This window comes from Pseudomonas sp. NBRC 111131, assembly GCF_001320525.1.
Taxonomy (GTDB): domain Bacteria; phylum Pseudomonadota; class Gammaproteobacteria; order Pseudomonadales; family Pseudomonadaceae; genus Aquipseudomonas; species Aquipseudomonas ceruminis.
The window spans coordinates 57,672-102,930 of record NZ_BCBH01000020.1; the positions used below are offsets into that span (position 1 = coordinate 57,672).

Here is a 45,259-nt window from a genome sequence, read left to right on the forward strand (position 1 = left end):
TGCTGCGCCCTGGCAGCCTGGCCATTCTCATTTGCGACGAGCGCTCGCTCAGCGCCCAGGCCGAGCAGCACCTGGCCATGCTCTCGCGTCATTGTGACCTGCTGTTGATGCCGGTTTCCGACCCGCTCGACCATGCTCTGCCCGCCGCCGGCCTGTTGCGTTTCGCCCAGCGCGGCGCGCAGCTCGAGCTCGACACCTTGGACGCCAACCTGCGCCAGGCCTACCGTCAGCAAGGCGAGGCGCGCATCGAGCGCTGGGAGTTGATGGCGCAAAAACTGCGTGTGCTGCTGATGCCCCTGAGCACCCAGAGCGAGATGATCGAACAGTTGCGCGAATACCTGAACGCCCAGCGCCCCGGGAGCAGCACATGAACCCGCTGGATCAACTGCAACCGCTGATCGCGCCCGCGGCGATCGGCCTGTGGCCGCCGGCACCAGGCTGGTGGCTGCTGCTCGCCGGGTTGCCCGCACTGGCTTGGGGCCTGTGGCGGCTGCGCCGCTGGCGGCCGGGCAAACGCCCGGTGGTGCGGGCCGAGCAACCACTCGACCCGGTACGTCTGGAAGCCCTGGCCGAACTCGCCCGCCTGCCGCGCCCCTATGACGGGGCGCCGGCCGGCGCCTGGTTGCAGCAGATCAACGCGTTGCTCAAGCGCTTGTGCCGCAACCACTACCCTGGGGCCAACAGCCATACCCTCAACGGCCGGCAATGGCTGGCCTTCCTCGACAACCGCTGCCCGGCCGCTGGCCTGACCCGCTGGATGGTGCTGGTCGAAGGCGCGTACAAGCCTGAATGCAAGCTCGACGACAAAGCCATCGCCGGGCTTAGCCAGGCCGTCGAAACCTGGATTCGCAAACATGTTTGAACTGGCCTGGCCGTGGATCTTCCTGCTGCTGCCGTTGCCGTGGCTGATGCGCTTGCTGCTGCCCGCCGCCGACAGCGGCGAACCCGTGCTCAAGGTCGGCTTCCTGCAAGAGCTGGAGCACCTGGCAGGGCGCCGGGCGCGGCTGAACCTGCCCACCTGGCGCCAGCAGGCGCCGTTCGTACTGATCTGGCTGTTGCTGCTGTTTGCCGCCGCCCGCCCGCAATGGCTCGGCGACCCGGTACCGGTGGCCGCCAGTGGCCGCGACCTGCTGGTGGCAGTGGATGTATCGGGCTCCATGGACTTCCCCGACATGCAGTGGAAGGGCGAGGAAGTCAGCCGTCTCGATCTGGTCAAGGCGCTGATGGGCGATTTCCTCCAGGACCGTGAGGGCGACCGGGTCGGCCTGATTCTGTTCGGCAGCCAGGCTTACCTGCAGGCACCGCTGACCTTCGACCGGCGCACGGTCCGCACCTTCCTCGACGAGGCGCAGATCGGCATCGCCGGCAAGAACACCGCCATCGGCGACGCCATCGGCCTGGCCGTCAAACGCCTGCGCCAGCGCCCGGCCCAGAGCCGCGTGCTGGTTTTGATTACCGACGGTGCCAACAATGGCGGGCAAATTCACCCCCTGACCGCCGCGCGCCTGGCCGCCCAGGAGGGGGTGCGTATCTACACCATCGGCATCGGGGCCAACCCCGAGGCCAGCGGCACACCCGGCCTGCTCGGCCTGAACCCCAGCCTCGACCTCGACGAAGCGTCCCTCAAGGAGATCGCCGAGCTGACCCACGGTGCCTACTTCCGCGCCCATGACGGCGCCGAGCTGGATACCATCGGCGACACCCTCGACCAGCTGGAGCCCGTCGCCCAGCAACCGACCCAGGCACGCACGGCCAAGGCCCTGTATGCCTGGCCACTGGCCCTGGCCCTGCTGCTCAGCGTGCTGCTGGTGGTGGCGGTGCTATGGCCAGACAACCGACTGCAGCGCCTGCTGCGCAAGCCACGCTTCCTGCAACCCCACCCGCAGTGGCGTGAGCGCCTTAGACGGCTGCGCCTGAGGAGGCGCCGATGATCGACCTGTGGCCACAATGGTTGCGTCCTCTCTGGCTGCTGGCGGTGCCGCTGCTGGCCTGGCTGCTGTCCAAGCTCTGGCATCGGCGCAAACGCGCCGGGCGCTGGCAGATGATTCTGCCCACAGCCTTCCACCCGGTGCTGCTCGGTGGTGGCAGCGGCAGCAACAGCAAGCTGCCCTGGGTCGCCCTGGGCATGGCCTGGTTGCTGTTGCTGCTGGCCCTGCTTGGCCCGAGTTGGCAGCGCCTGGAAGAAACCCGCCAGCGCCCGGCCGACCCGCTGGTGATCCTGCTCGAGCTGACACCCCAGATGCTCGCCGAGGATGCCCCACCCAATCGCCTGGAACAGGCGCGGCGCAAGATCCTCGACTTGCTCGAGCACCGCCGCGACAGCCAGACCGCACTGATCGTCTATGCTGGCAGCGCCCACACCCTGGTGCCGCTGTCCGATGACCTGGGCACTACGCGCAACCTGCTGGAGGCGATCGACCCGTCGATCATGCCGCAACCCGGTCAGCGCGCCGACCTGGCCGTGCAAAAAGGCCTGGCCCTGCTGGCCCAGAGCGGCCTGGGCCAGGGCCGGCTGCTGCTGATCGGTTCGGCACTGAGCGCACCGGAACGCCAGGGCATCGTCCAGGCCCTCGGCCGCCAGGGCCCGAGCCTGCTGATGCTGGGCATTGGTACCAGCGACGGGGCGCCGGTGCGTCAGGCCAACGGCGAATTCCTCAAGGACGAACACGGCGGCATCCTCGTACCACGCCTGGACACCCCCGGCCTCAAGGCCTTTATCGGCGGCACCGGTGGGCGTTACCGCCATGCCCGCGTCGATGACCTCGACCTACGCGGCCTGGGCCTGTTCGACAACCCGCGCATCCTGCGCAACGACGGCCAGAACATGCAGCTCGACAGCTGGGCCGACCAAGGCTACTGGCTGCTGATTCCGCTGTTGCTGCTGGCTGCCTGTGCCGGCCGTCGTGGCTGGCTGTTCTGCCTGCCGCTGCTGCTGGCCGTGCCGCAACCGAGCCAGGCTTTTGAACTCAATGACCTGTGGCTACGCCCCGACCAGCAAGGCCAGCGACTGCTCGAACATAACCGCCCCGCAGAAGCTGCCAGCCACTTCCAGGACCCACAATGGCGTGGGATGGCCCTGTACCAGGCAGGTGACTTTGCCGGAGCCGCCAAAGCATTCGCCCAAGGCAATACCGCTGCAGCGCACTACAATCGTGGCAACGCCCTTGCCCGCAGCGGCGAGCTGGAAGCCGCGCTGGATGCCTACGAGCAGGCGCTGGAACGCCAACCTGACCTGCAGCCGGCACTGGACAACCAGGCGTTGGTGCAGCAAATGTTGCAGCAACGCCAGGCCCAGGCTGAAGAACAGCCGGCCAGCAACAATGCCCAAGGCACGCCTGGCAGCGAAACCGAGGGCAACAGCAGCTCGGCCAGCGGCCCCACCCAAGGCACCCCCGGCAACGATGAGCAGGCCAATGCCGAACAACCTGGCGAGGGCAGCAACACTAACAGCCAGGCCACCCCCGGCAATCAGCCAGGCGATGACGACGGCACCACCCAGCCGCCCCAGCGCCCGGTCGCCTCCAGCCTTGACGCCGAACAGCGCCAGGCCCTGGAACAATGGCTGCGAGAGATTCCCGACAACCCGGCGCAGCTGTTGCGCCGCAAATTCTGGTATGAACAGCAATTGCATCAGGAAAACCCACGATGAGTCGCCTCGGCGTCTTTCTCCTCTGCCTTTTGTGGGCCATGCTCGTCCAGGCCGATCCGACCCTGCAAGCCAGTGTCGACCGCACCCGCCTGGAAGCCGGTGAAACCCTGGAACTGACCCTCGAAAGCCAGGACGTGACCCAGTTCGGCAAGCCCGACCTGCGCGCCCTGGATGGCGACTTCGACGTGCGCGGGACGCGGCAGTTGAACAGCCTGCACACCCTCGATGGTGAAACCCGCGCCAGCACCCGCTGGATCATCACCCTGCTGCCAAGGCGCAGTGGCAGCCTGCGCATCCCTGAACTGCAACTGGGCCAGTCACGCAGCCAGGCCATCGATCTGCAGGTGTTGCAAGCCGACGCCAACCGCCCGGACAGCGCTTCACAAGTCTTCGTCGAAGCCACCCTCGACAGCACCGAGGTGTATGTTCAGGCCCAGGCCGTGCTGACCCTGCGTATCTACCATTCAGTATCGCTATACGACGACAGCAGCCTGAGCCCGCTGCAACTGGAAAACGCCAAGGTCGAGCCACTGGGCGAATCGCGTACCTATGAAAAAGAAATCAACGGCGTACGTCACGGGGTGATTGAGACACGCTACGCGATCTACCCACAGCAAAGCGGAAACCTGAGCATTGCGCCGCTCACCTTTACCGCCACGGCGGCCGATAATACCCAGCAACCGACCGGCACGACGCGGGCCGGGCGCCAGGTGCAGGTGAGCTCGCTGCCCCTGCGCCTCACCGTACGCCCGATTCCCGCCGCCTGGCCTGCAGGTGCGCCGTGGTTGCCGGCACGCAGCCTGACCCTCGATGAGCACTGGAACCCTGACCCCGCTAGCCAGCCGACGCAAATTGGCGATTCGCTGACCCGCAGCATCACCCTACGCGCCGAAGGGCTGTCCAGTACCCAACTGCCGCAACTGCCAGCCACCGAGATCGTCGGCCTGCGCCGCTACCCGGACCAGCCGCTGCTGCGCAACGAGATCAACGAACGCGGCATGACCGCCAACCGCGAGGAGCGCGAAGCGCTGGTCCCGACCCACAGTGGTGCGCTGGCCCTGCCGGCGCTGGAAATCAGCTGGTGGAACACCCGCGAAGACCACCTGGAGCACACCAGCCTGCCCGCCCGCACCTTGAACGTGCAGGACAACCCGGCACTGAGTGCCGACAACCCGGCCGGTGACAACAACACCGCTGCCAGCCTGTTGTGGCCCTGGCAGCTGGCTACCCTGGTATTCACCCTTACCACCGTGCTCGGGTTTGCCCTGTGGTGGCGCGCCCGCTCGCAACCGGCGGTGCTGCGCGCCGCACAGAACGGCCCGAGCCCACGGACGTTGCTGGACGACCTCAAGCGCGCCTGCCAGGCCAACGACCCCCAGGCCACCCGCCAGGCGCTGGACGCCTGGGCGCGTCAGCAGCCGGAAACCCTGGCGGAAATGGCGGCGCGATTCGTGCCGTTGTCGGATGCGCTGGACGGCTTGAACGGGGCGTTGTACAGCGAGAGTGGGCAGTACTGGCAGGGTGAGGATTTGTGGCGGGCAATTGGCACCATACCGCCGGCTGAACAGGTGCTGCTACCGGCGGGTGAGAACGGTAGCCTGCCGCCGCTCTATCCCAAGTAATGCGCTGCCTGGGCTTGCCGCGAACACCGCTGCCGTCGGCGCTGCCCAGGGGCATCAGACAGTGCGCTGCACCACCGACTCAGCTCTTTTCCAGGTACACCGAACATCTTGGGCCGAGCACCTGCTGGCCCTATGCTTGGGTTACCATACCCCCTTGCGCAACGCCCATCCTCCAAGCCAAGCCCCGCTTGCTCGACTCGACACCACAGGTCATCCATGCGTCTGTTTCACACCTCCGACTGGCACCTTGGCCAAAGCCTGCACGGCCAGGAACGCGACTTCGAACACGCCTGCTTCCTCCACTGGCTGCTCGGCCAACTGCACCTGCGCCAGCCCGACGCACTGCTGATCGCCGGCGATATCTTTGACACGGTCAACCCTCCGGTCAAAGCTCAGGAGCGGCTCTACGACTTCATCGTCCAGGCCCACGAGCAACAGCCGAAGCTGGACATCGTGATGATCGCCGGCAACCACGACTCGGGCTCGCGCATCGAACTGCCCGCAGCGCTCATGCGCCGTCTGCGCACACACGCACTGGGCCGGGTGCACTGGCTCGATGAGGGCCAACTGGATGCCGAACGCCTGTTGATCCCGCTGACCAATGGCCGCGGCAAGGTCGCTGCCTGGTGTCTGGCCCTGCCCTTCCTGCGCCCGGCCGAAGTCACCGGCCCGCAACTGGGCGACGACTACCTGCAAGGCATTACCCAGGTACATCAGCAACTGATTGCCGCTGCGCAGAAAAAGCGCAAGAAAGACCAGGCCCTGATTGCCATCAGCCACGCGCACATGGCCGGTGGTGCGGTGTCCGAGGACTCCGAGCGCAGCCTGATCATCGGCAACGCCCAGGCGCTGCCGGCCAAGCTGTTCGACAAAGGCATCAGCTACGTGGCCCTGGGCCATTTGCACAAGCCGCAAAAGGTCAACCGCGAAAACCGCATCCGCTACAGCGGCTCGCCGATCCCGTTGTCGTTCGCCGAAATCAACTACCCGCACCAGGTGCTGGAAGTCGAGTTGAACGGCAGCGAACTGGTCAGCGTCGAACCACGCCCAGTCCCCCGCGCTGTTGCACTGCAGCGCATCGGCCCGGCGCCGCTGGGCGAGCTGCTCGAGCAACTGGCGGAGCTGCCTGTGATCGACCTGCTCGAAGACCCCAACCGCCAGCCTTGGCTTGAGGTGCGCGTGCGCCTGGATGAGCCGCAACCCGACCTGCGCCAGCAGATCGAGGGCGCCCTGCACGGCAAGGCGGTGCGGCTGATCCGCATCAGCGCTGAATACGCCGGCCGAAGCAGCGAGGAGGATGACGAGCTAGCGTTCGTCGAGCTGGCCCAGCTGACCCCGCAGGACTTGTTCAGCCGCGCTTGGGAACAGGCCTATGGCAACCCCGCCGACGAGCAGGCCCTGGCTGACTTCGCCTTGCTGTTGCAGGACGTCCAGCTCGAGGAGGAGCAGCCATGAAGATTCTTGCCATTCGCCTGAAGAACCTGGCATCGCTGGCCGGCCCGATCGACATCGACTTCACCGCCGAGCCCCTGGCCAGTGCTGGCCTGTTCGCCATCACCGGGCCGACCGGCGCCGGCAAAAGCACCTTGCTCGATGCCCTGTGCCTGGCCCTGTTCGGCACCGTACCGCGGCTCAACGCTATTGGCCGTGAAGCCAAGGTACCGGACGCCGACGGCGAAATTCCCACTTCCGACCCACGCAACCTGTTGCGCCGGGGCACCGGCAGTGGCTTTGCCGAGGTCGACTTCATCGGCATCGACGGGCACCGCTACCGGGCGCGCTGGGAGGCCAACCGCGCCCGCGACAAGGCCAACGGCAAATTGCAGCACAGCCGCCAGAGCCTGTACGACCTGGACAGCGAACAGCTACTGGGCAGCGGCAAGAACGAGTACAAGCAACTGGTCGAGGCACGCCTGGGCTTGAACTTCGAGCAGTTCACCCGCGCGGTGATGCTGGCCCAGAGCGAGTTCAGCGCGTTTCTCAAGGCCGACGACAGAGAGCGCAGCGAGCTGCTGGAAAAGCTCACTAACACGGCCATCTACACACGCCTCGGCCAACGCGCCTTCAGCAAGGCCCGCGAAACCGGCGACGCGCACAATGCCCTGAAAGAGCGCGCCGGCCACCTGTTGCCGATGGCCACCGAAGCCCGTGCCGCACTCGACCAACAGTTGGAGCAGGCGCAGCAGCAGTTGAAGGCCGATCAGGCCGCTGAGCGCCACCTGGAGCTGCAACGCAACTGGCTCAATGAGCAGCACCAGTTGCAAACCCAGCACGTCGAGGCCAGTGATGCGCTGCAAGCAGCCGAACTGGCCTGGCAACAGCTGGCCGAACAGCGCCTCGACCTGCAACGCCTGGAGCGCCTGGCGCCACAGCGCCACCAATTCCATCGCCAGCAGATGTTGAGCGCGCAGCGCGCACCGCTGGCGGCGCACATCGCCGAGCAGCAACGCCAGCAAACCGACTTGCAGGCTCGCACCAGCGAACTGGAACAGGCGCTGGCCGCCGCTCGCCAGGCACTGGTCGACGCCCAGACCCAACACAGCGCAAACGCCCCCCGCCTGCGCCAGGCCTTTGCCGGCCAGGACAGCCTGGCACGCCTGGACGCAGAACTGGCGACCCAACGTACGGCCAGCCAGCAAGCGGACCAGGACGTCGCCGAGGGCCAGCAGCAACTGCAGCAATTGGATGAGCACCAGCAACGCAGCCAACAACAACTGGCACAGATCGATACTGCCCTGGAGCAGAGCCAACACCTGGCTGGCCTGGCCAGCGCCTGGCAGGCCTATCTGCCCCAATTGAAGCAAGTGATGCTGATCGGCGGGCGCCTGGCCAAGGGGCGTGACGAGCTGCCGGGCCTGCAAGCCCGGGCCAGCCAGGCCAATGCCCAGTGGCAGGCCGAGCGCGACGCTTTCGAACTGCTGTTCCACGAGGCCAAGGCCGAACCACACGCGCTGGCCGAACAAATCGACCTGCTCGGCGGCATGCTGCAGGACAATCGCAAACAGCAGCGTGCCGTCGAAGAACTGTCGCGTCTGCATGGGCGTGAACTGGAACTGCGCCAACAGCTCGATGCCGTGCATGAGCGGCAACAACAGGCCCTGCAGCAACGCCAACACCTGATTGGCGAAGGGACCGCGGCCAAGGCCGAGCTGGAAGCGGCCGAGCAGGCGCTCAACATCACCCGCCAGTTGCTCGAACGCCAGCGCCTGGCGCGCAACACCAGTGTCGAGGAACTGCGCGGCCAACTGCGTCAGGGCGAACCCTGCCCGGTCTGTGGCAGCGCCGAACACCCGTTCCACCAACCCGAAGCACTGTTGCAGAGCCTGGGCCGCCACGACCAGGCTGAAGAGCAAGCGGCCCAGAAGCAGGTCGAAGACCTCAATGGCAAGCTGGTGGAATTGCGCACCCGGCTGGGTGTGGTCAATGCCCAGCTCAAGGAGCTCCAGCAGCAACAGGTACAACTGGGCGAGCAGTTGCAACCGCTGGTGGCGCAGGTGCAGGCACACAGCCTCTGGCCGGCACTGGCGCCGCAGGACGACAAGGCCCGCAGCGCCTGGCTCGACGGCCAGCTGCGGCGCCTGGACGGCGAGATCAGCCAGGACGAGAAACGCCAGAGTGCCCTGCTCGCTCTGCAAAAGGATGCAGCCCGCCTGAACCAGCAGTTGCAGGCGGCGCAGCAGGCCCAGCAGCAAGCCCAGCACCACCTGGACCAGCAGCATCAAGCCCTGGCCAACGATGAGCAGCAGTTGCAACAAGGGCTGAACGACCTGGCCGGGGTACTGCCCGAGGACGTGCTCAAGGCCCTGAGCGACGACCCGGCCAATGCCTTCCTCGCCCTCGACCAGCAGATCGCCCTGCGCTTGCAACAGCTGGAGCAACGCAAGGACGAGCAGGAAGAACAACAAGCACGCCAAGTACAGTTGGACAAGCTGCGCGACCAACAACAGGCGCGCCTGCTCAATCAGCAGCAATTGCAGCAAAAACTCGGTGCATTGGCTGAGCAGCGTCAGCAAGCCCTGACGTCGCTCGGCGAGCTGCTCGGCGAACATGCCAGCGCCGAAGCCTGGCAACAATACAGTGATGCCCAGCTGGAACAGGCTCGGGCGCTCGACGTCGATACCGCCCAACGCCTGCAGGACCTGCGAACCCAGGGCGTGCAGTTGGCCAGTGAGCTCAAGGCCAACACGCAGCAGCAACAGGCGCTGGACACTGAATGCCAACAGCTGCAAGGTGACATCGCCCGGTGGCGTGCCGAGCACCCGGAACTGGACGACGCCGGCCTCGATCGGCTGCTGGCCATGGACGATGCTCAACTGAGCGGGTTGCGTCAACGCTTGCAAACTGCCGAAAAAGCCATCGAACAAACCAGCGTAGTGCTTCAGGAACGTGAGCAGCGCCTCGCTCAGCACACCGCCAGCATGACCGTGCACGCCTCAGCCGAAGACTTGGAACACGCCCTCGGCGAACTGCGAGAGCGCCTGGCCAGCCATGAGCAGCACTGCGCCGAACTGCGTGCCCAGCAGGCCGACGACCAGCGCCGGCAGCAGGCCCACCAGAGCCTGGCGGCGGAAATCGAGCAGGCGCACCAACAGTGGCAGCGCTGGGCGCGGCTCAGCGCGCTGATCGGTTCGGCCTCGGGTGACGTGTTCCGCAAGATCGCCCAGGGCTACAACCTCGACCTGTTGTTGCACCACGCCAACGCCCAACTGCGCCAGCTGGCGCGCCGCTACCGCCTCAAGCGCGGCGGCAGCGCACTGGGCCTGTTGGTGATGGACACCGAAATGGGCGATGAACTGCGCTCGGTGCACTCGCTGTCCGGCGGCGAAACCTTCCTGGTTTCGCTGGCCCTGGCCCTGGGCCTGGCATCGATGGCCTCGAGCACCTTGCGCATCGAGTCGCTGTTCATTGACGAAGGCTTCGGCAGCCTCGACCCTGAATCGCTGCAACTGGCCATGGACGCCCTCGATGGCCTGCAGGCACAAGGCCGCAAGGTCGCGGTGATTTCCCACGTGCAGGAGATGCACGAGCGCATCCCGGTACAGATCCAGGTACGTCGCCAGGGCAATGGGCTGAGTGATGTAGAGGTGTGCGGGTGATCCTCTACTCGTTCCGCCGTTGCCCCTGGGCCATGCGCGCGCGCCTGGCCCTGCGCTATGCCGGGTGTGAGGTGCAGGTGCGCGAAGTGGCGATGAAGAACAAGCCGGCCGAGTTGCTGGCGGTGTCGCCCAAGGGCACGGTCCCGGTGCTCGACACCGGTGGCCGGGTGCTGGAGGAAAGCCTGGATATCATGCGCTGGGCCCTGGAACAGCACGACCCGCAGGACTGGCGCCTGCAAGCGGACCCTGCAGCGGCACAGCAGGCCGAGGCGCTGATTGCGCGCAATGACACTGAGTTCAAGACTCAGGTGAACCTGTACAAGTATGCCGAGCGTTACCCCGAGCACCCACGCACGCATTACCGCCAGCAGGCCGAAACATGGCTGGCGGCGCTTGAACGCTTGCTCGAAGGCCGGCCCTACCTGCTGGCCGATCATCCAAGCCTGGCCGACGCTGCCCTGTTGCCACTGATGCGCCAGTTCGCCGGGGTCGAACCGCAGTGGTTCGCCGAGGCGGCTTATCCGCAAGTGCGGAGCTGGCTGGAGGGGTGGTTGGCGTCACCACTGTTCAAGGCGGTGATGGCCAAATAGCTATCCACCCGCTCCCACAGGTTCATTGCTCAGCGCTGGGTCAGTGGCTGTGCTTGCCACTCAAGGCCGCGTGGAAATGCGCGCTTTGGCGCAGGTACTGCTCGGTGTAACTGTGGGTGGCGGATGCCTTGCTGCTGGTGTCGGCATGGGCGTGCGTCGGCAGCACGACCGAAGCGGAAATGGCGGAGGCGGCGATGACCGGGAAGAGATTGAAGTTCATGGGGGCTGACCTCGACTGCGGTGGTTTGACGGTGGCCCGCTTGGGCCTTGGGTCAAACTTACGCCGCTGAAGTCAGCCACAGAAATTTATTACGCTGCTAGGGATTATCACGCGTATCGATATTCACTCGATAAACTTCAAATCCGAAGGCGCCTCCTGAGGCAAGGTCTGCACCGTCTCACCCAGCATGCCAGTGCGCGGATCGCGGCGCATGACCACGATCTGGTTGCTCTTCTGGTTGGCCACCAGCAGGAAGTTTTCACTTGGGTCCAGGGCAAACTCCCGCGGGTGATCGCCCTCCACCGTGCGACGTTGCAGCAACGCCAGCTGGCCGTCGTCCTTGCTCACCCTGAACACCACGATCTCATTGGCTGTGCCGCGGTTGCTGACATACAGGAAACGCCCGTCCGCCGACAGGTGCAGGCCGCCGGCCGCCCTGGCCGCCGCCTCCTTGTGCTCGGTCAGTGGCAGGCGCTGGCGCTCGAGCAAGGCATCGTTCTGCACGTCGAACATCACGACTTCTGCGCTCATCTCCAGCGTCAGGTAGGCATGCTGCCCCTTGGCATCGAACAGCAGGTGACGCGGGCCGCTGCCCGGCGGCAGCTCGACCGATGCCGGGATCGCAGGGCTCAGCGGGCGATCGCTGCTGGCACCGTCATAGCGATAGATAAACACCCTGTCGGCCCCCAGGTCGCACGCATACAGGTGGCTGCCATCGGGCGAGAGCACCAGCGAATGCACATGGGCGCCCGCCTGGCGCTCGGGGTCGACACCACTGGGCTTGTGCCGCGCCTGTTGTACCACCGCCTTGAGCTTGCCATCCTTGGCCACCGGGACCACCACCAGGCTGCCGCCCGGATTGGGGGCGACGGCGTAGTTGGCGACGAACAGGTAGCGTTGGTCGCGGCTGAGGCTGGCGTGGGTGGGTTCGTCGCCACGGGTGGCCACCTGGTTGAGCGGCGTGATCTCACCTTTGCCGCTGATACTGAAACTGCTGACATGGCCCTGCGGCGTTTCGTTGACCGCAAACAGCTGCCGTTGGTCAGCCGAAAGCACCAGCCACGACGGGCTGACGCTCTTGACCACCTGCAGCGGCGCGGGGTCGATATGGCCAGCCTTGCTGTCGAAGGCGTAGCGGTAGATACCCTGGCTGGCGCCATCGGTGTAGCTGCCGACCAGCAGGGTGGCGGCATGGGCGGTCATCGTCAGGCTCATCAGGCTAGCGGTCAGCAGGTTCGTCCAGATTCGGTTCATCGTCTTCATCCGGCGCGCGAAAGGCACTCATACAGACTAGTCGATGCTCACCCTGGGCATCGTGCAATTGCCAGTCATCCCCCACCGCGGTGGCCGCGGCGACCTGGTCGGGGGTGAAGGTCCAACGGCGCAGTTGGCGGCCATCCATGCATTCGACCGTGAGGCCAGTTTCGTCGAAGGTGAAATCGAAGGCGTGCAGGCCGTCGATCAACAGCATGTCGCAGGTAGCGAGGGCGGTGGCGAGGGAGGACATGGGGTTACCGGTAAAAAAGTGAACCGGCATTATAGCCCTGGGCTGCTTTGCAGCCCAATCGCCGGTAGCAACCACTTGCCGGCGATCGGGCCGCAGAGCGGCCCCAGCCCCCTCAATGGGCGAAGATCGAGCCGCCCGCCTTGCCCACCATCTTCTCAGGCTTGATCAGGAACCGTGCCAGCGCCGGCAGCAGCCACAGCGCGCCGAACATGTTCCACAGCAACATGAAGGTCAGCATCAGGCCCATGTCGGCCTGGAACTTGATGGCCGAGAAGATCCAGGTGCACACGCCAATGGCCAGACACAGGCCGGTGAACAGCACGGCCTTGCCGGTCGAACGCAGGGTTTGGTAATAGGCCTCCTGCAACGGCAGGCCCGCGCGCAGGAAGCTTTCCAGGCGGCTGTAGATGTAGATGCCGTAGTCCACGCCAATGCCAACGCCCAGCGCCACCACCGGCAAGGTGGCGACCTTCACGCCAATGCCCATGAATGCCATCAGCGCATTGCCCAGCACCGAGGTCAGCACCAGGGGCAGCACGATGCACAGGGTGGCGGCAAAGGAGCGGAAGGTGATCAGGCACATCACGGCCACGCAGAGGTACACCAGCACCAGGATCGTCAACTCGGCCGAGCGGATCACATCGTTGGTGGCCGCCTCGATGCCGGCGTTGCCAGCCGCCAGCAGGAACTGCAGCCCGTCCTTGTTGTGGCTGTCGGCAAATGCCTTGGCCACGGCGGTGACGCGCTCCAGGGTTTCTGCCTTGTGGTCGTTGAGAAACACCAGCACCGGCGCCAGCGAGCAGTCGGCGTTGTACAGGCCGTCGGCGCGGGCGATGGAGTTGTTGAGGATGTCTGGGTTGCGCGACAGAGTCTCCCACTTCAGGCTGCCCTCGTTCATGCCCTTGATCACCTGCTTGGACACGGTGACCAGGGAGATCGCCGACTGCACGCCTGGGGTGTTCTCCATGGTCCACATCAATTCGTCGATCGGTGCCATCGTCGAGTGGATCGAGCAGCTCTCTGCCGGGGTCTTGACCATGATCACCAGCACATCCGAGCTGGTCGAGTAGTTGCTGATGATGAAGTTGTTGTCCTGGTTGTAGCGTGAGTCCGGGCGCAGCTCCGGCGCGCCCTGGTCGAGGTCGCCGATCTTCAGGTTCTGGCTGTACCAGAGGCCGCCGGCAAAGGCCACCAGGGCCAGGGCCACGGACACCGGCGCCACCTTGGCACTGGCGAAGTTCGACAACAGGCGCCAGAACGGGTGCTCACGGGTAGCATCTTTCTTACTGCGCTCGATGGCCTTCTTGCTGATGCCCACGTAGGAGATCGCAACCGGCAGCAGAATCAGGTTGGTGAAGACGATCACCGCCACACCGATCGAGGCGCCGATGGCCAGTTCGCGAATCACCCCAATGTCGATGATCAACAGGGTGATGAAGCCCACCGCATCGGCCAGGATGGCGATCATCCCCGGCAGGAACAATTGGCGGAAGGTACGCCGGGCCGCGGTCAGTGCGTTGTCGGCGTCACTGGACTGCAGCGCGATGCCGTTGATCTTCTGCACCCCGTGGGAAATGCCGATGGCGAAGATCAGGAATGGCACCAGCATCGAGTACGGGTCCAGGCCAAAGCCTACCGCGTGCATCAAACCCAACTGCCAGACCACCGCCACCAGGGTGGTGATGAGCACGGCGATGGTGCTGCGGATGCACCAGGTGAACCAGTACAACAGCACCCAGGTGATGACCAGCGCCACCCCGAAGAACATCGCCACCATCACCAGGCCGTCGATCAGGTCACCGACCTTCTTCGCGAAACCGACGATGTGAATCTTCACATTGGGGTTCTGCGCCTGGAACTTGTCGCGGATTTGCGCTTCCAGTTGATGGGAGAAACGCTGGTAGTCGAGCTTGACCAGCTTGCCCGGGTCCTGTGGGTCGGGGAAGCTTTCCAGCAAGGGGATGTCGATGATGCTGGATTTGAAATTGTTGCCCACCAGGCGGCCGACCTGGCCGGACTTGAGCACGTTGTCGCGCAGGGTGTCGAGGCTCTCCTGCGAGCCATTGTAAGTATTGGGGATTACCTCGCCGCCGGAGAAGCCCTCCTCGGTGACCTCGCTCCAGCGCACGCTGGGGCTCCATAGCGACTTCAGCCCGGCCCGGTCGACGCCAGGCAGGTAGAACACCTCGTCATGGATCTGCCGCAGGGTCTCCATGTAGTCCTTGTCGAAGATGTCGCCGTTGACCGCCTCGACCGAAATGCGCACGGTGTTACCCAGGTTGGCCAGGTCGTTGCGGTGCTCCATCATCTGTTCGATGAACGGATGCTCAAGCGGGATCATCTTCTCGAAACTGGTCGAGGGGCGGATCTGCGTGGCCTGCCAGAACAGGAAGACGCTCACCAGCGCGCAGAGGGCGATGACCACGGGGCGGTTGTTGAAGATCAGGCGTTCGAGCAGTGTGGGCTTGTCCTGGTGGTGCGGGTGCATGGTGATGCTCTCTCGGCTGGTCATGGACGCACCTCCTCTGCACCATCGGCGGTGGCCAGGTGCACACCCCCCTGCCCTACCAGTACCAGGCCGCCATTGGCCAGGCCGCTGACACCGGCCAGGGCAATGCGGTCGGCGCGGTTGTACACGCTGAAGCTCTGCCCGTCATCGATGCTGCGCAACACGCTGCCACCGTTGCCCACCAGCACCAGGCTGCCATCATCGAGAAGCGTAGCGCTTGCCAGGCCGAATTCGAGGTTACCGCGGGCTGCCTTGAGTACGATCGGTTGCCAACTGTCGCCGAAATCGGTGGAGCGGAACAGGTTGCCGCGCAGGCCGTAGGCGAGCAATGTGCTGGGCTTGGCGGTCCCGATCACGCCGAACAGCGAGCCCTCGTAGGGGCTATCGACGTTGACCCAGGTCTGGCCATCGTCGGTGGAGCGGAACATGCCGCCCTGTTCGCCGACGATGAATAACCCGGCGTCCTTGACCACGGCAATGCCGTTGAGGTGCAACTGGTCGGGGTTGTCCAGGCGCTCGGCGACATCCTGCCAGTGCTGCCCGCCATCGCGGGTTTCCAGCAAGGCACCATAGGCGCCCACGCTAAAGCCATGCTGGGCATCGAGGAAGGTGACATCAAGCAACGGTGCTTCACGGGACAGGTCTTCGAACTGTTTGCTCCAGGTCGCGCCGCCATCGTTGCTGGCGAGGATCTGCGCATCATGGCCGACCGCCCAGCCACGCTTGTCGTCGAGAAAGAACACGGCGGTAAGCAGTTGTCGGGTAGGTACCCTGGCCTGAGTCCAGGTGTTGCCCTGGTCGTCGGAGAACAGAATATGGCCGCGATCGCCGACCGCCACCAGGCGCTTGCCGGCATGGGTGACATCGATCAGCAGGCTCTGGCTGGCCTTGGCCGACTCGGTGGAGTACTCGTCGGCGGCTGCGGCCTGGGCGCTTTCGGCCCACATCCCCAATGCCAGCGCTAGCATCGCGCCAGCTGCCAGCGGCCAGGCACCACGCCTGACCTGCGTCATCACCCGCTCCCTCATGACCGTCCCCTGTCTGTTCTTCTTGGTGGGTCTGTGCCTTGCAGGTACTGCGAAAACCCTGTGTTAGAGGCCTGCAATAGCTTCGGGCCATCGTAGCGGGGATGTTTGCGGGAACACAACGAGCGGGACGTTATGTTTTGTTAACCAGAATACGCTGTGCCGGCAAGCCGACGCCCACAGGGCGCACACCGTCTTGCGAGCGGTGCAGCACCTGCGGGCGCCGGTTTGCCGGGGATGGGCTGCCTGGCAGCCCCACGCGTCGCCTGAATCAGGCCAGGCTTTTGCTCACCACCTCATACACATCGCTGGACAACTCACCGGACGCCAGAATCCGCTCCAGTTCGCCCTTCATCAGCACCTGGCGCGCGTCGTCATACTTGCGCCAGCGGGTCAGCGGCGCCAGTTGACGCGAGGCAATCTGCGGGTTCAGTGCGTTCAGCTCGATCACCAGGTCAGCCAGGAAGCGGTAGCCCGAGCCATCCGCCGCGTGGAAGTTGACCAGGTTCTGCCCGGCAAAGGCGCCGATCAGTGCCCGCACCTTGTTCGGGTTCTTCAGGGTGAACGCCGGGTGCTGCATCAGCGCCTTGACCCGCGCCAGCCCACCGGGCAGGGTGCTGGCGGCCTGCACACTGAACCACTGGTCCATGACCAACGGGTTGTCCTTGAAGTGCTTGGCGAAGCTTTCCAGCGCCTTGGCGCGCTCAGCCTCGAACGGCGAGTTGACCAGCACGGCCAGCGCGGTCAGGCGCTCAGTCATGTTGTCGCAGTGCTCGAACTGCTCCAGGGTCGCCTCCAGCACCTGCGGCTTGCCGCTCTGCATCAAGTACGACAGGGCGATGTTCTGCAGGCTGCGGCGGGCAAAATGTTCGGCAGCGGCCACGTAGGCGGTGTTGCGCGACACTTCGCGGTTGGCCTGGTAGCGCGCCCACAGCGCGTCGAACAGCTGCTCGGCGATCTGCTGGCGGGCGAACTCGCGGGCGGTGTGGATGGCATCCACGTCGGCCACCTGGCTGATCTCGGTCAGGTAGGCTTCGCCTGGCAGCGAGAGCATCTCGGCGACCATGGCCGGGTCCAGCGATACGTTGCCCAGCACGGTGCCGAGCGCGGTGATCAGCCGCTGGTCGAGCCTCAGCGCTTCGCCGCGCTGGTATTGGCCGATCAGCGCCTGCAGCACCTGTACCGACAGCTGCTGGCCCGCTTCCCAGCGGTTGAAGCCATCGCTATCGTGCTGCATGAGGAACATCAGCTGGTCACGGTCGTACGGGAAGCTCAGCTTGACCGGCGCACTGAAACCGCGCAGCAGCGACGGCAGCGGCTTGGCGGCGATGTCCTGGAAAGTGAAGGTCTGCTCGGCTTCGGTCACCGACAGCACACGGGTGGTGCCAGTCGCCTGGGCTTCACCGGCCAGTTGCAGTGGCAGGTCGTTGCCAGTGGCGTCCAGCAGGCCCAGCTCTACCGGGATCACGAACGGCAGCTTCTCGGCCTTGTCCGGGGTCGGCGGGCAGCTCTGGCGGAAGGTCAGGCTGTAGGTTTGCGCGGTGGCGTCATAGGCCTCGCTGACGTCCAGGCGCGGGGTGCCGGCCTGGTTGTACCAGCGTTTGAACTGGGTAAGGTCGACGCCGTTGGCGTCTTCCATGGCCTTGATGAAGTCGTCAGTGGTCACTGCCTGGCCATCATGGCGTTCGAAGTAAAGGTCGCTGCCCTTGCGGAAACCCTCGGCGCCCAGCAGGGTGCGGACCATGCGCACCACTTCAGCGCCCTTCTCGTAAACGGTCAGGGTGTAGAAGTTGGAAATCTCGATGAAGCTGTCCGGGCGCACCGGGTGGGCCATGGGTCCTGCATCTTCGGCGAACTGGTGGGTGCGCAGGTAGGCGACGTCCTCGATGCGCTTGACCGTGCGCGAGTTCATGTCAGCGCTGAATTCGGCGTCGCGGAACACCGTGAAGCCTTCTTTGAGCGACAACTGGAACCAGTCGCGGCAGGTCACGCGGTTGCCCGACCAGTTGTGGAAATATTCGTGGGCAACCACGCCTTCGACACGCTGGTGGGCAGCATCGGTGGCGGTTTCGGCGCGGGCCAGCACGCAGCTGGAGTTGAAGATGTTCAGGCCCTTGTTTTCCATGGCGCCCATGTTGAAGTCGTTGACCGCGACGATCATGAAGATGTCCAGGTCGTACTCGCGGCCGTAGACTTCTTCATCCCAGCGCATGGACTTCTTCAGGCTGACCATGGCGTGGTCGCACTTGTCGATGTTCTCGGGTTCGACGTAGATGCGCAGGGTCACGTCGCGGCCAGACTGGCGCACGAAGGTGTCCTCGACACACCAGAGGTCACCGGCGACCAGGGCGAACAGGTAGGCCGGCTTCATGAACGGGTCTTCCCAGGTCGCCCAGTGGCGGCCGTCTTCAGCCGGGCCGCTGCCAACAGGGTTACCGTTGGACAGCAACACCGGGTAGCGGTGCTGCTCGGCGATCACCGTGGTGGTGAAGGTGCTCATGACGTCAGGGCGGTCGAGGTAGTAGGTGATCTTGCGGAAACCCTCGGCCTCGCACTGGGTGCAGAACATCTTGCCGGACTTGTACAGGCCTTCGAGCGCGGTGTTGCGCTCGGGGTGGATCTTGACGCTGGTGTCCAGGGTGAAGCGCTCGGCCTTGGGGTGCACGGTCAGGCTGTCGGCTTCGAGCTGGTAGTCGCTGACTTGCAGTTCCTGGTCGTCCAGGGAGGCGCGCAACAGTTCCAGCTGCTGGCCGTCGAGCACCAGCGGCGGCAGCCCGGCACCGCGTGCCGGGTTACGGCGCATGACCAGTTGCGCATGGACCAGCGTGTGGTCCTCGAACAGCTCGAAGGTCAGGTGCGTCTCATCGATCAGGTACTCGGGCGCCTGGTAGTCCTTGAGGTAGATCACTTGCGGTTGTTCGGTACGCATGTGCAGGTCCTTTTTACTGGAGCACGGCCAACTGGTAGGCCGTGTACTTGCGAATATTGATCACGCCGGTGTCGAAGATCAGGTACTGGCCCTTGATGCCCAGCAGCGTGCCTTCCACCACCGGGTCCTTGTCGAGGTTGAAGCTGACGATCTTTTTCGGATACGCCTCGACCGGGTATTTCATCTGCACCACTTCGGCGTCGGGCAGTGGCTGGATCGCCTGCAGGCCGAAGCGCCCCTGCAGCGCGCGCAGGCCGTCGGCACAGGCGTCGAAGATCTGTTCACGGGTGGCCACCAGGTCGAGCACCTCGGCATCACCCTTGAGCAGCGTGCGCCAGTTGGTACGGTCCGGTACCTGGCTGCGCAGCAGGTCTTCGACCAGGCCGGATTGCTGGCGGGTGGCCACGCGCATGATCGGCAACGCCTGGCTGGCACCCTGGTCGAGCCAGCGGGTGGGCAACTGGGTGGCCCGGGTGATACCGACCTTGATCCCTGAGGAATTGGCCAGGTAGACCACGTGGTCGGTCATGCAGAACTGTTCGCCCCAAGACGGTTCACGGCAGGTACCGGCGTCATAGTGGCAACGTTCGGGGGCCATGATGCACACGTCACACTGCGCCAGTTTGGTCATGCACGGGTAACAGTACCCCTGGCTGAAGCTGGTCTTGGTGCGCTTGCCGCAATGGCTGCAGTGAATAGCGCCCAGGTACTCCAGGCGCAGGCGCTGGCCGATCAGCGGGTTGACCGGCACCTGCGTGTCATCCAGGCGCAAGCTGTACTGCACCACGGGGGCGTCCAGGCTTACCGCCATCTTGCTCAAAGAGCCACGAGCGAGTTCGATCAATGTACCGAGTCCGATTTGAACAGAATGTTGGGAATCGGTGCGGACTTCGATGCGCACTCCTGCGGGCCCATGTAGCCGGTGCGCTGGTCTTCGGGCAGGTTCTTCATCTCCCAGGCGATCACGGCCTGCAGCGACAACTCTTTCTGCTCGGGGGTGAGCCTGCGGCCGTCGGACCATTTGCCGATCTCTACGGCCGTTTTCAGGCTTTCGTAGATTTCCGGGGTAATGTTTTCGATCATTTGCGCGAACGTGGACATAGCGTCTCCTAAATCAAGCGGACAGTTTACGCCGGGCCAGCGCCCCGCCCAAGAGGCCCGTCAGGCATCCGATGAGCAACCCGCCGACGTGGGCGGCGTTGGCGATCTGCCCGAAACCGAGTTGGCCGACCACGCCCGTCAGGCAGATGACCAGCCAGATGAGCATCATCACCAGCACGCCCTTGGGCAGGCTGAAGTAGCGGTTGGGTGCCAGCCACTGGTACAGCCAGACGTGCCCAAGCAGCCCGTACAGTACGCCGGACAGCCCACCGAACAGGCTCGGGCCGCTGGTGTAGTGCTGGGCCAGGTTGGACACCAGGCTGAACAACAGGGTCAGGCCGAGCAGCAGCCAGGAGCCCTGGCGCAGTTCGATACGCTTGCCCAGTTCCCAGTACCACAGGCCATTCATGGCCAGGTGCAGCACACCGAAGTGCAGCAGCATCGGCGACACCAGGCGCCACCACTGGCCCTCGGCCAGGCCTTGGGCCAGCGGCGTGAAGTGCAGGTACTCGCCCTGGACGCGGAAGTCGAGGAACGTGAACCAGCTGATGGTGGCAAGGTTGTCGCCCAGGCCAGTAAGGCCGGCAACGATCAGACAGAGGAACAGCACGCTGGCCGTAACCTTGCAGGCGCGGGCCTGTTCAGCCAGTGTCGGCCCTTTCGCCGGCAAGCTGGCTCCCATAGGGTCGGTAGCAGGCTCGATGTCGGCGTTCCCGTCGGGGAAGCGCTGGTACAGCTGGAGGACATCGGCGGCCATGGTTTCCGGGGCCCAGAGGACCTGGACCTCACCCTCCTCGCTGACCCGATGGGGGACCTGCAGGCGTTGCAACAGTTTGACGAAGCCGCTGAGGTCGACCGACAGCGGCAGGCGCATCACTTCGACGATATTCATTGATTGGCCTGCGGTCGGTCGACGTCCACCCACACGAACTTGTGCGGGTCGATACGGGTTTCATCATCCAGCCGATAGGCCACCAGCTTGCCGTACAGCACCGCGCTGTAGTCCAGGCACGCCAGGTTGGCGCGGATCGGCGCCGGGCGGCCGCTGCGCCAGTAATGGCCGACGAACAGCAACGGTTCATCCTCGGCATAGCGTAGCAAGGCATTTTTGTCGGTGTGGCTGAGCGGCGTGCGGGCCACTTCATCGGGCAGCGCGTCGGGCTGGAAGACGATGTCGCCGTAGGTCTGCGGGTCTTCTTCCCAGAACTTGGTGCGGAAGAAGGCGCGGGTCAGGCCATCGCCACCGGTCAGCGTCAGGCCATCCGGCAGGCGCATGTCGGTGCCGCGCAGCAGGCGGTTGCACACGGTGGCGGCGAAGCTGCCGGACACTGCCGAAGCCTGGATGAAATGGGGGTCGATGCGCCCGTCAGGGTATTGCTGGCGCAGGGGCTCGATCAGCCGTGGGTCCCAGCAGGCATGCACCAGGCGGAAACGCCCGGCGTCGACGAACAGCGGCATGTCGTAAAACCACTGGAGGAAGTCGTGCCAGTCGCCGGGGTGCTGGGCAAACTGGGCGAGCGTTTCGTCGATCAACCTGGCATGGCGAGGCGTGTGCTCGCGCACGAAGGCCTTGCCGCTGCCAGGCAGCGCCGGGGTAACCCAGCCCAGGGCGTTGTACTCATGGTTGCCCATGATGCAGAACGCCTGGCCGGCCTCGACCATGTCGTGGACGATGTGCAGCGCTTCGCGTATGCGCGGGCCGCGGTCGACGATGTCGCCAAGGAACAGCGCCTGGCGCCGCGGGTGGCGCCACACGCCGCCGACACGCTTGTAGCCCAGGGCGTCGAGCAGGCGTTCGAGGGTCAGCGCACAGCCGTGCACGTCGCCGATGATGTCGAAACTTCGCGCCGGATCGAGCATCAGTCGTCCCTGCCTCCCAGGCGGCTGCCCCAGCCGAGCTTGGTGCGGCAAACCTCGTAGTAGTTGTGGTCGAGCGGGTGGATCAGGCGCAGTTTCTGCGGTTTCTTGCTGACCGTGATGGTGTCGCCGGGGGCGCAGGTGAAATGGTTCTGGCCGTCACACGAGACCTGCGGGTAGATCTGCAGGTCCTTGGACACCACGATCTTCAGCTCGCTGTTGCCATCGACCACGATGGGCCGGCCTGACAGGGTGTGCGGGTACATCGGCACGATGACGATGGCATCGAGCTTGGGGTGCATGATCGGGCCACCGGCCGACAAGGCATAGGCCGTCGAGCCGGTCGGGGTGGCGACGATCAGGCCGTCGGCCTTCTGGCTGCAGACGAACTGGCCGTCGATGTAGATCTCGAACTCGATCATCCGTGTCGACTTGCCCGGGTGCAGGACCACGTCGTTGAGCGCGTCACCCTGGCCGATGGCCTCGTGGTGGCGGCGCACCTCGGCCTGCAGCAGGAAGCGGTTCTCGACCAGGTAATGGCCGTCGAGCACTTCAGCGACCTTTTCTTCCAGCTCGTCGGGGCGGATATCGGTGAGAAAACCCAGGTTGCCACGGTTGATGCCCAGCACCGGGATGTTATGCCGGGCCAGGGCGCGGGCGGCGCCAAGCAGGCTGCCGTCGCCACCGACCACGATGACCAGGTCACAGACTTCGCCCAGCAGCTTGCGCGTTGAGGTTTGCAAGCCATGGCCTGGCAGCACTTCGGCGATGGTGTCCTCGAGAATCACGTGCAGATGGCGCTCGAGGAGGAATTTTTTCAGTCGGCGAATGGTGTCCAGCACCTGCGAGCTGCCAAGGCGGCCGATGATACCGATATTGCGAAATTGCTCCATGGGGCTCCTGCGAGGCTCTGCGGCGGGGTGACTATGCCGCGATTATGGGCGAAACGACCGGGCAGCGGCAAACCGGCTATGCTCGCAGCATGATGCCATTCACCCAACTTCACGACTTGCCCCGCCAGTTGCGCCGCCCGGCCGTGCGTGACCTGGCCTGGGCCCTGCTGTCGCCCCCGCTGCTGAGCGCCCCGCCCTGCCCCCAGCGCCACCCGCTGACAGGCAGCGCGTGGGCGGATGACCCGCAACGGCTGGTGGACTGGTTGCAGGCTCTGGACAGCGACGACCAGCCCTTGCGTGACTGGCTGGCGAAAATCACCAGTCGGCGCCTGGGCCTGTACTACGAAGGGCTGTGGCAATTCGCCCTCGGCCAGGCACCCGGGATCGAACTGCTGGCGGCCAACCTGGCGATCCGCTCCAGCGCACGGACCCTGGGCGAGCTGGATATCCTGCTGCGCGACCGGGACGGCACGCACCACCTGGAACTGGCGATCAAGCTGTACCTGGGGCCAACGCACGCCTCAGGGAGTGACCCGGCGCAGTGGCTCGGACCGGGCTGCCACGACCGGTTGGGCAGCAAGCTGGCGCACGTGGCGGGGCATCAGCTGCCCATGTCCAGTGACGCGCAGAGCCGCGAGGCGCTGGCCAGGGTGGGCGTGCAGCAGGTGCAGGCCCATCTGTGGCTTGCGGGTTATCTGTTCTATCCCTGGCCAGGGCATGCTGCCCCGCCCGAGGGCGCCAATCCGCTGCACCTGCGGGGGCGCTGGGTTAGGCGGCGGGATTGGTCAATTGCCGCGGGTGAACGCTGGCAGCCCCTGCCTCGCCAGGCCTGGCTGGCGCCGGCACGGGTCGAGGCAGATGCGTGCTGGGCGGCGCAGCAGTTCGCAGCGTGGTTGCAGCTGCTGGCGCCGCATGCGCCAGCGCAGATGCTGGTCAGGCTGGAGCCAGGCTCGGATAACGCCTGGCACGAGGGCGAGCGCGTGTTTCTGGTGGCAGATAGCTGGCCGCACCTGGCCAGTGACTAGGTGTGCTTGCCCGGGTCGGCGCCGATGCAGATGACGCAATACCACGACCTGGAGCAAAGCATTATCACAATCAGCGGTTAGAGTTAGCAGTGAGCGCCGCCAAGAGCGCCACCCCGACCTGATGACGAGGAACCCCCATGGTTTCATCCACCCCTGCGATTCATTACTCGCGCCTGTCCATCGCCTTGCATTGGCTGATGCTGGTGCTGCTGGCCGCCGTCTATGCCTGCATGGAGTTTCGCGGCCTGTTCCCCAAGGACAGCGCCGAGCGCAACCTGATGAAGGACTTGCACTTCATGCTCGGCCTGAGCGTATTCGTACTGGTGTGGCTACGCCTGGCCGTACGCCTGATTCGCCCTGCGCCGCCGATCATGCCCAAGCCACCCGCCTGGCAGACCGGCCTCGCCCACCTGATGCACCTGGCCCTGTACCTGCTGATGATCGGTCTGCCGCTCGCCGGTTGGCTGATCCTCAGCGCCGCCGACAAGCCCGTGCCGTTCTATGGTTTGGAACTGCCGCACCTGATCGGCCCGGATCCGGACCAGGCCAAGTTCATCAAAGGCTGGCATGAGCGGGTGGCTACCTGGGGTTACTGGCTGATCGGCCTGCACGCCCTGGCTGGGCTTTACCACCATTACGTGCAGCGCGACAACACGCTGCTGCGCATGCTGCCCTACAAGTAACCGCGCCGGCCCTGCAGGCCACCGGTATGAAGGAAAATCAGCCGCGTGCCGGGCGCGAACAGCCCGGCGTGCACTCGCTCATGCAGGGCCAGCAGGGCTTTGCCGGTATAGAGTGCCTCTAACGGGATGCCGCTGCGGCATTCGACAGCGTCGATAAAACCCAGCAGATGCGCATCGACCTTGGCGAAGCCGCCGCGGCAAGCCTCATGCAGCTGGTAGCCGCCAGTACCCGCCAGCCGTGCCACCGCCTCAGGTACACCATGATCCAATGGCACCGCCAGGGCGCCATGCACCGCATGCCTGCCCGCCTCGGCGAGCACCAGGCCGGCCAGGGTGGTGCCAGTGCCGGCAGCCAGCCACCAGGCATGATAGTCGGGCCAGCCCAGCGTCGCCAGTTGTGCCCGCGCCTGCTCGACGATCAATGCACACCCCTGCGCCCCGGCAAAGCCTCCACCGCCTTCGGGAATGCAGTGCCAGCCGGGGTAGCGCGCCTGCCAGGGCTCCCAGAAGCGGGCTTCGTGGCGGGCGCGGTAGCCGCCGTAACCCAGCCAGTGCAGCTCCATGCCCAGCGCCTGGAGGTCACGCACCGTGGAGGTGTCCTGAGGGTGCCCGCGCAACAGGCCTGCAGTGGCGAAACCGAAGCGTTTGCCGGCAGCGGCCAGGGCGTGGAGGTGGTTGGAGTGGTTACCGCCGAGGCTGATCAGCCCGGGGGCGCCTGCTTCATGAGCGTGCAGAAGGTGGTGGCGCAGCTTGAACCATTTGTTGCCGCTGATCAGCGGGTCAATCAGGTCCAGGCGCAGGATGGCGGCTTCAACCTTGGCGCTTGTCAGCCAGGGTAGCTCGAGGCGCTGTAGAGGGGCCTGAGGAAGGTCATGGAAGCGGGTAGACATGGTTCAACGCCTGATGCGAAGGCATCAGTTTACCAGTGAAAGCCCGGTCCAAGCCCGCGCCTGCAGGTGCGCCACCCATTTCAAGGGCAGTGGCGTACCTGTCGGAGCGGGCTTGCCCCTGACTAGCTCAAAGCGCTGCTGCCAGTCGCGAGCCTTGATCGATCGCACGCTTGGCATCCAGCTCCGCCGCCACATCCGCGCCCCCGATCAGGTGTACCGACTGCCCCGCTGCCACCAACCCGTCATGCAGTTCACGCAGCGGCTCCTGCCCGGCGCAGATCACCACGTTGTCCACTGCCAGCACCTGCGGCTCGCCCTCGCCGACACGAATGTGCAGGCCCGCCTCATCGATGCCCAGGTATTCGACGCCGTTGAGCATCTGCACCTGCTTGTTCTTGAGCCCGGTACGGTGGATCCAGCCGGTGGTCTTGCCCAGGCCGTCACCGACCTTGGACGTCTTGCGCTGCAACAGGTACACCTGCCGCGCCGGCGGGTGCGGCTGGGCCTTGATGCCCGCCACCCCGCCACGCGCTTCAAGCTGGGTATCGATGCCCCATTCCTTCCAGAACGCGTCGCGGTCCTGGCTGGTCGCCACGCCCTCGTGCACCAGGTACTCCGAGACATCGAAGCCGATGCCGCCGGCACCGATGACCGCAACCGCCTCGCCGACCGGCTTGCGCTCGAGCAACACGTCCAGGTAGCTGAGCACCTTGGCATTGTCGATACCGGGGATGGCCGGTGTACGCGGCGCGATGCCGGTGGCCAAGACAATTTCATCGAAACCACCCGCCACCAGCGCCGGTACATCGACCCGGGTATTAAGGCGCAGGTCGACACCGGTGCGGTCCACCTTGTTGCGGAAATAGCGCAGGGTCTCGAAGAACTCTTCCTTGCCCGGCACCCGCTTGGCGACGTTGAACTGCCCGCCGATTTCGCCTGCGGCGTCGAACAGGGTGACCTCATGCCCGCGCTCTGCCGCCACGGTGGCCGCTGCCAGGCCTGCGGGACCCGCGCCAACCACGGCAATGCGCTTCACCGCCTGCACCGGCAGGTAATTAAGCTCGGTCTCGTGGCAGGCGCGCGGGTTGACCAGGCAACTGGTCAGCTTGCCGCCGAAGGTATGGTCCAGGCACGCCTGGTTGCAGCCGATGCAGGTGTTGATTTCGTCGCCTCGCCCTGCCGCCGCCTTGTTGACGAAGTCCGGGTCGGCCAGGAACGGCCGTGCCATCGACACCATGTCGGCATCACCCTCGGCCAGCACCTGTTCGGCCACTTCCGGGGTATTGATACGGTTGGTGGTGATCAGCGGAATGCTCACGGCGCCCCGCAGCTTGGCCGTGACTTTGCTGAACGCAGCCCGCGGCACCTTGGTGGCGATGGTCGGGATGCGCGCCTCATGCCAGCCGATACCGGTGTTGAGAAGCGTCGCACCGGCCCGCTCGATGGCCTTGGCCAGCAGCTCGATCTCCTCCCAGGTGCTCCCCCCCTCGACCAGGTCGAGCATGGACAGGCGGAAGATGATGATGAAATTCGGCCCCACCGCGTCCCGCACGCGGCTGACGATGTCCACGGCCAGGCGCATGCGGTTCTCGTAGCTGCCGCCCCAGCGGTCGGTACGGTGGTTGGTATGGGCGGCGAGGAACTGGTTGATGAAGTAGCCTTCCGACCCCATGACCTCGACGCCATCGTAGCCGGCGCGCTGGGCCAGCACGGCACAATGGACGAAGTCGGCGATCTGCTTCTCGATACCCGCCTCGTCCAGTTCCTTGGGTTTGAACGGGTTGATGGGTGCCTGAATCGCGCTAGGCGCTACCTGCCGCGGGCTATAGGCATATCGCCCGGCATGCAGGATCTGCAGGCAGATCTTGCCGCCTGCGGCATGCACGGCCTCGGTGACGATGCGGTGCTTGGCCGCTTCTTCCTCGGTGCTGAGCTTGGCCGCGCCGGAATACACACCGCCTTCATCGTTGGGCGCGATACCGCCTGTGACCATCAGCCCGACGCCGCCGCGGGCACGCTCGGCAAAGTACGCCGCCATGCGCTCGAAGCCACCAGGGCGTTCTTCCAGGCCGGTGTGCATCGAACCCATCAAGGTACGGTTGCGCAACGTGGTGAAGCCCAGGTCAAGCGGGGCCAGCAAGTGCGGATAACGGTTGGCAGCCATGGAACGGTTCCCCAGGTGGCGTGATCACGGAATGCGGAAGCCTCAGCGGGCCCCGTCGTTTGTCTGCCACCGACATTAAACAGCCGTTTGAATGCGCTCAATGATCGAAACTGACAACTTATTGATCCTCCCGCACAGCAGGTCTACCCTAGGAACCTCGTTCCCCAAGGCGCTGTACCGCTTCATGCGAAAACTTTTGGCAAGCGCCCTGGCGCTGGTAATGATCGCCGCCCTCTGCGGCTATGGCTTCTGGACCCAGCAGCGCCCGGAAGGCCACTACCTTTCCGACCTGCGCATCGAACTGGCGCTCAACCATGGCGTGCCCGGCGAGCAGGGCAACCTGCTGGGCGTCGAGCCACTGCTGTACCCCAGCGACTACCAGAACCTGCACCGTCTGCACCGCAAGCTCTCGGCCTACCTGGAACAGGCGCGTGCCCAAGGCCTGATCGGCCCACGCACGGTCGTGGTGCTGCCCGAGCACATCGGTACCTGGCTGTGGGCCCGTGGTGAAAAAAACGAGCTGTACCAGGTCACCCGCAGCCGTGAAGCCGAGCAATGGCTGGAACTGAGCAACCCGCTGCGCTATGGCTTGGCCATGTTGCGCGCCAGCGGCGATGACCGCCGCGCCGACGCCCACTTGCGCATGAAAGCCCAGCAGATGGCCAGCGATTACCAACAGCTGTTCGGCGGCCTGGCCCGCGAGTTCGGCGTGACCCTGGTGGCCGGCTCCATCGTGCTGCCCGCCCCCTACGTCGAACAAGGTGTGCTGCACGCTGGCAGCGGCCCGTTGTTCAACAGCAGCCTGGTGTTTGCCGGTGACGGTTCGTTACTGGGCCAGCCCCAGCGCCAACAGTTTCCCGACAGCGAAGTGCGCCGCTTTATCCATGACGGCCGCCAGCAACCGCTTCAGGTCCTGCAGACCCCTGCAGGGCGCCTGGGTGTATTGATTGGCAGCGACAGCTGGTACCCGGAAAACCACCAGCAGCTGCAACGGCAACAGGTGCAGTTGATCGCCAACCCTGTATTTCTCAGCGGCAAAGGCAGCTGGGAGGCGCCGTGGCGTGGCAACCGCCATCAGGACGCCGCCGCCGAGCTGGCCCTGCAGCGGGGCGAGGTTAGCGAGCAGACGGCCTGGCAACGCCTTACCCAGGCCGCTGGCGAAGGCGTCAGCAGCATGAGCGTATTCATGCGTGGCCAGTTCTGGGAACAGGGCAGCGACGGCCAGGGCTTTGCCCTCCAGGCGGGCGAGTTACTGGCCGGGCCGCCGAGCCACGGCGCACGCCTGCTGAACGTGTGGTTATAAGCGCATGGCCCGCCCCCGCATGCGCCTGGGCGATCTGTCGGTCGGTTTCGTTCAGCCCCTGGCCGAGGCGCTGCGCGGCCTGGGCCATGACCCATCACCGTTGTTGCGCCGCTATGGGCTGGACGCGCCCCGCCTGGCCGAAGCCAGTGCGCGCCTGTCGATACCCCGTTACATGCACCTTGGCCATGCGGCCATTGAACTGTGCGGGGAGCCCGCTCTTGGTTTACACATGGGACGCCTCAGCCGGCTGGCCCACGCCGGCCTTGCAGGTATCACGGCGGCCCAGGCCCCTACCTTGGGCGAAGCTGCACGCACGCTGTTGCGTTTCGAGCCGCTGTACGCTGCCAACTACCGCGGCCATTCAAGCTTTCAGGAAGATGCCCAGGGGGCTTGGCTGCGCTTCTACTCGATCAGCCCCTACAACGCCTACAACCGCTTTGTGGTCGACTCGCTGCTGAGCGGCTGGCTGGCGCAACTTGCGGCTCTGGCCGGTGTTGCCTTGCAGGCGGAACGCCTGGAGATCGAATTCCAGCCCCCCTCTTATGCCGCCCAGTACCAGCCCTTGTGCAGCACTGCAGTGCAATTTGGCGCCAGTGCCAACCAACTGCGCCTGAGCCGTGCAACGCTGGCGCTGAGCAACCCTCAGCATTGCCCCAGTACCTGGCAGCATCTGCTGCAACTGTGCGAAGCAGAACTGCTTCAACGCACGCGGGTGCGTAGCCTGGGCGAACGCATCACGCACCTGCTGGGGCCCTTGCTCAACGGTGGCCGCGAACCTGATCTGGAGGAAGTGGCGCTGCACCTGCAACTGCCCACGTGGACCTTGCGGCGCAAACTGGCAGAAGAAGGCACGCGCTTTCGCAGCCTGCTCAACGATACCCGACGCGACCTGGCCGAAACCTACATCCGTGATACGGAACTGGCCTTTGGCGAGATCGCCTATTTGTTGGGGTTCGCATCGGCAGAAGCCTTCCAGCGCGCATTCAAGCGCTGGACAGGCCTTACGCCAGGGGAGTTTCGCCGCAGCCAGCGGCAGGCGGGTTAAAGCTCGGTGGCATCGTCAGCAGGTTCTGGGGTGTCCAGCTCATAGGCCTGGTATTCGAGCAGCTCTTCCTGATAGTCGTCCATTGCCCTGCGTCCTCTTCACTCATGTTCTTCGTAAGGTCATGCCTTCAACCTAGGCAGGTTGGATGAAGGCATGATGACAAGCGTATGAGTGGTAAACGTAGCAGGTGTTCTGGACGTTATTGCCGTTGATCTGTAACAGCGAATGAAACCCGCTAGCGGGCCAGCGCACTGCCAGCCGTTCACTGGGCCGGCGGTGCGCCTTCGGTGGGCTGCGGCTCTTGCTGCACCTGAATGGGCGCGGGTGCGGCCGGCGGTGCTACGGGCTTTGACCCCTGGCTGTCATCCACTGCTGGCGCTATGGCCGCTTCGTTTGCCGGTGAGGCTACCGCAGGCGCCGGTGCAGGAACGGGGGCAGGAGCAGCCAATGCTGCTGGGGCAACTGCAGGGGCAGCGACAGGTGCCGCGGAGACCTGTTCCGGCAGCCCAAGATCAGGCGCGGGTTTTTCGACCTTCGGCGCAGGCGCCTCAGCCTTGGCCTTGCTGACCTTTCTCGGTTTCGGCAGGTAGCTCTCGACCAGGGCAAAGTACCGTTCGTAAAACTGCGGCGCAGTCACCGTCTCGCTCGCGACCTTGACCATGGAGTCATCGCTGGAGCCGATCGGCATCGATACCGAACCCAGTACCCCTACGCCGAGGCTGGCCGAGGTATTGGACTTTTTCAGGGCGTAACGGTCCTGCAGGGCATTGGCGAACATCGTCGAGCGCTGCTCGTCACTGCTGTCCGGTGCACAGGTCACGCTGAAGCTGATTTGCAGGTGGTTTTCGCTGTTTTGCTGGAAGCTCTTGTTACCGGCGATCTGGCTCGGGCCACTGCTGGTGATGATGTAACCCTGGCTCAGCAGCGCGCGCCGGGCAGCCTCGCACGAGCCGGCATCACTCACCGGGAAACTGCGGGAGAACGTCCCGGAGTCGTCGAAGTTTTCGTGCTCGTAGATGGCGGTTTTTTTCGAAGAGCAACCGGACAAGCCCGCCAGCACCAGGGCCAGCCCGAGCGCACCAAAGACGGATGATCTGGTCATTGCGAATTCCGGGAAAGTCGAGAGGTGCCTATTGTGCATCACAGCGCACGGACACTGAAACCGTTCATCAGTGAAGAGTGTGTCAGCTTGGTGTAAAGCTGGCTCCTCCCGCACGATGACAGGACGCAGAAACGAAAAAAGCGACCCTAAGGTCGCTTTTCACGTTGCTTCGAGGAGTTCAAGGCCTCGAGGCGAAGATGGCGCAGCGGACGGGACTCGAACCCGCGACCCCCGGCGTGACAGGCCGGTATTCTAACCGACTGAACTACCGCTGCGTATCGCTCGGGCTTGCGCCCGGTTGAAACCTGGGTCTACCCTTCCGGCACTAAGGCCTCAGGGCAGGCACAAAAAAAGCGACACGATGATCGCTCTCTTTGTGGTTGCTTCGAGGAGTTCAAGGGCCTCGAAACGAAGATGGCGCAGCGGACGGGACTCGAACCCGCGACCCCCGGCGTGACAGGCCGGTATTCTAACCGACTGAACTACCGCTGCGTATCGTTCAGGCTTGCGCCCGATTGAAACTGGGATCAGCCTCAGGCTTATTTGCCTTCTGGCTTCAGACCGGTGCAAAGCACCCATCTGTTACTTGAAAGTGGCGCAGCGGACGGGACTCGAACCCGCGACCCCCGGCGTGACAGGCCGGTATTCTAACCGACTGAACTACCGCTGCGCATAGTGGCTTACTAGGCCTTGTTCCTCTCTGGCATCAGCTTCTTTCGAAGCGTCCTGCGCCAGGAACTCTCAGGAAGTGGTGGGTGATGACGGGATCGAACCGCCGACCCTCTGCTTGTAAGGCAGATGCTCTCCCGGCTGAGCTAATCACCCCCGCGATGTTGCTTGTTGCGTTTGCTTCGCTGAGGCCGCGAAATTTACGCAGGTACCGATGCTAAGTCAATACCCCTGTTGAATTTTTTTTAAAAAAGGGCAAAAAAGTCACTACGCGCCTCAGGCTTGCGGCGGTCAGAAAAAGCCAGGTGTCGCCTGTTCGATTTCCCAACCCTGCAAATGACGAAGGGACCTGGCGGTCCCTTCTTGTCATTTGCAGCTTACAGCGCGTCGCTCAGGTTCAGGTGTAAATCATCTTACGGGTCATGCCACCATCGACCACGAACTCCTGGCCGGTGACGAATGCCGCCTGACGCGACAGGAGCCATGCCACCATGGCCGCCACGTCCTCCACCGTCCCTACCCTGCCGGTTGGATGCTGGGCATGGTCGGCTTCGGTCAACGGCTCGGCACGGCGCTGGGAAGGATCACGCGCATCGATCCAGCCAGGGCTTACCGCATTGACACGGATCTCCGGGCCCAGGCTCATGGCCAGGGCATGGGTCAGCGCCACCAGGCCGCCCTTGCTCGCCGCGTAGGCTTCGGTGTCCGGTTCGGACTGCCGGGCACGGGTGGAGGTGAGGTTGACGATGGCGCCATTGTGCGCGCGCAGGTACGGCGCACAATGCTTGGCCAACAGCATGGGGCCGTTGAGGTTGACCGCCAGCACCCGGTTCCATTGCGCCAGGCTCAAGCTCTCCAGGGTCTGGTTGTGCGGATTGGCGATAGCCGCGTTGCACACCAGCGCGTCCAGCCGACCAAACTGCCCGAGCACTTCGGACACCCCGGCACTGACCTGTGCTTCATCGGCCACATCCATGGTGATGAACCAGGCGTTATCGCCCAGCGCCTTGGCCACCTTGGCACCGCGCGGGCGGTCAAGGTCGCTTAGCACCACCTGCCAGCCTTCGCAGATCAACCAGGCAGCGATGCCCAGGCCGATGCCGCGTGCGGCACCGGTTACCAGGGCTACCCGGCCGTTATGGCCCGGCCCGCCACCCTTCCAGTCGATCACAGCGCTGCCAGCCCACGCGCCAGGTCAGCTTGCAGGTCGGCCACGTCTTCCAGACCCACGGCTACGCGGATCAGGCTGTCGCGAATACCCGCCGCTTCACGCTCCTGCGGCGTCAGGCGCCCATGGGAGGTGGTGGCCGGGTGTGCGATGGTGGTCTTGCTGTCGCCCAGGTTGGTGGTGATCGAAATCACCCGGGTAGCATCGATGAAGCGCCAGGCGCCCTCCTTGCCCCCCTTGACCTCGAAACTGACCACGGCGCCGAAACCGCTCATTTGGCGCTTGGCCAATTCATGTTGCGGGTGGCTCGGCAGGCCGGCGTAATGCACCTTTTCCACACCATCCTGCTGCTCCAGCCACTGGGCCAGTGCCTGGGCGCTCTCGCAGTGGGCACGCATACGCAGCTTGAGGGTTTCCAGACCCTTGGTGAAGATCCAGGCGTTGAATGGGCTCAGGGTCGGGCCGGCGGTCCGCAGGAAGCCGACCACTTCCTTCATCTGCTCGCTACGCCCGGCCACCACACCGCCCATGCAACGGCCCTGGCCGTCAATGAACTTGGTTGCCGAGTGGAACACGATGTCAGCGCCGAGCTTGAGCGGCTGCTGCAACGCCGGCGTGCTGAAGCAGTTGTCCACCACCAGCATGGCACCACGGGCGTGGGCGATCTCGCTGAGGGCCGTGATATCCACCAGTTCGGCCAACGGGTTGGACGGCGACTCGACGACCAGCAGCTTGGTATTGGCCTTGATGGCCTTTTCCCAGCCCGCCAGGTCGACCAATGGTACGTAGTCAACCTGGACGCCGAAGCGCTTGAAGTACTTCTCGAACAGGCTGATGGTCGAGCCGAACACGCTCTGCGATACCAGCACATGGTCGCCAGCGCTGCACAGCGACATGACCACGGCGAGGATCGCCGCCATGCCGGTGGACGTCGCCACGGCCTGCTCGGCACCTTCCATGGCCGCCAGGCGCTCCTCGAAGGCGCGCACGGTCGGGTTGGTGTAGCGCGAATAGACGTTGCCCGGTGTTTCGCCCGCAAAGCGCGCGGCTGCATCAGCCGCTGTGCGGAAGACATAGCTGGAGGTCAGGAACAGCGCTTCGCTGTGCTCACCCTCCGGTGTACGGTTCTGACCGGCACGCACCGCCAGGGTGTCGAAACCGACACCCTCGAGGTCACTGTCCAGTCGACCGGCATCCCATTGATCCGTCATGCCGTCGCTCCCTAAATCAGTTGTTGTAGAGGTCGATGATCGCGCTGACAGCCTGGTTCTTCACTTTGGCCAAGTCGTTACGGGCCTGCTCGATACGGTCGAGGTAGGCTTCGTCGATGTCGCCGGTGACGTATTCACCGTTGAACACCGCGCAATCGAAGTGCTCGATCTTGATCTTGCCGCCACCGACCGATTCGATCAGGTCTGGCAGGTCCTGGTAGACCAGCCAGTCGGCGCCGATCAACTCGGCCACCTGTTCGGTGGTACGGTTGTGGGCGATCAGTTCGTGAGCGCTCGGCATGTCGATGCCGTAGACGTTGGGGTAGCGCACCGCAGGGGCCGCAGAGCAGAAGTAGACGTTTTTCGCGCCGGCTTCGCGGGCCATCTGGATGATCTGTTTGCAGGTGGTGCCGCGCACGATCGAGTCGTCGACCAGCATCACGTTCTTGCCGCGGAATTCCAGCTCGATGGCGTTGAGCTTCTGGCGTACCGACTTCTTGCGCGCAGCCTGGCCGGGCATGATGAAGGTACGGCCGATGTAGCGGTTCTTGACGAAGCCTTCGCGGAACTTGACGCCCAGGTGGTTGGCCAGTTCCAGGGCCGCGGTACGGCTGGTGTCCGGAATCGGGATGACCACATCGATGTCGTGGTCCGGGCGCTCGCGCTGGATCTTCTCGGCCAGCTTCTCGCCCATGCGCAGGCGCGCCTTGTACACCGACACCCCGTCCATGATCGAGTCCGGGCGGGCCAGATAGACGTGCTCGAAGATGCACGGCTGCAGTTTCGGGCTTTCGGCGCACTGCTTGGTGTACAGCTGGCCTTCTTCGGTGATGTATACCGCTTCGCCCGGTGCCAGGTCGCGGATCAAGGTGAAGCCGAGCACGTCCAGGGCCACGCTTTCCGAGGCGATCATGTATTCCACGCCTTCGTCGGTGTGGCGCTGGCCGAACACCACCGGGCGAATGCCGTTGGGGTCACGGAAGCCGACGATACCGTAACCGGTGATCATCGCCACCACCGCGTAACCGCCAACACAGCGGCTATGCACGTGGGACACCGCGGCAAACACGTCGTCTTCGGTCGGCTGCAGCTTGCCGCGCACCGCCAACTCATGGGCGAACACGTTCAGCAGCACTTCCGAGTCGGAGTTGGTGTTGACATGACGCAGGTCGGACTCGTAGATCTCTTTGGCCAACTGCTCGACGTTGGTCAGGTTGCCGTTGTGCGCCAGGGTGATGCCATACGGCGAGTTGACGTAGAACGGCTGGGCCTCGGCCGAGGTCGAGCTGCCCGCGGTCGGGTAGCGCACGTGGCCGATACCCATGTGGCCAACCAGGCGCTGCATGTGGCGCTGCTGGAAGACATCGCGCACCAGGCCATTATCCTTGCGCAGGAACAACCGGCCGTCGTGGCTGGTCACGATACCGGCAGCGTCCTGGCCGCGGTGCTGGAGGACCGTAAGCGCGTCATACAGCGCCTGATTGACGTTCGACTTACCGACGATACCGACGATGCCACACATGCGACGCAACCCCTACTTTGATGAAACTTGAGTGAATAGCGCTCAAGGCTTTGCGGGCCCGAGCAACTGTTCCTTGAACGGGAGATCAGCCGGAGTGCTGATCACACCACTGGACATCCACTGGCTGGTGAAACCCAGGATCAGGTTTTTCGACCAATCAGCGACCAATAGAAATTGTGGTATCAGGCGCGATTCCTGCCACCAGGTATCTTGTTGCACTGGCCCCAGGCTCAGCAGCCCAATGGCCACCACCACCAGCAAGGCCCCGCGCGCGGCGCCGAAGGCCATGCCGAGAAAACGATCGGTGCCGGACAGCCCGGTCACGCGAATCAGTTCGCCAACAAGGAAGTTGACCATGGCGCCCACCAGCAAGGTGGCGACGAAAAGAATGGCGCAGCCGGCGATGATGCGCATCGACGGGGTCTGGATATAGCTTTCAAGGTACACCGAGAGCGACCCGCCGAACATCCAGGCAACCGCCCCGGCAATGATCCAGATGAGCAGGGACAAGGCTTCCTTGACGAAGCCGCGCTTGAGACTGATCAGTGTGGAGACGGCGATGATCGCGATGATCGCCCAATCAACCCAGGTAAATGCCACGGTGCTGCCTGCAGACGTTTGAGGCGGCGCATTTTACCAGAGCGATGGGCCGGGAGTAAGCGGAATGTCAGGCCGATTAGCAGTGGCTCATTTACGGGCAAGCCCGTCAATGAGCCACAAGGCAACCCTTGAATCAACCGCGTTCCGGCTGGAAGCGCACCACGAAGCCCTTGAGGTTCTGCTGCCGGTTGATGGTGTCGCGCAGGCGCTCGGCCTCGGCACGCTCGATCAAAGGCCCGACATACACCCGGTTCATGCCTCCGGCCGAACGGATGTAGGCGTTATAACCCTGGCTGCGCAGGGTTTTCTGCAAGCTTTCGGCACCTGCGCGGTTGGACAGGCTGGCCAGCTGGATCGACCAGCTCACCGGCAACCCGTTGGTATCGATCTTCGACGGTGCGCTGGCCGTCGCTGCCGGTGCGGGAGTGGCCGAGGCGCGGGTTTCAGCCTTGGGCGCGGGTGCCGGCGTTGCCACCGGCGCCTGTTGCCGAGGCTGAGCCTGCGTCTGCGGCGAGGGGCTGATCGGCTGGCTTGGCGTGGCGACCGGGGCACTGGACTCGTTGACCACCACCGGCGGTTGTTGAGGTTCCTCCGGCAGCGGCTGGGGCTCCGGCACCACAACCGGGTCCACCTTGACCTCCGGCAGGCTCGGCATGGCCGGTGCCTGCGGGGCTTCGACGCGTACCTGACGCATCTCGACCTCGCGGGTGAACAGCATCGGCAGGAAGATCACCGCCAGCGCCACCAGCACCAACGCACCCACCATGCGCTGTTTCATCCCTTTATCCAGCACTGCCATCTACTCACCCCTCCAGGGCCTGCCGCTCCAGCCACTCCAGGGCCTGGGCGACACAGAAAAACGAACCGAACAACAGGATCTGGTCATCCGCCGTCGCCTGTGCGCACTGCGCCTGCAGAGCGGCTTCAACACTGGCATAAGACTTCACGGCGGCGCCAAGGTTCGTCAACGCGCCCGCCAGCTCGGCCGCCGGACGACTGCGGGGCGTGGCCAGCGGCGCAACTGCCCAATCGTCGACCAACCCCTGCAGCGGCGCGATGACGCCGCCCAGGTCCTTGTCGGCGAGCAGGCCGAAGACCGCCAGGCGACGGCCCTTGAGCTCACGCGCCGCCAAGCGGCGCGCCAGGTAGTCGGCCGCATGGGAATTGTGCCCCACATCCAGCAGCAGCTCCACGGGCGTGCCTTGCCAGGCCACCACGCGACGATCCAGGCGCCCGGTAATACGGGTATCGAGCAATGCCTGGCGCAACTGCCCGGCCTCCCATGGCAGGCCCATCAGCAGGTAGGCCTGCAAGGCCAGGGTGGCGTTTTCCATCGGCAGGTCGAGCAAGGGCAGGTCACGCAGCTCTACCAGCGCACCTTCAAGGGTCGTCCCCCGCCAGTGCCAGACACCGTCGGCGCTGACCAGGTCGAAGTCACGGCCCCGCAGGTACAAAGGCGCAGCCAACTCTCGGGCCTTGTCCAGCAGCGGCTGAGGAGGATCGAGGTCGCCACACAGCGCAGGCTTGCCCGGACGGAAGATACCGGCTTTCTCGAAGGCCACCTGCTCGCGGGTATCACCCAGGTAATCGACATGGTCGACGCCAATGCTGGTGACCAGCGCCAGGTCGGCATCGACCACGTTCACGGTATCCAGGCGGCCACCCAGGCCCACTTCCAGCACCACGGCATCCAGTTGCGACTGATAGAACAACCAGAACGCGGCCAGGGTGCCCATCTCGAAATAGGTCAGGGAAACCTCGCCACGCGCCGCCTCCACGGCAGCGAACGCTTCGCACAGGCGCTCATCGCTGGCCTCCTGGCCGTCGATCAGCACCCGCTCGTTGTAGCGCAGCAAATGTGGCGAGCTGTACACGCCGACTCTGAGCCCCTGGGCACGCAGCATCGACGCCACGAAGGCGCAGGTCGAGCCCTTGCCATTGGTGCCGGTAACCGTTACCACACGCGGCGCCAGTTTGCCCAGCGCCAAGCGGGCAAGCACCTTTTGCGAGCGCTCCAGGCCCATGTCGATGGCCGAGGGGTGCAACTGCTCGAGGTAGGCGAGCCATTCGCCCAGGGTTCTTTCGTTCATCACGCGACCGCAGCCGCCTCACGTGCCTGCTCAGGCGTTTCCTGGCCAGTCATCTGCGCCAGCAAGCGAGCCAGGCGGGGGCGCAACTCGCCACGGGAAATGATCAGGTCGATGGCGCCGTGCTCCAGCAGGAACTCGCTGCGCTGGAAACCTTCAGGCAGTTTTTCACGCACGGTCTGCTCGATGACACGCGGGCCGGCAAAGCCGATCAGCGCCTTCGGTTCACCGACGATGACATCGCCGAGCATCGCCAGGCTGGCGGACACCCCGCCGTATACCGGGTCGGTCAGCACGGAGATGAACGGGATACCTTCTTCACGCAGACGCGCCAGCACCGCCGAGGTCTTGGCCATCTGCATCAGCGAAATCAGCGCTTCCTGCATACGCGCGCCACCGGAGGCCGAGAAACAGACCATCGGGCAGCGGTTTTCCAGGGCGTAGTTGGCGGCGCGCACAAAACGCTCGCCGACGATGGCACCCATGGAGCCCCCCATGAAGGAGAACTCGAAGGCGCTGACCACGATCGGCATGCCCATCAGGGTGCCGCTCATGGAAATCAGTGCGTCCTTTTCGCCAGTCTGCTTCTGGGCCCCGGCCAGGCGGTCCTTGTACTTCTTGCCGTCACGGAACTTCAAGCGGTCGACCGGTTCCAGGTCGGCGCCCAGTTCAGCACGGCCCTGCGCGTCGAGGAAGATGTCGATGCGCGCCCGCGCACCGATGCGCATGTGGTGGTTGCACTTGGGGCAGACATCCAGGGTCTTTTCCAGCTCCGGACGATACAGCACGGCCTCGCAGGCCGGGCACTTGTGCCACAGGCCTTCTGGCACCGAGCTCTTCTTCACCTCGGAACGCATGATCGAAGGGATCAGTTTGTCGACTAACCAGTTGCTCATGCTTTATTTCTCCAGTATTGGCGGGCGGGGACCGGTCTGGCCGGCCATGCCCTGCCCTTTGAGCTCAAATTCTTCTATGAAACGATGACGAATCGGCCACAGGGGCTGCCTGCGTACCGCGCCGTCTTCAATGTGTTCTCTGGCCGCCGGGCATGCCAGCGTGCCGCCCCGCAGGGCTGCGATAGCTATGGACGATGGCGCGCAGCCAGCCGTCACATCTGGCATCACGCCTGTTTCACCGCGCGCATGAAGGCTTCGATCTTCGCCGCATCCTTGATGCCCTTGGCCTGCTCCACCCCCCCGCTGACATCCACCGCGTACGGCCGCACCTGGGCAATGGCCTGGCCGACATTGGCTGCGGACAACCCGCCCGCGAGGATGATCGGCTTGCTCAGCCGTGCCGGTACCAGTGACCAGTCGAACGCCTCACCCGTTCCACCCGGAACGCCGGCAACGTAGGTGTCGAGCAGCATGCCACGGGCCCCGGAATACCGCTGGCAAGCAGCCTCGATATCGTCCCCCGGGCGCACCCGCAGCGCCTTGATCCAGGGCCGGTGATAACCTTCGCAATCGGCCGGCGTTTCGTCGCCGTGGAACTGTAGCAGGTCCAGCGGCACGACCTCGAGGATCTCGTTCAGCTCGCAACGCGAGGCGTTGACGAACAGGCCCACGGTGGTCACGAACGGTGGCAGCTCGGCAATGATCGCCCGCGCCTGGCGTACGTCGACGGCACGCGGGCTCTTGGCATAGAAGACAAAACCGATGGCATCAGCCCCCGCCTCGGCGGCGGCTAGCGCGTCTTCGATGCGGGTAATCCCGCAGATCTTGCTGCGAACGTTGCTCATGAACGACGAACCCTGCTGTTGTGCTGAAAGAGCGGGTGAAAGGCCCGATGGTAGCAAATGACTTTTCGCCCGTCAGTCTGCCAGTGCCTCATAGCCGCTGAGAAAGTGTGGGCCAATGTAACGCTGCGGCAGCTGGAATGCCTCCGGGTATTCCACCTGCACCAAGTACAGGCCATAGGGATGGGCGGTCACGCCCCCCTCGCGGCGGTTGCGGCTTTCCAGTACTTCGCGGGCCCAGGCCACGGGGCGCTCGCCCGCACCGATGGTCATCAGCACCCCGGCAATGTTGCGCACCATGTGATGCAGGAAGGCCGTGGCACGTACATCCAGCACGATCATCCGGCCATGGCGGGTCACGCGCAGATGGTGGATATGCTTGATCGGCGACTTGGCCTGGCACTGGCTGGCACGGAAGGCGCTGAAGTCGTGGGTGCCGAGCAGGAACTGCGCTGCCTCGGCCATGCGCTCGACATCCAGCGGGCGGTGGTTCCAGGTGACCTCCTCGGCCAGGTGTGCCGGGCGGATCGGGTCGTTGTAGATGACATAGCGGTAACGCCGAGCGGTGGCCTTGAAGCGGGCATGGAAGTCCGCTGGCATTGGCCGCGACCACACCACGCTGATGTCGTGGGGCAGGTTGAAGTTACTGCCCAGCGTCCAGGCGCGCTCGTCACGCACCGCCTGGGTGTCGAAGTGCACGATCTGGCCGCAGCCATGCACGCCGGCATCGGTGCGCCCGGCACAGACCACGCTGATCGGCTCGTTGGCCACCTTCGACAACGCTTGCTCCAGCGCCTGCTGGACACTCGGCACACCGCTGGCCTGGCGCTGCCAGCCGCGGTAGCGCGAGCCTTTGTATTCCACGCCCAGGGCGATACGGGTGTAGCCTTCGGCGGCGGCTTCGGTGGCGGCGGTGTCGATGATGTCCAAGAGCGTGAAACCTGTGGGGTATACGGAATGGCGGAGATTATAACGACAACGGCAGCCTTGTTGGGCTGCCGTTGGGTTCGCACTTGCTTGGCCGGCCCCTTCGCAGGTTGCCTACATGAAGGCCGGCACAGACAACCTCAGATCAGCCGGGACAGCATGTCCTCGGCTTCCTGACGCTGAGTATCGTCACCATCCTTGACCACTTCGTCGAGGATGTCGCGGGCGCCCTGGTGGTCACCCATGTCGATATAGGCACGCGCCAGGTCGAGCTTGGTCGCCACTTCGTCGCTGCCAGAGAAGAAGTCGAAGTCCAGATCGTCCAGCGGCTCCGGCTCCTGAGCGGCGTCCGCAGCGGTGAAGTGCGGCTCCAGCGACGGCGACTCAAGGCTTTGCGACAGTTTGTCGAGTTCGGCGTTGACGTCGTTCAGCTCTGAGGCAAAGCTTTTGGCGGCCGGTGATTCGTCATCCAGCGACAATGACAGATCGAAGTCTTCAGGCAGCTCAAGTTCCGAGATCGGGTCGAACTCCGGGATGGCGTCGAAGGCTGCCAGCTCGGCGGCAACGTCCACAGGGGGTTCGTCCACAGCATCCGCGGCGGTGGGCTCGGCGATATCCAGATCGAAGTCGGCCAGGTCGTCAACGTTCTGCGGTTCGGCATGGGCCTGGGCCAGCAACGTTTCGAAATCGTCATCGGCATCGGTTGGCGACTCGGCCGCCGGTGCAACGGGCTCAGCGTCTTCCTGCAGCTCGGCCAACGCGGCTTCATCCAGCACTGGCGGCTCGAGTGTGTCGTCCAACGGCAGGTCATCACCCAGGCTCAGGTCGAAGGCACTGTCGAAATCGTTGTCATCGAGAACTGACGCTTCGCCAGCTTCGTCGGCGGCAGGCTCGATGACCGGCTCACGCGCCACCTCAGGCTCAGGGTCAGACGCTGCTTCTGGCTCGGGCTCCACAACCGCTTGCACGGCTGGATCGGCCTCTGACTCCACCGCAGCAGGGTCCTGGGGTGCGTCCTGCAGCAGGTCGTGTACGTACTGTTGATCCAGCTCGGCGGCCAGCGCTGCAGCACCCAGGCCTGCAGCCGCAAGGCCGAGCATGGCGGGGTAGCGTTCCTTGAGCCCGTTGACCTGGGCGATATTGTCATCATTGCCTGGCAACTTGCGTTCCTGCTCGACGAAGGCGCTGTGGTCGCCTTGGCGGGCATAGACTTCCATCAGTTTCAGGCGCAGGCCATCATGCTCAGGCTGCGCCGCCACTGCAGTCTCCAGCAGATCGGCAGCATGGTTCAGGCGACCGCGCGCCAGGCTTTGCTCCACCTCGGCCAGCAGTTCGGCGTTCGGGTCTTGCACAGGTGCAGGCTCTGCAACCGGCGCCGCGGGTGTGGGAGTGGTGGGTTTTTCCGCGGCCACGGCCGCTGCAGCGGAAGCGGCCACCACGGCCGGCGACAGGGTAACGGTAGGTGATGCAACCTCCAGCTCGTCGAAGCTGCTTGGCGGCAGGTCAAGGTCTGGGCCAGGCGCGCTCTCCTCAGCCAGCGCCCGCGCCATGCGCAGGTGCTTTTCGGCTTCCTGCTGGGCCTTGCGCTTGCGCGCCAGCAGCAACAGCAAAAGCAGCAGCACGAGGAATGCAGAACCTGCGATCAGGCCAAGCAGAAGCGGGTTGCCCAACACCTGGTCAAGGGCACCTGGCTGCTCGGCGGCAGGTGCAGGCTCATTGGCAGGTGCTGCCTCTGGTGCGGTATCGACGGCCGCAGGCGCTGGCTGCACGACAGGCTCGGCTGGAGCGGCCTGGGCATCTGCAGCGGGCTGCGCCGGCTCACCCGGCAACGCTGCGGGCGGGGTTGCGCCTTCGGCACCCTGCGCCTCCAGGCGGGCCAGCTGGTCATTCTTGAGCTGGATGAGGCGCTGCAGTTTGTCCAACTGGCTCTGCAGGTCGCTCATCCGGCTTTTGAGTTCTTCGTTGTCACGACGGCTGGTGTCCAGGCTTTCCTGGGCGACGGCCAGCTTGTCGTTGATTGCCTTGGCTGTGCCGGCGCCTGCCTGGTTGCCCGGGCTGACCAGGCGCAGGTTATCGCCCTGGGCGATACGCTCGGGCGCAGCGTCGGCAGCACCGCGGCGGGTGGCATCGAGCTGGCGGGCACGCGGACCCAGGCGGCGGCCTTCACGCCAGGCCGCATACTGCTCGGCCACTTCGCGGTTGGCTTCGCCCTGGGGAATGCTCTGGATCTGCTGCTGATCGGGCAGGCGCAACACCTGGCCTACTTTCAGCTGGTTGATGTTGTTACCGATGAAGGCATCCGGGTTCAGCGCCTGGATGGCGATCATGGTCTGCTGCACCGAGCCACCGCCCTGGGTGTTGCGCGCCGCAATCTGCCACAAGGTATCGCGGCGCTTGGTGGTATAGCTGCCGGCACTGCTCACCGCCGGGGCGACATTCGCTGCGGCTGGCTGCTGGCCCTGGGCCTTGGCCTGGTCGAGCAGCACACTGTAGTCACGCAGCAGGCGGCCCTGGGGCCACATCACCTGAACCAGGAACTTGACCACCGTACCTGGCAGCGGCTGGCTGGAGGTGACCCGCAGCACGCTCCTGCCGTTGGGGTTGATCACCGGCGTGAAGGTCAGGTCTTCGAGATAAGTCGGATACGCCACCCCGGCTTTGCTGAACTCTTCCGGCGGCGCCAGGCTCGGCGCCACTTCGGCAGCGGTGAGGTCGCGCACATCGAGCAATTCGATCTCGGCGTCCAGCGGCTGGTTCTGCGCTGACTTGAGCGTCAGCTCACCCAACCCCAGGGCATTCGCCATGCCAGACGACAGCGCCGACGCTGCCGCCATGGCCAGAACCAGTTTGCGAATTCGAAGCATGACCTCTTCCCTTGTATGAATCGTCCCGAAAACCCGCACATGGCGTGGGACAAAAGTGCTCGCCAGTATCTTTTACGCCATGTGTTTAATCAACAATTGCGCCACCTGCACAGCGTTGAGCGCGGCGCCTTTGCGCAGGTTGTCGGTGGTCAGCCAGAGGTTGAGCTGCTGGTTTTCGTCGACACCATGGCGTACACGACCAACATAGACCACGTCTTGCCCTACTGCGTCACCGACCGGGGTCGGATAATCGTCGCGTTCCACCAACTCAACGCTGTCTGCGCCCTCGAGCGCGTCATTGACTGCGCCCAGGTCGACCGGCCTACGGCTTTGCAGGGCCACACTGAAGCTATCGCCGAAAAACACCGGGACTTGAACGCAGGTCACGGAAATCTTGAGTTCTGGCAGGCCCAACAGCACCCGCAATTCGTTGACCAGGCGGTGTTCAAGCAGCGTATGGCCCTGTTCGTCGGCAGCCCCGACCTGGGCCAACAGGTTAAATGCCATCTGGCGGTCGAAGAACTGCGGCTCGAGCGGACGGGCATTGAGCAGTTCGGCGGTTTGGCGGGCCAGTTCGTTGACCGCCTCTCGGCCTTGGGCGGATACCGCCAATGCGGCCATGACTTGCACCCGTTCGATGTCGAGCTGGCCCTTGAGGGGTGCCAGGGCGACAGCCAGGGCCACGGCTGCGCAGCTGGGGCTGGCGATGCGCGCGGGCAATGTGAGGTTGGCAATGCTGTGGGCGTTGGCTTCGGGCACTACGGCGAGGGCATCGTCAAGGCCGCCGGAGAGGTCGATGACCGTGCAACCTGCCTGCTGGGCCTTGCTGGCGAAGCTGCGGCTGACGGCGGGGCTGGCGGCGAAGAAGGCGAGCTTGACTTGGGTGAAGTCGAAGCTGTCCACTTCGCGCACCTTGATCTTCTTGCCGGCAAACATGACGCTGCTGCCCGCCGACTCCATGCTGGCCAGCAGGTGCAGTGTCGCGACCGGGAAGTCCAGCTCTTCGAGGATCTGTACGAGGGTTTCACCGACGCTACCGGTGGCGCCGACGACGGCGATATCCAGGGGTTGGGTCATGTCAGGGATCCTTTTGCTGAAACGGCGGGGGCGGCACTTTACTTGGATTGTAGAGTTTTGTCTGTGCCCCCAAAGCGGTCGATCTTGATCTTGATCTTGATCTTGCTCTTGCTTCTAAGCGCGCGGTAGCTCAGGCAACACAGGATGCGACTTCAGGAGGCCGAACGCAGGCCTTGCGGAGGGAGG

At 64.5% G+C, this 45,259-nt stretch carries 37 protein-coding genes and 4 tRNA genes (1 of these 41 running past the window's edge); 12 read left to right on the forward strand and 29 right to left on the reverse strand.

What is annotated here, in order from left to right:
• The 8 genes from APH34_RS18240 to APH34_RS18275 all read left to right on the forward strand — a co-directional run.
• A protein-coding gene (locus APH34_RS18240; protein ID WP_054902346.1) for a DUF58 domain-containing protein crosses the window boundary here: on the forward strand, positions 1-371 show its final stretch. 574 nt of this gene lie to the left of the window's left edge; 371 of the gene's 945 nt are visible here — the last part of the coding sequence; the start codon falls outside the window, past its left edge; it ends in the stop codon at positions 369-371.
• On the forward strand, positions 368-862 hold the full coding sequence (locus APH34_RS18245; protein WP_054902347.1) for a DUF4381 domain-containing protein: 495 nt from the start codon (positions 368-370) through the stop codon (positions 860-862). Before APH34_RS18240 ends, APH34_RS18245 begins: the two co-directional genes overlap by 4 nt.
• On the forward strand, positions 855-1,931 hold the full coding sequence (locus APH34_RS18250) for a VWA domain-containing protein (protein ID WP_054902348.1): 1,077 nt from the start codon (positions 855-857) through the stop codon (positions 1,929-1,931). Before APH34_RS18245 ends, APH34_RS18250 begins: the two co-directional genes overlap by 8 nt.
• Positions 1,928-3,649 (forward strand): tetratricopeptide repeat protein, encoded by a 1,722-nt coding sequence (locus tag APH34_RS18255; RefSeq protein ID WP_054902349.1) that lies wholly within the window; start codon positions 1,928-1,930, stop codon positions 3,647-3,649. The genes APH34_RS18250 and APH34_RS18255 overlap by 4 nt, the downstream gene beginning before the upstream one ends.
• Positions 3,646-5,271 carry a BatD family protein gene (locus APH34_RS18260; protein WP_054902350.1) on the forward strand — a complete coding sequence of 542 codons (1,626 nt, stop codon included), beginning with the start codon at positions 3,646-3,648 and terminating at the stop codon, positions 5,269-5,271. The genes APH34_RS18255 and APH34_RS18260 overlap by 4 nt, the downstream gene beginning before the upstream one ends.
• Positions 5,272-5,487: 216 nt before the next feature.
• A complete protein-coding gene (locus tag APH34_RS18265) occupies positions 5,488-6,726 on the forward strand; it encodes an exonuclease SbcCD subunit D C-terminal domain-containing protein (protein WP_054902351.1) in 1,239 nt (412 codons plus the stop codon).
• Positions 6,723-10,367, forward strand: a complete 3,645-nt coding sequence (locus APH34_RS18270) for an AAA family ATPase (RefSeq protein ID WP_054902352.1) — start codon at positions 6,723-6,725, stop codon at positions 10,365-10,367. Before APH34_RS18265 ends, APH34_RS18270 begins: the two co-directional genes overlap by 4 nt.
• On the forward strand, positions 10,364-10,957 hold the full coding sequence (locus APH34_RS18275) for a glutathione S-transferase (protein ID WP_054902353.1): 594 nt from the start codon (positions 10,364-10,366) through the stop codon (positions 10,955-10,957). Before APH34_RS18270 ends, APH34_RS18275 begins: the two co-directional genes overlap by 4 nt.
• A gap of 40 nt (positions 10,958-10,997) precedes the next feature.
• On the opposite strand, the gene APH34_RS18280 is transcribed toward APH34_RS18275, so the two are convergent.
• The 11 genes from APH34_RS18280 to APH34_RS18330 form a co-directional block, all read right to left on the reverse strand.
• Positions 10,998-11,177: a hypothetical protein gene (locus tag APH34_RS18280; RefSeq protein WP_054902354.1), complete on the reverse strand. Its 180-nt coding sequence runs from the start codon at positions 11,175-11,177 to the stop codon at positions 10,998-11,000.
• A 123-nt stretch (positions 11,178-11,300) separates the two neighbouring features.
• A complete protein-coding gene (locus tag APH34_RS18285) occupies positions 11,301-12,431 on the reverse strand; it encodes a lactonase family protein (protein WP_054902355.1) in 1,131 nt (376 codons plus the stop codon).
• Positions 12,397-12,684: a DUF5629 family protein gene (locus APH34_RS18290; protein WP_054902356.1), complete on the reverse strand. Its 288-nt coding sequence runs from the start codon at positions 12,682-12,684 to the stop codon at positions 12,397-12,399. The genes APH34_RS18285 and APH34_RS18290 overlap by 35 nt, the downstream gene beginning before the upstream one ends.
• A 112-nt stretch (positions 12,685-12,796) precedes the next feature.
• Entirely contained in the window at positions 12,797-15,172 is a 2,376-nt protein-coding gene (locus APH34_RS18295) for an RND family transporter (RefSeq protein WP_054902382.1), read from the reverse strand.
• A gap of 20 nt (positions 15,173-15,192) precedes the next feature.
• On the reverse strand, positions 15,193-16,221 hold the full coding sequence (locus APH34_RS18300; protein WP_054902357.1) for a YCF48-related protein: 1,029 nt from the start codon (positions 16,219-16,221) through the stop codon (positions 15,193-15,195).
• Between the two features lie 268 nt (positions 16,222-16,489).
• Positions 16,490-19,147 (reverse strand): aminopeptidase N, encoded by a 2,658-nt coding sequence (pepN, locus tag APH34_RS18305; protein WP_054902358.1) that lies wholly within the window; start codon positions 19,145-19,147, stop codon positions 16,490-16,492.
• 13 nt (positions 19,148-19,160) lie between these two features.
• Positions 19,161-19,991, reverse strand: coding sequence for a DUF2797 domain-containing protein (locus tag APH34_RS18310; RefSeq protein WP_054902359.1), 831 nt, complete (start codon positions 19,989-19,991; stop codon positions 19,161-19,163).
• On the reverse strand, positions 19,988-20,248 hold the full coding sequence (locus APH34_RS18315) for a YeaC family protein (RefSeq protein ID WP_054902360.1): 261 nt from the start codon (positions 20,246-20,248) through the stop codon (positions 19,988-19,990). Before APH34_RS18315 ends, APH34_RS18310 begins: the two co-directional genes overlap by 4 nt.
• 13 nt (positions 20,249-20,261) lie before the next feature.
• On the reverse strand, positions 20,262-21,140 hold the full coding sequence (locus APH34_RS18320) for a rhomboid family intramembrane serine protease (protein ID WP_054902361.1): 879 nt from the start codon (positions 21,138-21,140) through the stop codon (positions 20,262-20,264).
• A complete protein-coding gene (locus APH34_RS18325; RefSeq protein WP_054902362.1) occupies positions 21,137-22,108 on the reverse strand; it encodes a metallophosphoesterase in 972 nt (323 codons plus the stop codon). The genes APH34_RS18320 and APH34_RS18325 overlap by 4 nt, the downstream gene beginning before the upstream one ends.
• Entirely contained in the window at positions 22,108-22,998 is an 891-nt protein-coding gene (locus APH34_RS18330) for an NAD(+) kinase (protein ID WP_023632574.1), read from the reverse strand. The genes APH34_RS18325 and APH34_RS18330 overlap by 1 nt, the downstream gene beginning before the upstream one ends.
• 44 nt (positions 22,999-23,042) lie before the next feature.
• Here APH34_RS18330 and APH34_RS18335 point away from each other — a divergent pair, with 44 nt between their 5' ends.
• Together APH34_RS18335 and APH34_RS18340 are read left to right on the forward strand one after the other, a co-directional pair.
• A complete protein-coding gene (locus APH34_RS18335) occupies positions 23,043-24,023 on the forward strand; it encodes a DUF1853 family protein (RefSeq protein WP_054902363.1) in 981 nt (326 codons plus the stop codon).
• A 137-nt stretch (positions 24,024-24,160) separates the two neighbouring features.
• Positions 24,161-24,706, forward strand: coding sequence for a cytochrome b (locus APH34_RS18340; RefSeq protein WP_054902364.1), 546 nt, complete (start codon positions 24,161-24,163; stop codon positions 24,704-24,706).
• Here the strand turns inward: APH34_RS18340 and APH34_RS18345 are convergent.
• Complete coding sequence (locus APH34_RS18345) at positions 24,697-25,596, reverse strand: 1-aminocyclopropane-1-carboxylate deaminase/D-cysteine desulfhydrase (protein WP_054902365.1); 900 nt, start codon at positions 25,594-25,596, stop codon at positions 24,697-24,699. The genes APH34_RS18340 and APH34_RS18345 overlap by 10 nt on opposite strands.
• Before the next feature lie 127 nt (positions 25,597-25,723).
• Positions 25,724-27,760, reverse strand: coding sequence for an NADPH-dependent 2,4-dienoyl-CoA reductase (locus APH34_RS18350; RefSeq protein ID WP_054902366.1), 2,037 nt, complete (start codon positions 27,758-27,760; stop codon positions 25,724-25,726).
• 184 nt (positions 27,761-27,944) lie between these two features.
• On the opposite strand from APH34_RS18350, the gene APH34_RS18355 reads away from it, so the two are divergent.
• Together APH34_RS18355 and APH34_RS18360 are read left to right on the forward strand one after the other, a co-directional pair.
• Positions 27,945-29,063 carry a nitrilase-related carbon-nitrogen hydrolase gene (locus tag APH34_RS18355; protein ID WP_054902383.1) on the forward strand — a complete coding sequence of 373 codons (1,119 nt, stop codon included), beginning with the start codon at positions 27,945-27,947 and terminating at the stop codon, positions 29,061-29,063.
• 4 nt (positions 29,064-29,067) lie between these two features.
• Positions 29,068-30,108, forward strand: coding sequence for an AraC family transcriptional regulator (locus APH34_RS18360; protein WP_054902367.1), 1,041 nt, complete (start codon positions 29,068-29,070; stop codon positions 30,106-30,108).
• 262 nt (positions 30,109-30,370) lie between these two features.
• Here APH34_RS18360 and APH34_RS18365 read toward each other — a convergent pair whose 3' ends face one another.
• From APH34_RS18365 to APH34_RS18440, 16 genes are all read right to left on the reverse strand, one after another.
• Positions 30,371-31,210: a DUF2242 domain-containing protein gene (locus APH34_RS18365; protein ID WP_054902368.1), complete on the reverse strand. Its 840-nt coding sequence runs from the start codon at positions 31,208-31,210 to the stop codon at positions 30,371-30,373.
• A 198-nt stretch (positions 31,211-31,408) separates the two neighbouring features.
• A tRNA-Asp gene (locus APH34_RS18370) sits at positions 31,409-31,485 on the reverse strand.
• A 140-nt stretch (positions 31,486-31,625) separates the two neighbouring features.
• A tRNA-Asp gene (locus APH34_RS18375) sits at positions 31,626-31,702 on the reverse strand.
• A 101-nt stretch (positions 31,703-31,803) separates the two neighbouring features.
• Positions 31,804-31,880 (reverse strand) — tRNA-Asp (locus tag APH34_RS18380).
• Positions 31,881-31,959: 79 nt separating this feature from the next.
• Positions 31,960-32,035 (reverse strand) — tRNA-Val (locus APH34_RS18385).
• A 241-nt stretch (positions 32,036-32,276) separates the two neighbouring features.
• Positions 32,277-33,050, reverse strand: coding sequence for an SDR family oxidoreductase (locus APH34_RS18390; protein WP_054902369.1), 774 nt, complete (start codon positions 33,048-33,050; stop codon positions 32,277-32,279).
• A complete protein-coding gene (locus tag APH34_RS18395) occupies positions 33,047-34,258 on the reverse strand; it encodes an O-succinylhomoserine sulfhydrylase (RefSeq protein WP_054902370.1) in 1,212 nt (403 codons plus the stop codon). The genes APH34_RS18390 and APH34_RS18395 overlap by 4 nt, the downstream gene beginning before the upstream one ends.
• A 16-nt stretch (positions 34,259-34,274) precedes the next feature.
• Complete coding sequence (purF, locus tag APH34_RS18400) at positions 34,275-35,780, reverse strand: amidophosphoribosyltransferase (protein ID WP_054902371.1); 1,506 nt, start codon at positions 35,778-35,780, stop codon at positions 34,275-34,277.
• A 42-nt stretch (positions 35,781-35,822) separates the two neighbouring features.
• The gene (locus tag APH34_RS18405) at positions 35,823-36,380 is read right to left on the reverse strand and encodes a CvpA family protein (protein ID WP_012313468.1); all 558 of its coding nucleotides are present in this window, start codon (positions 36,378-36,380) and stop codon (positions 35,823-35,825) included.
• A 133-nt stretch (positions 36,381-36,513) separates the two neighbouring features.
• Entirely contained in the window at positions 36,514-37,179 is a 666-nt protein-coding gene (locus tag APH34_RS18410; protein ID WP_054902372.1) for an SPOR domain-containing protein, read from the reverse strand.
• Between the two features lie 4 nt (positions 37,180-37,183).
• Positions 37,184-38,470 (reverse strand): bifunctional tetrahydrofolate synthase/dihydrofolate synthase, encoded by a 1,287-nt coding sequence (gene folC, locus APH34_RS18415; protein ID WP_054902373.1) that lies wholly within the window; start codon positions 38,468-38,470, stop codon positions 37,184-37,186.
• Positions 38,470-39,363, reverse strand: coding sequence for an acetyl-CoA carboxylase, carboxyltransferase subunit beta (accD, locus tag APH34_RS18420; protein WP_054902374.1), 894 nt, complete (start codon positions 39,361-39,363; stop codon positions 38,470-38,472). The genes folC and accD overlap by 1 nt, the downstream gene beginning before the upstream one ends.
• A 224-nt stretch (positions 39,364-39,587) precedes the next feature.
• A complete protein-coding gene (locus APH34_RS18425; protein ID WP_054902375.1) occupies positions 39,588-40,208 on the reverse strand; it encodes a phosphoribosylanthranilate isomerase in 621 nt (206 codons plus the stop codon).
• Positions 40,209-40,280: 72 nt separating this feature from the next.
• Positions 40,281-41,135 (reverse strand): tRNA pseudouridine(38-40) synthase TruA, encoded by an 855-nt coding sequence (truA, locus tag APH34_RS18430; RefSeq protein ID WP_054902376.1) that lies wholly within the window; start codon positions 41,133-41,135, stop codon positions 40,281-40,283.
• 137 nt (positions 41,136-41,272) lie between these two features.
• Positions 41,273-43,996 (reverse strand): FimV/HubP family polar landmark protein, encoded by a 2,724-nt coding sequence (locus tag APH34_RS18435; protein WP_054902377.1) that lies wholly within the window; start codon positions 43,994-43,996, stop codon positions 41,273-41,275.
• A gap of 72 nt (positions 43,997-44,068) precedes the next feature.
• Positions 44,069-45,073 carry an aspartate-semialdehyde dehydrogenase gene (locus tag APH34_RS18440; RefSeq protein WP_054902378.1) on the reverse strand — a complete coding sequence of 335 codons (1,005 nt, stop codon included), beginning with the start codon at positions 45,071-45,073 and terminating at the stop codon, positions 44,069-44,071.
• Positions 45,074-45,259: the final 186 nt, after the last annotated feature.

Excerpts from the sequence above, each read along its gene's own strand:
- APH34_RS18245 (WP_054902347.1), top strand. The coding sequence starts at position 368 with ATGAACCCGCTGGATCAACTGCAACCGCTGATCGCGCCCGCGGCGATC.
- APH34_RS18250 (WP_054902348.1), top strand. The coding sequence starts at position 855 with ATGTTTGAACTGGCCTGGCCGTGGATCTTCCTGCTGCTGCCGTTGCCG.
- APH34_RS18255 (WP_054902349.1), top strand. The coding sequence starts at position 1,928 with ATGATCGACCTGTGGCCACAATGGTTGCGTCCTCTCTGGCTGCTGGCG.
- APH34_RS18260 (WP_054902350.1), top strand. The coding sequence starts at position 3,646 with ATGAGTCGCCTCGGCGTCTTTCTCCTCTGCCTTTTGTGGGCCATGCTC.
- APH34_RS18265 (WP_054902351.1), top strand. The coding sequence starts at position 5,488 with ATGCGTCTGTTTCACACCTCCGACTGGCACCTTGGCCAAAGCCTGCAC.
- APH34_RS18270 (WP_054902352.1), top strand. The coding sequence starts at position 6,723 with ATGAAGATTCTTGCCATTCGCCTGAAGAACCTGGCATCGCTGGCCGGC.
- APH34_RS18280 (WP_054902354.1), bottom strand. The coding sequence starts at position 11,177 with ATGAACTTCAATCTCTTCCCGGTCATCGCCGCCTCCGCCATTTCCGCT.
- APH34_RS18285 (WP_054902355.1), bottom strand. The coding sequence starts at position 12,431 with ATGAACCGAATCTGGACGAACCTGCTGACCGCTAGCCTGATGAGCCTG.
- APH34_RS18290 (WP_054902356.1), bottom strand. The coding sequence starts at position 12,684 with ATGTCCTCCCTCGCCACCGCCCTCGCTACCTGCGACATGCTGTTGATC.
- APH34_RS18295 (WP_054902382.1), bottom strand. The coding sequence starts at position 15,172 with ATGCACCCGCACCACCAGGACAAGCCCACACTGCTCGAACGCCTGATC.
- APH34_RS18300 (WP_054902357.1), bottom strand. The coding sequence starts at position 16,221 with ATGAGGGAGCGGGTGATGACGCAGGTCAGGCGTGGTGCCTGGCCGCTG.
- pepN (WP_054902358.1), bottom strand. The coding sequence starts at position 19,147 with ATGCGTACCGAACAACCGCAAGTGATCTACCTCAAGGACTACCAGGCG.
- APH34_RS18315 (WP_054902360.1), bottom strand. The coding sequence starts at position 20,248 with ATGTCCACGTTCGCGCAAATGATCGAAAACATTACCCCGGAAATCTAC.
- APH34_RS18320 (WP_054902361.1), bottom strand. The coding sequence starts at position 21,140 with ATGAATATCGTCGAAGTGATGCGCCTGCCGCTGTCGGTCGACCTCAGC.
- APH34_RS18325 (WP_054902362.1), bottom strand. The coding sequence starts at position 22,108 with ATGCTCGATCCGGCGCGAAGTTTCGACATCATCGGCGACGTGCACGGC.
- APH34_RS18330 (WP_023632574.1), bottom strand. The coding sequence starts at position 22,998 with ATGGAGCAATTTCGCAATATCGGTATCATCGGCCGCCTTGGCAGCTCG.
- APH34_RS18335 (WP_054902363.1), top strand. The coding sequence starts at position 23,043 with ATGGGCGAAACGACCGGGCAGCGGCAAACCGGCTATGCTCGCAGCATG.
- APH34_RS18340 (WP_054902364.1), top strand. The coding sequence starts at position 24,161 with ATGGTTTCATCCACCCCTGCGATTCATTACTCGCGCCTGTCCATCGCC.
- APH34_RS18345 (WP_054902365.1), bottom strand. The coding sequence starts at position 25,596 with ATGTCTACCCGCTTCCATGACCTTCCTCAGGCCCCTCTACAGCGCCTC.
- APH34_RS18350 (WP_054902366.1), bottom strand. The coding sequence starts at position 27,760 with ATGGCTGCCAACCGTTATCCGCACTTGCTGGCCCCGCTTGACCTGGGC.
- APH34_RS18355 (WP_054902383.1), top strand. The coding sequence starts at position 27,945 with ATGCGAAAACTTTTGGCAAGCGCCCTGGCGCTGGTAATGATCGCCGCC.
- APH34_RS18360 (WP_054902367.1), top strand. The coding sequence starts at position 29,068 with ATGGCCCGCCCCCGCATGCGCCTGGGCGATCTGTCGGTCGGTTTCGTT.
- APH34_RS18365 (WP_054902368.1), bottom strand. The coding sequence starts at position 31,210 with ATGACCAGATCATCCGTCTTTGGTGCGCTCGGGCTGGCCCTGGTGCTG.
- APH34_RS18395 (WP_054902370.1), bottom strand. The coding sequence starts at position 34,258 with ATGACGGATCAATGGGATGCCGGTCGACTGGACAGTGACCTCGAGGGT.
- purF (WP_054902371.1), bottom strand. The coding sequence starts at position 35,780 with ATGTGTGGCATCGTCGGTATCGTCGGTAAGTCGAACGTCAATCAGGCG.
- APH34_RS18410 (WP_054902372.1), bottom strand. The coding sequence starts at position 37,179 with ATGGCAGTGCTGGATAAAGGGATGAAACAGCGCATGGTGGGTGCGTTG.
- folC (WP_054902373.1), bottom strand. The coding sequence starts at position 38,470 with ATGAACGAAAGAACCCTGGGCGAATGGCTCGCCTACCTCGAGCAGTTG.
- accD (WP_054902374.1), bottom strand. The coding sequence starts at position 39,363 with ATGAGCAACTGGTTAGTCGACAAACTGATCCCTTCGATCATGCGTTCC.
- APH34_RS18425 (WP_054902375.1), bottom strand. The coding sequence starts at position 40,208 with ATGAGCAACGTTCGCAGCAAGATCTGCGGGATTACCCGCATCGAAGAC.
- APH34_RS18435 (WP_054902377.1), bottom strand. The coding sequence starts at position 43,996 with ATGCTTCGAATTCGCAAACTGGTTCTGGCCATGGCGGCAGCGTCGGCG.
- APH34_RS18440 (WP_054902378.1), bottom strand. The coding sequence starts at position 45,073 with ATGACCCAACCCCTGGATATCGCCGTCGTCGGCGCCACCGGTAGCGTC.